This is a genomic window from Paenibacillus sp. GCM10023252, from assembly GCF_042653305.1.
GTDB lineage: Bacteria > Bacillota > Bacilli > Paenibacillales > Paenibacillaceae > Pristimantibacillus.
The window spans coordinates 1-57,142 of the sequence record NZ_JBHSHW010000023.1; the positions used below are offsets into that span (position 1 = coordinate 1).

At 54.8% G+C, this 57,142-nt stretch carries 55 protein-coding genes (1 of these 55 cut by a window edge); 46 read left to right on the top strand and 9 right to left on the bottom strand.

Annotated features, from left to right (window positions below; all coding sequences use genetic code 11):
• Together ACFO9Q_RS14135 and ACFO9Q_RS14140 are read right to left on the bottom strand one after the other, a co-directional pair.
• Positions 1-217, bottom strand: a 217-nt coding sequence (locus tag ACFO9Q_RS14135) for a transposase (RefSeq protein WP_379183086.1), incomplete at its 3' end; no start/stop codon positions are given.
• Positions 218-543: 326 nt separating this feature from the next.
• Positions 544-1,158 carry a superoxide dismutase gene (locus tag ACFO9Q_RS14140; protein ID WP_379183088.1) on the bottom strand — a complete coding sequence of 205 codons (615 nt, stop codon included), beginning with the start codon at positions 1,156-1,158 and terminating at the stop codon, positions 544-546.
• A 343-nt stretch (positions 1,159-1,501) separates the two neighbouring features.
• Between ACFO9Q_RS14140 and ACFO9Q_RS14145 the strand changes: the two genes are divergently transcribed.
• From ACFO9Q_RS14145 to folE, 7 genes are all read left to right on the top strand, one after another.
• A complete protein-coding gene (locus tag ACFO9Q_RS14145; RefSeq protein ID WP_379183090.1) occupies positions 1,502-2,089 on the top strand; it encodes a hypothetical protein in 588 nt (195 codons plus the stop codon).
• A 272-nt stretch (positions 2,090-2,361) separates the two neighbouring features.
• Entirely contained in the window at positions 2,362-2,784 is a 423-nt protein-coding gene (locus ACFO9Q_RS14150) for a GNAT family N-acetyltransferase (protein WP_379183092.1), read from the top strand.
• 116 nt (positions 2,785-2,900) lie between these two features.
• Positions 2,901-3,449 (top strand): DUF402 domain-containing protein, encoded by a 549-nt coding sequence (locus ACFO9Q_RS14155; protein WP_379183094.1) that lies wholly within the window; start codon positions 2,901-2,903, stop codon positions 3,447-3,449.
• Positions 3,450-3,533: 84 nt separating this feature from the next.
• The gene (gene queG / locus ACFO9Q_RS14160; protein WP_379183290.1) at positions 3,534-4,703 is read left to right on the top strand and encodes a tRNA epoxyqueuosine(34) reductase QueG; all 1,170 of its coding nucleotides are present in this window, start codon (positions 3,534-3,536) and stop codon (positions 4,701-4,703) included.
• Positions 4,704-4,784: 81 nt separating this feature from the next.
• Positions 4,785-5,117 carry an ArsR/SmtB family transcription factor gene (locus tag ACFO9Q_RS14165; RefSeq protein WP_379183096.1) on the top strand — a complete coding sequence of 111 codons (333 nt, stop codon included), beginning with the start codon at positions 4,785-4,787 and terminating at the stop codon, positions 5,115-5,117.
• 262 nt (positions 5,118-5,379) lie between these two features.
• Positions 5,380-5,613: a YneF family protein gene (locus tag ACFO9Q_RS14170; protein ID WP_379183098.1), complete on the top strand. Its 234-nt coding sequence runs from the start codon at positions 5,380-5,382 to the stop codon at positions 5,611-5,613.
• 71 nt (positions 5,614-5,684) lie between these two features.
• Entirely contained in the window at positions 5,685-6,278 is a 594-nt protein-coding gene (folE, locus tag ACFO9Q_RS14175) for a GTP cyclohydrolase I FolE (RefSeq protein ID WP_379183100.1), read from the top strand.
• A gap of 90 nt (positions 6,279-6,368) precedes the next feature.
• On the opposite strand, the gene ACFO9Q_RS14180 is transcribed toward folE, so the two are convergent.
• Entirely contained in the window at positions 6,369-6,917 is a 549-nt protein-coding gene (locus ACFO9Q_RS14180) for a GNAT family N-acetyltransferase (protein WP_379183102.1), read from the bottom strand.
• Between the two features lie 210 nt (positions 6,918-7,127).
• On the opposite strand from ACFO9Q_RS14180, the gene ACFO9Q_RS14185 reads away from it, so the two are divergent.
• From ACFO9Q_RS14185 to ACFO9Q_RS14220, 8 genes are read left to right on the top strand one after another with little or no spacing between them, the layout of a single operon-like run.
• Entirely contained in the window at positions 7,128-7,985 is an 858-nt protein-coding gene (locus ACFO9Q_RS14185) for a transporter substrate-binding domain-containing protein (RefSeq protein ID WP_379183104.1), read from the top strand.
• 28 nt (positions 7,986-8,013) lie between these two features.
• On the top strand, positions 8,014-8,796 hold the full coding sequence (locus tag ACFO9Q_RS14190; RefSeq protein ID WP_379183106.1) for an amino acid ABC transporter permease: 783 nt from the start codon (positions 8,014-8,016) through the stop codon (positions 8,794-8,796).
• Between the two features lie 3 nt (positions 8,797-8,799).
• Positions 8,800-9,510, top strand: coding sequence for an amino acid ABC transporter permease (locus tag ACFO9Q_RS14195; protein WP_379183108.1), 711 nt, complete (start codon positions 8,800-8,802; stop codon positions 9,508-9,510).
• The gene (locus ACFO9Q_RS14200; RefSeq protein ID WP_379183110.1) at positions 9,507-10,259 is read left to right on the top strand and encodes an amino acid ABC transporter ATP-binding protein; all 753 of its coding nucleotides are present in this window, start codon (positions 9,507-9,509) and stop codon (positions 10,257-10,259) included. The genes ACFO9Q_RS14195 and ACFO9Q_RS14200 overlap by 4 nt, the downstream gene beginning before the upstream one ends.
• An 11-nt stretch (positions 10,260-10,270) precedes the next feature.
• Positions 10,271-11,287: an LLM class flavin-dependent oxidoreductase gene (locus tag ACFO9Q_RS14205; RefSeq protein WP_379183112.1), complete on the top strand. Its 1,017-nt coding sequence runs from the start codon at positions 10,271-10,273 to the stop codon at positions 11,285-11,287.
• A complete protein-coding gene (locus ACFO9Q_RS14210) occupies positions 11,284-12,444 on the top strand; it encodes an amidohydrolase (protein ID WP_379183114.1) in 1,161 nt (386 codons plus the stop codon). The genes ACFO9Q_RS14205 and ACFO9Q_RS14210 overlap by 4 nt, the downstream gene beginning before the upstream one ends.
• A 44-nt stretch (positions 12,445-12,488) precedes the next feature.
• The gene (locus tag ACFO9Q_RS14215) at positions 12,489-12,962 is read left to right on the top strand and encodes a DinB family protein (protein ID WP_379183116.1); all 474 of its coding nucleotides are present in this window, start codon (positions 12,489-12,491) and stop codon (positions 12,960-12,962) included.
• 24 nt (positions 12,963-12,986) lie between these two features.
• Positions 12,987-14,363 carry an LLM class flavin-dependent oxidoreductase gene (locus tag ACFO9Q_RS14220; protein WP_379183119.1) on the top strand — a complete coding sequence of 459 codons (1,377 nt, stop codon included), beginning with the start codon at positions 12,987-12,989 and terminating at the stop codon, positions 14,361-14,363.
• A gap of 77 nt (positions 14,364-14,440) precedes the next feature.
• On the opposite strand, the gene ACFO9Q_RS14225 is transcribed toward ACFO9Q_RS14220, so the two are convergent.
• Both ACFO9Q_RS14225 and ACFO9Q_RS14230 read right to left on the bottom strand, forming a co-directional pair.
• Entirely contained in the window at positions 14,441-15,529 is a 1,089-nt protein-coding gene (locus tag ACFO9Q_RS14225) for a Fe-Mn family superoxide dismutase (protein ID WP_379183121.1), read from the bottom strand.
• A gap of 98 nt (positions 15,530-15,627) precedes the next feature.
• On the bottom strand, positions 15,628-16,719 hold the full coding sequence (locus ACFO9Q_RS14230; RefSeq protein WP_379183123.1) for an alpha/beta hydrolase: 1,092 nt from the start codon (positions 16,717-16,719) through the stop codon (positions 15,628-15,630).
• Positions 16,720-17,170: 451 nt separating this feature from the next.
• Between ACFO9Q_RS14230 and ACFO9Q_RS14235 the strand changes: the two genes are divergently transcribed.
• On the top strand, positions 17,171-17,953 hold the full coding sequence (locus tag ACFO9Q_RS14235; protein WP_379183293.1) for an IclR family transcriptional regulator: 783 nt from the start codon (positions 17,171-17,173) through the stop codon (positions 17,951-17,953).
• A 1,081-nt stretch (positions 17,954-19,034) separates the two neighbouring features.
• Here the strand turns inward: ACFO9Q_RS14235 and acnA are convergent.
• Positions 19,035-21,752 carry an aconitate hydratase AcnA gene (acnA, locus tag ACFO9Q_RS14240; protein ID WP_379183125.1) on the bottom strand — a complete coding sequence of 906 codons (2,718 nt, stop codon included), beginning with the start codon at positions 21,750-21,752 and terminating at the stop codon, positions 19,035-19,037.
• 269 nt (positions 21,753-22,021) lie between these two features.
• On the opposite strand from acnA, the gene ACFO9Q_RS14245 reads away from it, so the two are divergent.
• The 4 genes from ACFO9Q_RS14245 to uvsE all read left to right on the top strand — a co-directional run bounded on the left by ACFO9Q_RS14245 (position 22,022) and on the right by uvsE (position 25,879).
• Positions 22,022-23,293 (top strand): amidase domain-containing protein, encoded by a 1,272-nt coding sequence (locus tag ACFO9Q_RS14245; protein ID WP_379183127.1) that lies wholly within the window; start codon positions 22,022-22,024, stop codon positions 23,291-23,293.
• A 36-nt stretch (positions 23,294-23,329) separates the two neighbouring features.
• On the top strand, positions 23,330-24,436 hold the full coding sequence (locus ACFO9Q_RS14250; RefSeq protein ID WP_379183129.1) for a D-alanine--D-alanine ligase: 1,107 nt from the start codon (positions 23,330-23,332) through the stop codon (positions 24,434-24,436).
• Positions 24,437-24,514: 78 nt separating this feature from the next.
• A complete protein-coding gene (locus ACFO9Q_RS14255; protein ID WP_379183131.1) occupies positions 24,515-24,835 on the top strand; it encodes a hypothetical protein in 321 nt (106 codons plus the stop codon).
• A gap of 6 nt (positions 24,836-24,841) precedes the next feature.
• A complete protein-coding gene (gene uvsE, locus ACFO9Q_RS14260) occupies positions 24,842-25,879 on the top strand; it encodes a UV DNA damage repair endonuclease UvsE (protein WP_379183133.1) in 1,038 nt (345 codons plus the stop codon).
• Positions 25,880-25,976: 97 nt separating this feature from the next.
• On the opposite strand, the gene ACFO9Q_RS14265 is transcribed toward uvsE, so the two are convergent.
• On the bottom strand, positions 25,977-27,617 hold the full coding sequence (locus tag ACFO9Q_RS14265; RefSeq protein ID WP_379183135.1) for an S-layer homology domain-containing protein: 1,641 nt from the start codon (positions 27,615-27,617) through the stop codon (positions 25,977-25,979).
• 125 nt (positions 27,618-27,742) lie between these two features.
• Between ACFO9Q_RS14265 and ACFO9Q_RS14270 the strand changes: the two genes are divergently transcribed.
• On the top strand, positions 27,743-28,564 hold the full coding sequence (locus ACFO9Q_RS14270) for a sulfite exporter TauE/SafE family protein (RefSeq protein ID WP_379183137.1): 822 nt from the start codon (positions 27,743-27,745) through the stop codon (positions 28,562-28,564).
• Between the two features lie 261 nt (positions 28,565-28,825).
• Positions 28,826-29,680 (top strand): inositol monophosphatase family protein, encoded by an 855-nt coding sequence (locus tag ACFO9Q_RS14275; protein ID WP_379183139.1) that lies wholly within the window; start codon positions 28,826-28,828, stop codon positions 29,678-29,680.
• Between the two features lie 780 nt (positions 29,681-30,460).
• Here ACFO9Q_RS14275 and ACFO9Q_RS14280 read toward each other — a convergent pair.
• Both ACFO9Q_RS14280 and ACFO9Q_RS14285 read right to left on the bottom strand, forming a co-directional pair.
• A complete protein-coding gene (locus ACFO9Q_RS14280; RefSeq protein WP_379183141.1) occupies positions 30,461-31,774 on the bottom strand; it encodes a glutamate-1-semialdehyde 2,1-aminomutase in 1,314 nt (437 codons plus the stop codon).
• A 173-nt stretch (positions 31,775-31,947) separates the two neighbouring features.
• The gene (locus tag ACFO9Q_RS14285; protein ID WP_379183143.1) at positions 31,948-33,048 is read right to left on the bottom strand and encodes an LCP family protein; all 1,101 of its coding nucleotides are present in this window, start codon (positions 33,046-33,048) and stop codon (positions 31,948-31,950) included.
• Positions 33,049-33,225: 177 nt separating this feature from the next.
• Here ACFO9Q_RS14285 and ACFO9Q_RS14290 point away from each other — a divergent pair, with 177 nt between their 5' ends.
• From ACFO9Q_RS14290 to ACFO9Q_RS14405, 24 genes are all read left to right on the top strand, one after another.
• Positions 33,226-34,254: an ABC transporter ATP-binding protein gene (locus ACFO9Q_RS14290; protein WP_379183145.1), complete on the top strand. Its 1,029-nt coding sequence runs from the start codon at positions 33,226-33,228 to the stop codon at positions 34,252-34,254.
• Complete coding sequence (locus ACFO9Q_RS14295; protein WP_379183147.1) at positions 34,251-35,045, top strand: ABC transporter permease; 795 nt, start codon at positions 34,251-34,253, stop codon at positions 35,043-35,045. Before ACFO9Q_RS14290 ends, ACFO9Q_RS14295 begins: the two co-directional genes overlap by 4 nt.
• A 4-nt stretch (positions 35,046-35,049) precedes the next feature.
• On the top strand, positions 35,050-35,841 hold the full coding sequence (locus ACFO9Q_RS14300; RefSeq protein ID WP_379183149.1) for an ABC transporter permease: 792 nt from the start codon (positions 35,050-35,052) through the stop codon (positions 35,839-35,841).
• A gap of 28 nt (positions 35,842-35,869) precedes the next feature.
• Complete coding sequence (gene bcp, locus ACFO9Q_RS14305) at positions 35,870-36,352, top strand: thioredoxin-dependent thiol peroxidase (protein ID WP_379183152.1); 483 nt, start codon at positions 35,870-35,872, stop codon at positions 36,350-36,352.
• Positions 36,353-36,575: 223 nt separating this feature from the next.
• Complete coding sequence (locus tag ACFO9Q_RS14310; RefSeq protein ID WP_379183154.1) at positions 36,576-37,469, top strand: LysR substrate-binding domain-containing protein; 894 nt, start codon at positions 36,576-36,578, stop codon at positions 37,467-37,469.
• Positions 37,470-37,596: 127 nt separating this feature from the next.
• Positions 37,597-38,415, top strand: a complete 819-nt coding sequence (locus tag ACFO9Q_RS14315) for a transporter substrate-binding domain-containing protein (RefSeq protein ID WP_379183156.1) — start codon at positions 37,597-37,599, stop codon at positions 38,413-38,415.
• Between the two features lie 47 nt (positions 38,416-38,462).
• The gene (locus tag ACFO9Q_RS14320; RefSeq protein ID WP_379183295.1) at positions 38,463-39,473 is read left to right on the top strand and encodes an ABC transporter ATP-binding protein; all 1,011 of its coding nucleotides are present in this window, start codon (positions 38,463-38,465) and stop codon (positions 39,471-39,473) included.
• Positions 39,470-40,465 (top strand): ABC transporter ATP-binding protein, encoded by a 996-nt coding sequence (locus tag ACFO9Q_RS14325; protein WP_379183158.1) that lies wholly within the window; start codon positions 39,470-39,472, stop codon positions 40,463-40,465. The genes ACFO9Q_RS14320 and ACFO9Q_RS14325 overlap by 4 nt, the downstream gene beginning before the upstream one ends.
• Positions 40,466-40,487: 22 nt before the next feature.
• Entirely contained in the window at positions 40,488-41,444 is a 957-nt protein-coding gene (locus ACFO9Q_RS14330) for an ABC transporter permease (protein WP_379183160.1), read from the top strand.
• An 11-nt stretch (positions 41,445-41,455) separates the two neighbouring features.
• The gene (opp4C, locus tag ACFO9Q_RS14335) at positions 41,456-42,382 is read left to right on the top strand and encodes an oligopeptide ABC transporter permease (protein ID WP_379183162.1); all 927 of its coding nucleotides are present in this window, start codon (positions 41,456-41,458) and stop codon (positions 42,380-42,382) included.
• A 68-nt stretch (positions 42,383-42,450) separates the two neighbouring features.
• Positions 42,451-44,121 carry an ABC transporter substrate-binding protein gene (locus tag ACFO9Q_RS14340; protein WP_379183164.1) on the top strand — a complete coding sequence of 557 codons (1,671 nt, stop codon included), beginning with the start codon at positions 42,451-42,453 and terminating at the stop codon, positions 44,119-44,121.
• An 86-nt stretch (positions 44,122-44,207) separates the two neighbouring features.
• Positions 44,208-44,381: a lysine biosynthesis protein LysW gene (locus tag ACFO9Q_RS14345; RefSeq protein ID WP_379183166.1), complete on the top strand. Its 174-nt coding sequence runs from the start codon at positions 44,208-44,210 to the stop codon at positions 44,379-44,381.
• Positions 44,382-44,391: 10 nt separating this feature from the next.
• Positions 44,392-45,288 carry a RimK family alpha-L-glutamate ligase gene (locus ACFO9Q_RS14350; RefSeq protein ID WP_379183297.1) on the top strand — a complete coding sequence of 299 codons (897 nt, stop codon included), beginning with the start codon at positions 44,392-44,394 and terminating at the stop codon, positions 45,286-45,288.
• A gap of 21 nt (positions 45,289-45,309) precedes the next feature.
• Entirely contained in the window at positions 45,310-45,972 is a 663-nt protein-coding gene (locus ACFO9Q_RS14355; RefSeq protein ID WP_379183168.1) for a degT/DnrJ/EryC1/StrS aminotransferase, read from the top strand.
• Positions 45,969-47,291: a DegT/DnrJ/EryC1/StrS family aminotransferase gene (locus tag ACFO9Q_RS14360; RefSeq protein ID WP_379183170.1), complete on the top strand. Its 1,323-nt coding sequence runs from the start codon at positions 45,969-45,971 to the stop codon at positions 47,289-47,291. The genes ACFO9Q_RS14355 and ACFO9Q_RS14360 overlap by 4 nt, the downstream gene beginning before the upstream one ends.
• Positions 47,288-48,334: an N-acetyl-gamma-glutamyl-phosphate reductase gene (argC, locus tag ACFO9Q_RS14365; RefSeq protein WP_379183172.1), complete on the top strand. Its 1,047-nt coding sequence runs from the start codon at positions 47,288-47,290 to the stop codon at positions 48,332-48,334. The genes ACFO9Q_RS14360 and argC overlap by 4 nt, the downstream gene beginning before the upstream one ends.
• Complete coding sequence (locus tag ACFO9Q_RS14370) at positions 48,334-50,181, top strand: M20/M25/M40 family metallo-hydrolase (RefSeq protein WP_379183174.1); 1,848 nt, start codon at positions 48,334-48,336, stop codon at positions 50,179-50,181. Before argC ends, ACFO9Q_RS14370 begins: the two co-directional genes overlap by 1 nt.
• Positions 50,154-50,990 (top strand): thiamine pyrophosphate-dependent enzyme, encoded by an 837-nt coding sequence (locus ACFO9Q_RS14375; RefSeq protein ID WP_379183176.1) that lies wholly within the window; start codon positions 50,154-50,156, stop codon positions 50,988-50,990. The genes ACFO9Q_RS14370 and ACFO9Q_RS14375 overlap by 28 nt, the downstream gene beginning before the upstream one ends.
• Positions 50,987-52,060, top strand: coding sequence for a transketolase (locus ACFO9Q_RS14380; RefSeq protein WP_379183178.1), 1,074 nt, complete (start codon positions 50,987-50,989; stop codon positions 52,058-52,060). Before ACFO9Q_RS14375 ends, ACFO9Q_RS14380 begins: the two co-directional genes overlap by 4 nt.
• Positions 52,041-53,255 (top strand): MFS transporter, encoded by a 1,215-nt coding sequence (locus tag ACFO9Q_RS14385; RefSeq protein ID WP_379183180.1) that lies wholly within the window; start codon positions 52,041-52,043, stop codon positions 53,253-53,255. Before ACFO9Q_RS14380 ends, ACFO9Q_RS14385 begins: the two co-directional genes overlap by 20 nt.
• 42 nt (positions 53,256-53,297) lie before the next feature.
• Entirely contained in the window at positions 53,298-54,578 is a 1,281-nt protein-coding gene (locus tag ACFO9Q_RS14390) for an ATP-grasp domain-containing protein (RefSeq protein WP_379183182.1), read from the top strand.
• A gap of 67 nt (positions 54,579-54,645) precedes the next feature.
• Complete coding sequence (locus ACFO9Q_RS14395; RefSeq protein WP_379183184.1) at positions 54,646-55,197, top strand: flavodoxin family protein; 552 nt, start codon at positions 54,646-54,648, stop codon at positions 55,195-55,197.
• A gap of 320 nt (positions 55,198-55,517) precedes the next feature.
• On the top strand, positions 55,518-56,522 hold the full coding sequence (locus ACFO9Q_RS14400; protein ID WP_379183299.1) for a methionine ABC transporter ATP-binding protein: 1,005 nt from the start codon (positions 55,518-55,520) through the stop codon (positions 56,520-56,522).
• Positions 56,519-57,142 carry the 5' portion of a methionine ABC transporter permease gene (locus ACFO9Q_RS14405; protein WP_379183186.1) on the top strand. It continues 51 nt past the right edge of the window, so the window shows 624 of its 675 coding nt (coding positions 1-624); it begins with the start codon at positions 56,519-56,521; the stop codon falls past the right edge of the window. The genes ACFO9Q_RS14400 and ACFO9Q_RS14405 overlap by 4 nt, the downstream gene beginning before the upstream one ends.

Below are 57,142 nucleotides of genomic sequence, written 5' to 3' on the forward strand. Positions count from 1 at the left end.
AGCGTTCTTCCAGTTCCTGAAGCCGCTTGAGCTCTTCCAGGTGCTCGCTTGGTGTTGGAATATCTTCTGGACTAATATCGTCACGATAGGCTCGAACCCATTTCCGTACCGTTTCGGGGTGGACATCATACATGCGCGCTAAGACCCCCACCTTCACACCAGACATCGCTTCCTTCACAATCTCTATCTGCTTTTCTACACTTGGCCTCTTCCTCATACCCTATCCTCTCCCTTATCTATAGAATAATAGATTGTTAGGAGAGACTCCAGTTCCATTACGGGGCCTAGGAGAAAGTGCACCAGAATGGCGACGAGCGAGCGGCGAGGGGCGCCATAAGGTGCAGAAATGCACCAGAATGGCGACGAGCGAGTGGCGTCGAACGCCATAAGGTGCAGAAATGCACCAGAATGGCGACGAGGCTCCTAAGCGTGTGGCGGCGAGCGCCATAAGGCGCCATAAGGTGCAGAAGGCAGCCCGCCACCGCGCGCCAAAAAAAGCTGCGCCCCGTATGACAGGGCGCAGCCTCAACACTTCAAAATGCCTTACTTCACAGCAGCGTCGTAACGCTTGCCGACTTTGTTCCAGTTCACTACGTTCCAGAACGCTGCGATGTAATCAGGGCGCTTGTTCTGGTAGTTCAGGTAGTAAGCATGCTCCCATACGTCCAGACCTAGGAGCGGCGTGTCGCCTTCCATGATCGGGCTGTCTTGGTTAGGAAGGCTGTATACCTTCAGCTTGCCATCCTTGCCAACTGCAAGCCATGCCCAGCCGCTGCCGAAGCGAGTAGCTGCAGCCTTAGCGAAGTCAGCCTTGAACGTGTCCAGGCCGCCCAGTTCGCTCTCGATTGCGGAAGCAAGTGCGCCAGCAGGTGCGCCGCCAGCTTCAGGACCGATTGTCTCCCAGAATAGGGAGTGGTTAGCATGTCCACCGCCATTGTTGCGGACAGCGGTACGGATAGCTTCTGGCACGCTTGCCAGGTCAGCAATCAGTTCTTCAATCGACTTGCCTTGCAGTTCAGGAGCGGACTCAAGAGCCGCATTCAAGTTCGTTACGTATGCGTTGTGGTGGCGATCGTGGTGGATCTCCATCGTGGTTGCATCAATATGTGGTTCAAGTGCGTTGTTCGCATAAGGCAGTGCAGGTAGTGTGTGAGCCATTAGATTCATAACCTCCTAATTAGTATGTAGTCATTGTTCATGTATTATTATCCAATATCCGACTATATAAATCAACATTACAGTTGCAAAAGTCGGCTAAGGTGTTGTAAATGCCTGAAGCTGTTGCAAAAGTCGGCTAAGGTGTTGTAAATGCCTGAAGCTGTTGCAAAAGTCGGCTAAGGTGTTGTAAATGCCTGAAGCTGTTGCAAAAGTGGGCTAAGGTGTTGTAAATACCTGAAGCAGTTGCAAAAGTCGGCTAAGGTGTTGTAAATGCCTGAAGCTGTTGCAAAAGTCGTCCTCCTGTGGTCGAATAGAGTCAAAACGAAAAGGAAGTGACGACACGATGCGCCCTAGTAATGAGCTGCAAGCGGTATTGGATACATTGGCTCAGAGGACAAGCCTTCAGCCCCTCTCGCCTAAGCAAGTATGGAATCCTTCACTGGTCCAGCAGATCAGCAGCCTAACGCTCCCTCATTCGAGTCATCCTGCAACAATTGCCCTGCTTACCGGACTGCACCTAAGGAACGACAGCATCGACCGAGCCCATGCGTATGCGCAGCAGATTGAAGATGATTCTACAGGCATGTATTGGCACGCCATTATCCATCGGATGGAAGGCGACTATTCGAATGCGAAGTACTGGTTCCGTATGACGGGCCATCACCCGGCGATGACCGGGCTCTATGAGCGGGCATCGCTCCAGCTGCCAAGCTTAATCTCGTCTAGCCAACTGACGCCGCACGTTGAGAGTTCCTTGCAGTCTATCATCCGCCAGCCCGACATTTGGGATGCCGTCCAGTTCACGAGTCTTGTTCAGCAGCATCAGCAAGGTTCGACCAGCAACGAAGCAGCATCTGTGCTGGAGCAGCTGCAGCTCTACGAAGTGGCCTCCTTATTCGACTACACTCTTCATCATTTCTTAACAATCTAGCTGCAGAGGATGTCATCAGTACCATAGGGGGCGGGGCAGAAGGAGCGCGCAGCACCTGATATAACGTGCGTCTTTTGCCCTGGAGCTATACATAATCTCTATGAAAAAACGAAATATCTCGTGTAAGCGATACCATTTAAGCGTTTTCACGAGATAATCAGCGATTTCTTCAATTTTTTTAAGAAATTTTAAAGATTTAAGCAGGATTTCGTTAAAAGTTGTCGTATATTATAAACTTGCAACACTATGACAAGCATAGAAGGTGTTAATTGATGAACGTACGTTCCTTCCAGTTGTCCGATTACAGCGCGGTTACTGCACTTCTCCAGGATGTTCTTACCGAAGAGTGCTACGAACAAACGATGGAAGCATTTGCACGCCAGTTGTCCTGGGATAGTGAACTTGTCCTGGTCGCTGCCGAGAATTCTTCTATTGTGGGCATGATTATCGGAACGATCGATAACAACAAAGGCTACTACTATCGCATCGCTGTAGACCCTCTTCATCAACGGAAGGGAATCGGCAAGGCGCTCATTCAATCGCTTCGAGTGCGCTTCGAGCAGCGTAATGTGACGAAGATCATGATTACAGCTGATGAGCACAATGAACCGGTTCTGCCGCTATACGAGTCGCTTGGCTACGCTGCGAATGACTTTTTCCGTTCTTTCCAGAAGCTTAGCATTGTAGCAGGTTAACTCCATCGTTCATCTAGAATAGAAGGTTAAGAAGAGCATATCTGGCTGCCGTTGCTTTTGGTGGTCAGATATGCTTTTCTTAATGTACGACAATCAATGGGGACAGGGAGAGTAGGATGGCAGCGTATCAGCAATGTGTCATTAAGAGCTTCAAGCACAATGGGCATATTCATCGGACTTGGCATTGCAACGCACTCATTCCGCCGCAGCGGTTATTCCCTGAGCACGCGGAGTCCTCTATGATGGTGCTTATCAATGAACAGACTCCGATTCAGGAGGCGGACGGGAAGCAGTGGATTAGCCGCGTTCCTGCCGTTTCTTTTTTTATCCCAGGGGAATGGTTCAATGTGGTGGCCTTACTTGAGGATGGAGGAATCCGTTACTACTGCAATATCGCTTCTCCGCCATATCGGCAGGGGAATGTCATTACTTATATCGATTATGATCTGGATGTCATCCGAACCGTAGACGGGGAGACGCTCGTAGTGGACGAAGAGGAATATGAGAGGCATAAGGCGGCTTATCATTATCCGAAGATTGTCGATGAGCGGGTGCATGCGGGGCTTCAAGCTCTGCTGCAGCGCGTCAGTGAGAGACAGGAGCCCTTCAATGAGGATAGAATCTTGACGTATTACAAGGACTGGGTGAATCATGGCAAGACTTAGAGCTCTCCTTGGCTGGTTGAGGCTAGCAGGTCTATCCATAACTATCGTGCTGCTGCAGTAAGGAGAGGAAGCGTGAAGGAATCTATGAACTACACGGACCTAGCATGCTCGGGAGGCAATCGCTGGGATGAGCTCAAGGAAGAGATGAGGGCTGCCGCTTCGGAGCTCGGCATTGACAAGATTGGCGTGGCTTCCGCTGCCCCGTTCACTGAGCTGAAGCAGAGGTTGATCAGGCATCGCCAGCTTGGCAGGGAATCCGGCTTCGAGGAGCCGGATCTGGACAAGCGCACGGAGCCTGCGCTGCTCTTCGACGGACCGCAATCGATCATTGCGATCGCGGTTGCCTATCCGTCGAAGCTGCCATCTCCGCCGAAGTCGGAGCCTGGGGCAAGGCGGGGTGTAATGTCGCGCTCTGCCTGGGGCGCGGACTATCACAAGGTATTGCGAGATCGGCTGGCGCGGCTCGAAGCTTGGCTGCGGGAGCGCGTGCCGGAGCTGCGTGCGGAGAGCATGGTCGATACGGGAGAGCTCTCAGACCGTGCGGTAGCCGAACGTGCGGGCATCGGCTGGAGCGCTAAGAACTGCTCGATCATTACGCCGGAATGGGGCTCGTGGGTATACCTGGGAGAGATGATTACGAATCTGCCTCTTCCACCGGACAGTCCGATTGAAGAAGGGTGCGGATCATGCACGAAGTGTATCGACGCTTGTCCGACCGATGCGTTAGTTGGTCCGGGACAGCTCGATTCGCAGCGCTGCATCTCCTTCGTCACGCAGACGAAGGGCTATGTCGAGGATGAGCTCATGCGCAAGATCGGCAACCGGCTGTATGGCTGCGATACTTGTCAGACGGTATGCCCGGAGAATCGGGGCAAGAACTGGACGCATCAGCGGGAGCTGCAGCCGGATACGGAGCTGGCGAAGCCGCTCCTCGTACCCTTGCTGGAGATGGGGAACAAGGAATTCACCTCCCGCTATGGAGCGACGTCATCCGCTTGGAGAGGGAAGAAGCCGATCCAGCGGAACAGCGTCATTGCGCTGGGCAACTTCAAGGATCCGAGTGCGGCTGCGCATCTGGTGCGGATCCTTACAGATGATCCGCGCCCTGTGCTTCGCGGCACTGCGGCTTGGTCGCTTGGACGAATAGGCGGAGCAGAGGCTGAAGCAGCGCTTGCTGCTGCCCTTCACAAGGAGATGGATACCGAAGTGAAGATGCGAATCGAGCAAGCCCTTCAACAGATCATCTTGCATTGACAGGAATATTCCTGAAGGGGTATATTTTAAGGAACAAGGTGAAGTAGAGCAGCTTGGCTTGCGGAGAGTCGGGGGGATGAGATGAATACGACAACACTCAGTGCGCTAGCTGAACCCAACCGGTTGCTGATCGTAGAGCTGTTGAGAGAAGGTCCCCTGACGGTGGGGGAGATTGCGGACCGGCTTCATATGAGACAGCCTCAAGCATCGAAGCACCTTAAGGTGCTGAATGAAGCTGAGATTGTCGAGGTGCGTCCGGATGCTAATCGAAGATATTACAGGCTTAGATCGGAGCCGCTTCAGGAGATGGACTCTTGGCTGGGTACGTTCCGTCAGATGTGGGAAGACCGATTGGATCGGCTGGATGATTATTTGCGTCAGCTGCAGCAAGCCGGCAAGGATGAGCAGTCTTAGGCATGCAAGGTCAGCTCCTAGAATTATAGGGCTATTTTTGCGAGGTTATTGGCCTTGCAGAGTAGCTCTTTTTGTTAGGTGGAGCAGAGGATTGGTAAGGAATTTACTGGATGGAGAGGGATGGGTAGAGCCTTCTTGTTGCGTATCCGAATCACTTGTCTAAGGTTTGCGAACAACAGCCGAACATGCTAATATTAGGTTCATTCGGACTTAGAGATTAAGCCAATTAGTAACGTAAGAGAGGGCACGGTGAACGTAGAGTATGTGGAGTTATATTATTCCAATCGTTACATTGATCGCAGGGGCGGTTGGCGGTTTTTTCATCGGGGTGTACTATCTGCGCAAGCAGCTGGAGAAGATGCAGAATGATCCTGAGATGATTCAGAAGATGGCGAAGCAGATGGGCTATAATCTGAACAAGCAGCAGATGCAGAAGGCCCAGCACATGATGAAGAATCAAGCGCACAACCAGAGACCAGGCCGCGGCCGCAGATAGAGACGTGCAGGTCTCTTAGGAGGATGGGTCCTTCGTAAGTTAAGGCAAGCCTAATGAAGGGATGGATCGTGATGGCGGGAAGGAAAGACTACGTCAACTCACAGGTCACGAACAACCGCGAGCAGATTGAATATCACATCAGAGAGATACTGAAGCTGGTTGGCGAGGATGTGGAGAGGGAAGGGCTGCTGGAGACACCGGCACGCGTGACCCGAATGTACGAAGAGATATTCGCAGGCTATGAAGTGGATCCGGCTGAAGTGCTTGGCGTGACATTCGATGAACAGCATGAAGAGCTCGTTATCGTACGTGATATCGTCTATTACAGCCAGTGCGAGCATCATATGGCACCCTTCTTCGGCAAGGCGCATATCGGATATATTCCGAGCGGCAAGATTGCCGGATTAAGCAAGCTCGCGCGTCTCGTGGAGGCCATTACGCGGCGCCTGCAAGTACAAGAGAGAATTACGTCTCAGATTGCTAACATTATTGAGCAAGAGCTTCAACCGGCCGGCGTCATGGTCGTCGTGGAAGGGGAGCATCTGTGCATGTGTGCTCGAGGCGTGAAGAAGCCGGGTAGCAAGACGGTAACGTCAGCCGTTCGCGGCGAATTCCGGACGAGCTCCTCCCTGCGCTCTGAATTCCTTGCCTTGCTTAAGCAATAGTATAATCTCTCCTATAACAAGATAGAGCCGTTCCTCTCAGGATGCTTCCGCATGCTCAGAGGAACGGCTCTTGTTGTGTTGCAATAGCAGCTACACATGACCTGCTTGAAGCCATGCAGCATGACGCAGCTTGAGATAATACCCCTTCACCAGCGTCTCCCCATTCAGTAGATCGGTCTCGTAATGCCTCTCGAATCCAAGATGTTCATATAGCTTGACGGCTGAGGCCATCATATCGGACGTGTGCAGGTGGAGCGTTGCCGCTCCCAGCTCAAGCGCTCGCGCAGCGGCTTCCCCTATCAGCTTAGTAGCGATTCCCTGCCCTCGAGCAGAGGGCGCGACGGCTAGCAGCCGGATGATAGGAGCGTTCAGGCCCAGCTCTGGTCTCCCGTAAGCAGCGTCTGATGAGAGGAACAACAGCACGCTGCCTACAATCTGTTCTCCGCTCACCGCTACAATCCGTGCATAGGGGCCCACACTATGGACGGACTGAAGAATGGAGGTGCGATATTCCTCCCAGCGGGGACCAGGCAATATATCGGCGTATTGTTCATAAGCGCTGTACAGCACATCTGCAATGGCAGCTTGCTCATCATCCGCCGCGTCTCGAACAATGATGGATTCATAAGAGGATCCCATCGTAGATTCACTCCATTCTCAGATTAGACCTCATTCAAGACTACTGTTGCCATAATACATACTATTCAGATAGGATAACAATAGATTAATGCAATCGTCTTATAGAAAAACTCTATTAGACGTCATGCCGCTGCCGGTGATAAAGTAATCGCTATAATCCTTACTAAAACGATAGGATTTATAAAAATAGCTGGCAGAGGGGTTTTAGCAATGAAAAAGACATTCTCATTATTAATCGTACTCGCATTATCAGCGGCTCTAGCCGGCTGCGGAGCTAATGGCAAAAACGAAGGCAATAACGAGCAGGCAGCGAGCGGGAACAAGGCGGAAGCGGCAAATGCTCCAAAGGCTGAGGTCAAAAAAATTATTGTCGGTACAGGTACCGGCTTCAAAAAAGTATGCTTCCTGGATGAGAACGGCAAGCTGACCGGGTTCGATGTGGAGCTTGTCCGCAAGATTGACGAAGAGCTTCCGGAATACGAATTCGAATTCAAGACGATGGACTTCTCTAATCTGCTCCTTAGCCTGGAGACGGATAAGATTGACTTCGTTGCCCATGAGATTGAGAAGAATCCGGAGCGGGAACAGAAGTATCTGTTCAACCAAGAGCCCTATGCACACTGGAGGAACAAGATCGTCGTGACGAAGGAGAATGACAGCATTCAGTCGCTGGACGATCTGAAGGGCAAGAAGGTACTAACGACTGCAACGAGCGCACAAGCTCAGATCTTGGAAAATTACAACAAAGAGCATGAGAACGCCATCGAGATCGTGTACCAGAACAATGGAGCCAATGATACGGTGAATCAATTGGTAACAGGCCGTGTCGATGCTACGCTGTCTGCAGACTTCGTGCTCTCGCTGATTGATCCGGAAGGCAAGCTGAAGACAACAGGAGAGCCGCTCTCTGAAGCGGATATCTTATTCACCTTCCGCAAGGATGAGCCGGAGAGCAAGGAACTGGCTGATGCCATTGATACGGCTATAGTGAAGCTGAAGGGTGACGGAACACTGGGCAAGCTGAGCACGGAATGGCTGGGCGGAGACTTCACTTCGGAGTCCAAATAAGACGATGATGGAAAGGTGGACATAAACGATGGGTGGTCATCCGTTCGATATCTCCTATGTATTCGAGTTCATCCCTAAGCTGCTGTCCACCTTGAACATTACTCTGCTGATCGTAGCTGGATCGCTGCTGACGGGAATATTGGTTGGATTCCTGGTTGCTCTTCCGCGGCTCTACCATATCCCTATCCTTGAGCGGCTGTCGCAGGTGTACATCTCCTTCTTCCGCGGAACCCCGATTCTCATTCAGCTGTTCTTGTTCTATTACGGCTTGCCCGAGCTGGTGAAGCTGGCGGGTGTGGATATGTCCAAGACACCGGTGCTCGTCTTCGTTATTCTCACCTACGGCTTGCACACAGGAGCCTATGTGTCTGAACTCATACGGGCATCGGTCATGGCGGTGGACAGGGGGCAGGTGGAAGCCGCGTATTCCATGGGCATGACCGGCTACCAAGCCTTCGTCCGAATTGTGCTGCCTCAGGCCGTTGCCATAGGGGTACCTGTTCTCTCTAACCTGATCATCGCGCTGCTTAAGGATACGTCGCTTGCCTTCACGTTAGGCGTCATGGACATAACGGGCAAGGCGGAGACGCTAGGGACGCTAACCCAGCACTTCATCGAGACGTATCTCGCTCTTGCCCTTGTCTATCTTGTCATTAGCTTCACGCTGGAGAAGCTGCTCTTGCTCGCAGAGCGCCGCCTGCTGAGGCATGAGCGTCCTGATAGTCCGGTTCGCAGAACCTACGGTCTGCGCAAGTACTTGTCCTTCAGGCAGGTAACTCGCGAGCTGGATACCAATAAGGGAGGTGCTTAGAAGATGAAGCTGGATCCCGCCTTCATATGGACGGCCTTCCTGCAGCTGCTGACGGCTATTCCTACCACGCTTAAGATTACGGCCGTTGCTGTAAGTGTTGGGTTCTTAATCGGGCTAACGATTGCGTTAATCCGTCTGTATCGTGTTCCCGTGCTGCATCAGATTGCGGTGTCTTACGTGACTTTTATCCGGGGAACTCCCATGCTTACCCATCTGCTGCTCATCTACTTCAGTCTCCCGATGATCATTGACGGCCTGGCTGCACACTATGGCTGGAGCTTCCGTTCCGTATCCATTCCGATGATTGGATTCGCTTATATCTCCTTCTCGATTACGGCGGGTGCCTATCTGTCTGAGGTTATTCGCTCAGGCTTGCTCGCGGTCAACCGGGGACAGATGGAGGCTGCCTATTCTATAGGGATGACTACGTCTCAAGCTCTTCGTCGAATTGTGCTGCCTCAAGCACTGGCGGCCGCGCTCCCGAATCTATCGAATTCCGTTATCGGCATGCTTCATGGCTCCACGCTCGCCTTCACGGTATCGGTCGTTGATATTAATGCGAAGGCGCAGATCGTGGCCTCGACGAATTGGAAGTTCTTCGAAGCGTATCTGGCGGCAGCTGTCATCTTCTGGGGATTAACCGTAGGGATTGAGCGGATAACCGGTCTCATCGAACGTCGCATTAACGTCTACAATCGAGGTGGAGTCGCATGATTAAGCTAACGGGCATATCGAAGTCATTCGGACGGCAGCAAGTGCTGAAGGATATTCATCTAACGGTGAACAAGGGTGAGGTGGTAGTCATCTTAGGGCCGAGCGGTTCGGGGAAGACGACCTTGCTTCGCTGTGTGAACTATCTGGAGAAACCCAGTGATGGCAAGATCGAGATTGGGGATTACAGCTTGGAGTGCAAGCGGGCAGGCAAGCGGGATATCCATACGCTTAGGCAGAAGTCGGCTATGGTATTCCAGCAGTACAATCTGTTCAGGCACAAGACCGCTCTCGAGAATGTGATGGAGGGTCTGTTAGTCGTCAAGAAGCTGCCTCGAGAGGAAGCGAAGAAGAGGAGTATCGCTCTGCTCGAGAAGGTTGGGCTTGGCGCCAAGCTTGAAGCCTATCCGAATCAGCTGTCCGGCGGGCAGCAGCAGCGGGTAGGCATCGCTCGTGCGCTGGCGCTCGAGCCGGAAGTCATCCTGTTCGATGAGCCGACATCTGCCTTGGATCCCGAGCTTGTGGGCGAAGTGCTAAGCGTTATTAGAAGGATTGCCAAGGAAGGCATTACGATGATTGTCGTCACCCATGAGATGAGCTTCGCCAGGGATGTGGCCAGCCATGTGGTGTTCATGGACGAAGGCAGCATTGTCGAGGAAGGGACGCCTGCCCAGCTGTTCAACCAGCCTCGCGAGGAGAGAACGAAGCTGTTCCTCAAGCGAATTACACCTGAACTGAACTATTCGATCTAGGAGGAATGATGATGGCCATTACATTAAGCGTGCTGGACCAGAGCCCCATCTACCCGGGGGAGACCGCTCACGATGCGCTCTCGCACACCGTTGCACTCGCACAGAAGGTAGAGAAGCTGGGCTTCCGGCGCTTCTGGGTGTCGGAGCATCATGATTCATCACATCTGGCAGGGTCTTCGCCGGAAGTGTTGATCTCGTACCTGATTGCGAAGACGGATAGCATCCGGCTTGGCTCCGGCGGAGTCATGCTCCAGCATTACAGCCCGTATAAGGTAGCAGAGAACTTCAATCTGCTGTCGGCCTTGGCCCCGGGCCGAATCGACCTAGGAGTAGGCCGCGCGCCAGGGGGACTCCCGCGCAGCACGCAGGCTCTGCAGCAAGGTATTACACAAGCGGCATCCTTGACTGATAAGATTCAGCAGCTGGAAGAGTATCTGCATAACTCCTTGCCGGAAGATCATCCGTTAGCGGGGCTTCAAGCCTCTCCGCAGCCGGTAGTCACTCCAGAGCTGTATGTGCTGGGAGCAAGCGTCGCCAGTGCTAGAATCACAGCTGAGCTGGGACTGCCCTACGTATTCTCCCTGTTCATTAACGGTGAGGTATCCACGACAGTCGAGGCTGTTAAGGCTTATCGGGAGAGCTTCAACCACAGCACAGGCAGGAAGCCGGAGGTCATTATCGGCCTTGCCGTACTCGCAGCCGATACAGAGGAGGAAGCTCGCGAGCTGGCTACGCCGCAGAAGCTGGTGAAGGTGCATCTATCCAGCGGCAGGACGGTTACCGTCAGTACGCTCGAGCAAGGAGAGGAGTACGGCCGGCAAGCGAATGAGCCGTTCACGATTGAGGAGAAGGAAGCCCAGATCATCAAGGGTACCAAGGATCATGTACGTCAGCAGCTGCAGTCGCTGCAGGAATTGACGGGAGTAGAGGAATTCATCATTACGACGAATGTATCCTCCTTCCCTGCCAGACTTCGTTCCTTCGAGCTGCTGCAGGAAGCGGTGCTGGAGCTGGAGTCTGTATCATGAGTACGGTGGAAAGTCAGTTGGTGGGGGCCGAGCTGTCCGAGCAGCTAATCGCCATTCGTCGAGATCTTCATCGTCATCCGGAGCTGTCCAACGAAGAATTCCGAACGACAGAGGTCATTCGTTCATGGCTGACGGAAGCAGGCGTGCGGATTGCCGATTACTCGCTGCGCACAGGCTTAATCGCAGAGGTCGGCGGGCTGCGAGAAGGGCCAATCATCGCATTGAGGGCCGATATGGATGCCCTGCCGATTCAGGAGGATACGGGGCTGGCGTACGCATCCGAAGTGAAGGGCAGGATGCATGCCTGCGGGCATGACTTCCACACGACCGTTCTGCTTGGCGCGGCTGCGCTGTTGAAGGAGAGGGAGAGTGAGCTGAAGGGGACGGTGAGGCTCATCTTCCAGCCAGCGGAGGAGAAGGCAACGGGAGCCCGGCAAGTTGTCGAGAGCGGAGCACTTGCAGGGGTGCAGGCGATCGTCGGCATTCATAATAAGCCAGATCTGCCCGTTGGAACGATTGGCATTAAGGGCGGCCCGATCATGGCCGCAGCGGATGGCTTCGTAGTGGAGGTAGATGGACTCGGTTCTCATGCGGCGGTGCCGGAAGCCGGCATCGATCCTATCGTGACCGCTTCGCACATCGTCACCGCCTTGCAAGCGATCGTCAGCCGCAACGTCAGCGCACTGAAGAGCGCGGTCATTAGCGTCACGAAGCTTCATAGCGGCACCGCTTGGAACGTCATACCGGAGAAGGCGATCCTCGACGGGACGATTCGCAGCTTCGATCCTGAGGTTCGAAGCCATGTCTTGAAGCGGTTCGAGCAGGTAGTGCAAGGCGTAGCCGCAGCCTATGGCACGACGGCGAGCCTACGCTGGATCGAAGGCCCGCCGCCCGTTGTCAATGATGAGCGGCTGGCGAGGGAAGCAGAGGCAGCGGCCAGCGCTCTAGGGCTGCATGCAGTCACTCCGGTTCCCTCGCTAGCCGGAGAGGACTTCGCCATCTATCAGCGGCATGTACCCGGGCTGTTCGTCTTCCTCGGCACCTCGGGCAAGCAGGAGTGGCATCATCCCGCCTTCGACCTCGATGAGCGAGCCATTGATCCGAGCGCAGCGTTCCTCGCTGCCATTGCCCAGCGGCTGCTCGCGGAGAGAGCTTAGACCTAACAGTGCAGCATATCTCTTACTTGGAAGGTGGACCATTCATGAGCAGAACCTATATTGAAGCCTATAGCTATAATTACAATCGGCTGGTTGATGCCGTGCGAGATACAACTGAGGAGCAGCAGCATTGGAAGCCTTCTCCGGATGCTTGGAGTGTAGCGGAAGTGATTGCCCATCTGGTCGATCACAGCATCGTCGTCTCCTTCCGTATCCGTGATATCCTCGCGGGTACGACCGTCCAGCTGCCAGCCTTCAATCAAGACGCTTGGGTCAGCGGACAGCGGGTGAATGAAGCCAAGCTAGCCGACCTGCTGAGCTTCTATGAAGCTAGCCTTGCGTACAATGCCCAGCTGCTGGACCGTCTCACCGAGGCGGATTGGGACAAGTCGGGCATCAACTTCAAGGGAGATACGGTAACGATTGCCGATATTGTCCGCACCTTCACGAGCCATGTGGACACCCATCTGAAGCAGATCGAACGGACGAAGTCAGCACTCGCAGCAGCAGCCGAGTAGGCTAGCAAGACAGGAGGAGATTATATGGGGACTGGAACTGGAACTGGTACTGGTAAAAGACAGCTCAAGCTCGGAGCCCTGCTCCATGGAGTAGGCGGCAATACCGCAATGTGGAGACATCCGGACGTACTCGCGGATGCCAGCGTGAACTTCGACCTGTACAAGAGCTGGGTACAGAAGGCGGAGGCAGGCAAGCTTGATCTTATCTTCATCGCGGATGGCCTCTATATTAATGAGAAGTCCATTCCGCACTTCCTTAATCGCTTCGAGCCGATTACGATCTTAAGCGCACTGGCTTCTATTAGCCGCCATATCGGACTCGTAGGCACGTTATCTACTTCATACAGCGAGCCGTTCACCGTCGCTCGACAATTCGGCTCGCTGGATGTCATCAGCGGAGGCCGTGCGGGCTGGAACGTCGTAACCTCTCCGCTCGAGGGATCGGCACTCAATTACAGCAAGTCTGAGCACCCGGACCATGGCAAGAGGTATCGGATCGCCGAGGAGTATCTAGAAGTAACGAGAGGGCTATGGGATTCTTGGGAAGATGATGCCTTCGTGAGGGATAAGGAGAATGGCGTGTTCTTCGACAAGGAGAAGCTCCATACGCTGAACCACAAGGGAGAGTTCTTCTCCGTGCAAGGTCCGCTTAATATTGCTAGATCGAAGCAGGGTGGGCCGGTTATTTTCCAAGCGGGTGCTTCGGAAGTAGGCAAGGATTACGCTGCCAAGCAAGCCGATGCGATATTCACGGGCCAGGAGACGCTGGAGGAAGCGATCGCCTTCTATCAGGATGTGAAGGCAAGAGCCGCATCCTTCGGGCGCAATCCCGACCATGTGCTGATCTTCCCTGGCATCGGACCGATCATCGGCAGGACGGAGGAGGAGGCGGAGCGCAAGTACCAAGAGGTCGCCAGTCTCGTAACGATCGACAATGCGCTGAACTACCTGGGCCGCTTCTTCGAGCATCATGACTTCACGCAGTATGAGCTTGATGCACCATTCCCGGATCTCGGCGATCTCGGCCGCAACAGCTTCCAGAGCGGGACCGACAAGATCAAGCGCAATGCGCGCGAGAAGGGGCTGACGCTCCGTCAGGTAGCGCTGCAATCCGCCACTCCGCGCGGATCGTTCATCGGCACGCCAGAGCAAGTGGCTGATCGTGTGCAGGAATGGTTCGAAGCAGGCGGAGCGGACGGCTTCATGCTGTCGACTGCTGTGCCGAACGGGTTAGAGGACTTCGTTGACCTTGTCGTCCCTATCCTGCAGGAGCGAGGGGTATTCCGGACGGAGTACGAAGGGGATACACTGCGAGGCAATCTGGGTATTCCTGTACCGGAGAACCGTTATACGAAGGAGCGCAAGTCGCAGACCGAGCTTAGTGGATCGGTAGTACAATAAGGCTGTGCAGTTTAGCAAAAGCCCCGTGAGCCCATCCATTTGGACTCACGGGGCTTTTTACGGCTAAGTTAACCATGTTAATAAGGCTCCCAAGTGAGCTTGCGAGCAGCTTCGAAGCGATCATTGACCGCAGGCCAATAGACGACGTTCCACCAGTCCTTCACGTATTCGGGACGCTTGTTCTGATGCTTCAAGTAATACGCATGCTCCCACACATCGAGTACTAGCAAGGGAATGGCGTCCCACTGGGACAGGTTCTGATGCTTCTCCGCCATGAGAATCTCAAGCCTGCGGCTTCGCGGACTCCAGACTAGGATCGCCCAGCCGCTGCCCTCGACCTTGCTGGCTGCCTCCGTGAACTGCTGCTTGAACGCCTCGAAGCTGCCGAAGTCCTTCTTAATCTGCGCTGCAATGGGACCTGTCGCTTCTCCTCCGCCCTGCGGTGACATGATGTCCCAGAAGATCGTATGAAGATAATGCCCCGCACCGTTGAAGGCAAGCTCCCTCTCCCAGTGCTTCACCAGCTCGAAGTTGCCGCTCTTGCGCGCAGCCTCAAGCTCCTTCTCTGCCTTGTTCAGGCCATCCACATAGGATTGATGATGCTTATCATGATGGATGCGCATCGTAGCTTCGTCAATATACGGTTCGAGGGCATTATAGGGATAGGGCAGAGGGGGAAGGGTATGACCGCCAATCGGAACTTGAGCCGTGGTCGTGCTGGATGGAGCTCTAGTCTCCTGCAGCTCTTCCCCTACGGTACCTAAGTAGTAGTTGGACTCTCTTACGGCATGAGTAATTACGGTTCTCGCAACCGGATTACCAAGCGCGGCTTGACTGCGGGAAGCCAGCTGCAGCAGCTGGTCCACGTATTCTCTCGATTGCTGAATGGCTGCTTGCAGCACTGCTCTAGCCTCATCTTCCCCGATGGAAGCGGCTGAGTGATCAGAGGAACGATCAAGGGAATCCTGTGCGTTCAAGTAGGAGCTTGTGAATCTCTCCGTATGCGCGAAGAGCGGCTGCCAAGCTTGCAGCATGTGTACATATTCCGCTTCAAGGCCAGGTGTCGCTTGCAGAATGACGGAGGTGCTGTCTTTTTCTTGCATTTTCCAGAAGCGGATCTGCTCGAATACCCTGCTCGTCGCTTGTGAATCGTCGACATTCGACATTGCGTCTACCTCCTAAGAGCTATAGCTGGCTGTAAGCCATCTCTCTTAAGATGGTATTCACACAGGCTGGGAGGTATGCCCTGGGAGGAATGGATGAGCTAGTGAGCCATAGCGAGGCTTCGCTCTGCCTGCAGCTTCCCATCCACTTGCCCTAGGAACAGCGCTGCGCGCTGAATATATTCCTGCGGATGCACCTGGAACAGCAGCTCATGCTTGCCTCCCGGCACGATCCAGGAGCGGGACAACGGGTCGGATTGCCCAGTGGAGATCGCCTCAGCGGTCTGGAAGGGAGCCTTCGCATCCTCCGTCCCATGCACGATGTAGATCGGCATATCATAGGCGGTAGCCAGCACCTGCTCTGCAGGGATGCCCCCGAAGCTCGTTCCCGTCCAGACGGGCAGGATCGCCTCGATCAGAGGCAGAGACGGGAAGCGCGGCAGCTCTACGAATTGGCGGAGATTGTTGAAGAGAGCTTCCGAGCTCGGAAGGAACAGACTGTCCAGGATCATCGCATCGATCTCGTCCGTCTGCAGCGCAGCTTGAAGCGCCGTACCCGCCCCCATCGAGAATCCCCACACCGTAATATCCTCCGCACCTTGGCCCTTCGCATAATCTACGGCAGCGAGCAGCTGCTTCGCTTCCTCCCACCCGCCGGTCGCGGGCGCCTTGTGCTCCTTGGAGGCATAACCATAATCGAACATCAGCACATTATAATGAAGGCCATGAAGCAGACTCGTTAGCGTGTACATAGGGACCCAGGTCTCTTCGCGGTTCGCCCCGTAGCCGTGGGAGAAGATGACCGTTCTAGTAGATGGTAGAGCAGCTCCCCGGCTGGAGACGCGTCCTCCATCATCGGCTGCAGGCACATACCAGGCATCGACCGTCGTGCGCCCGCTGGCGCTAGGGAAGGTTGCTGCTGTATAGTCGAGACCAATCGCATCCTTCGGATTGGAGTGGAGCGGCGCCACATAGGGGTGAGCAAGCATCCAGGCCACATACCCGTGGAAAACAAGCCCAACCAGCAAAGCAATGACCGTGATGGTGGACACCGCGGCAATCCACAGATGCTTCCGACGGGAGCGGGTATCCGCCTCCGGCTCGGGCAGAGCAAGAGGGGGCGGTGGAGCCATCGGCAGCATGGGCTGCGGCAGCTCCAGCGGCAGGCTTGGGTGTAGTGCGGTTGTGCTCATGGTGGCGTCCCCCTCAATCATGTCATGCTGGAATAGTTCTCAAGGTTCCGTAAGCCGCTGGCTCCAGCAGCTAGCCAACTAACGGTGATCATTCATGTAAAAATGTAAGCGTTTCATATATTCTAGTACTTTCATCGTATGCCTTCAGGGCTAGCCTGTCAATCGGTGTCGCGGTAATGTTAAGCCTTTGTAATCATGCTGTAATGCAGGATGATACCTTTGCAGGGCTAGTAGAAATGAGTTATACTAGGTATAACTAGGTTTCATTCTGTGAAACTGTGAACGGTGGGTGATGGGAATGGATGACGGGAAGCTGACAGGCGGAGCCAAGGCAGGAGCAGACCGTTCGGAAGGGCGGACAGCAGGCGTGAAGTCAGGAGCTGGCGGTGCAGAAGGGCGGACAGCAGGCGTGAAGTCAGGAGCTGGCGGTGCAGAAGGGCGGACAGCAGGCGTGAAGTCAGGAACTGGTGGTGCAGAAGGGCGGACAACCGGTGATGACGGCAAGTCTACGGTTCGCTCGGTGGAGCGAGCGCTGGATATTTTGCTTTGTTTTACCGAGGGGACGGACCTGGCGATGACGGAGATTGCCGACAAGGTTGGCCTGCATAAGAGCACCGTGCATCGGATGCTGGCGACGCTCGAGGACAAGGGGTTCGTCGTGCGCGACAAGGGGACGGATCGGTACCGGCTGGGACTTAAGGTGTGGGAGCTGTCCGCTCATCTGTCCCAGAATGATGATCCGGCGATGGTATGGCTGCCTGAGATGGAGCGACTGCGCGATCTGCTCGGCGAGACGGTATCCATCTATGTGCGCGACGGCTGGGAGCGGATACGGCTGCAGGCGGTGCAGAGCAACCAGGCTGTACGGAGAGTGGCACCGGTCGGTGTGCGGCTGCCCCTCTATGCGGGAGCATCGAGCAAGATTCTAGTCGCCTATGCAGAGCCAGCGGAGCGTGAAGCGATATACGGTGAGGAATCCTGGGCGAAGCATGTCGACTTGGCGCTGTACAAGGAGCAGCTTAAGGAAGTGAAGCAGCAGGGCTACGCCACGAGCTTCGAGGAGCGGGAGCAGGGCGCGGCTGCAATCTCTACGCCGATCCTTGACCGGAGCGGCCGACTGAAGGCGGCCTTGTCCGTCTCTGGCCCGGCGAACCGGCTGACGCCTGAGCGGCTCCAGGAGCTGGCTCCCATCGTCATCGAAGCCGCTGGCCGAATGGGCACGATGCTGCGGTAGACGGGATTGTTAGCTGGCAGCTGCCTTGATGGTTGCTGGTATATCAATAGATTAATAGTTGCTGAGTTTGCAATCGCAGACTAGCTGATGGATAAGGTTCCCTTTGCTACAGCAAGGGAAGAAAAGGCAGTTAGACAGAGATGATTCTCTGTCTGACTGCCTTTTTGCGGTCTGCGCGATGGAACATCCGCAGCAGCGGAGTTGGGTTAGAGGAGTCTGCAAGGGTCATGAGGACCCTTACAGCAGAGGTTGGAGGGGTTAGAGGTACCTGCAAGGGTCATGAGGACCCTTGCAGCAGAGGTTGGAGGGGTTAGAGGTACCTGTAAGGGTCATGAGGACCCTTACAGCAGAGGTTGGAGGGGTTAGAGGTACCTGTAAGGGTCATGAGGACCCTTGCAGCAGGGTTCGGAGGGGTTAGAGGTACCTGCAAGGGTCATGAGGACCCTTGCAGCAGGGTTCGGAGGGGTTAGAGGTACCTGTAAGGGTCATGAGGACCCCTGCAGCAGAGGTTGGAGGGGTTAGAGGTACCTGTAAGGGTCATGAGGACCCTTGCAGCAGAGGTTGGAGGGGTTAGAGGTACCTGTAAGGGTCATGAGGACCCTTACAGCAGAGGTTGGAGGGGTTAGAGGTTAGAGGTACCTGCAAGGGTCACGATGACCCTTGAAGCAGGGTTGAAGTGGAGCGCAGCGCAGAGCAGGCGGGACGAGGGCAACACCTCGCCGCCGCTCCCTGCCCATCCCCAGCGGCTTCCCGCGCGGGGATGCCTTGCCCTTGGGGCGGCCTGCCCCAGGCAGGGAAGCCTTGCCCCGCAGTGCATGGGCTTAAGTCTTCGGCGAGTGAGAGCGAGGTAAGGAGTGGGGGATGGAGTGGAGGAGCGCAGCGTCCGCCTTTGCAAGTCGTGTTCCTACAGCGAAGCTGTATTCGAAGGAACACGACTTGGAACCGCGGCCGCAGCCCATCCCCCACCCGCCCCCGAGCGCTCCGAGCCACCCCAGGCGAAGCCCCGCACTTATGATTCTCTCCCTGCCAAAACAAAAAAAGGCCGCCCCAAGGTCAATCAGACCCCGGGACAGCCACTATCTTACTTCATGCCTGCAATCATCTGACGAAGAACCGTCTGCAGAATGCCGCTGTTGCGGTAGTAATCAACGTCAACCGTGGAATCCAGGCGAACGATCGCCGGGAACTCGAAGGTTGTGCCGTCTTCACGAGTAGCCGTTACAGTTACGGTCTGGCCCGGCTGTACATCGTTGGAGAGGCCAGTGATGTCGAACGTCTCGCGGCCGCTAATGTTCAGCGTTTTCCAACCTTGACCCTCTTGGAACTGCAATGGCAGAACGCCCATGCCGACCAAGTTGGAACGGTGAATCCGCTCGAAGCTCTCTGCGATAACAGCCTTCACGCCCAGCAAGAAGGTACCCTTCGCTGCCCAGTCACGCGAGCTGCCTGTTCCGTATTCCTTACCAGCGATAACGACAAGGTTCTTGCCCTTCGCCTGATACTTCATCGAAGCATCATAGATGGACATCACTTCGTCAGTCGGCAGGTAAGTCGTTACGCCGCCCTCTGTGCCTGGTGCTACGGCGTTACGAATACGGATGTTCGCGAACGTACCGCGCATCATGACTTCATGGTTACCACGGCGTGAACCGTAGGAGTTGAAGTCTTCCTTGCGTACATTGTGCTTGATCAAGTACTCGCCAGCAGGGCTGTCAGCCTTGATGTTACCTGCAGGGGAGATGTGGTCCGTCGTAACGGAGTCTGCCAGCAGGGCAAGCACGTTAGCCTTCTTAATATCTTCAATGTTGCCGATATCAGCGCCCAATCCCTCGAAGAATGGCGGGTTCTGAATGTAAGTGGAGTTCGAATCCCACTCATAGCTCTCGCCCTCTGGGATGGAGATGGCGTTCCAACGCTCGTTCTGCGTGAATACATTCTCGTACTTGTCGCGGAACATCTGAGCCGTCAGGGAAGCACTCATCGCATCTTGAATCTCTTGCGTAGTCGGCCAGATATCCTTCAGGTAGACCGGCTCATTCTTCTGGTCGTAGCCGATTGGATCATTAGCCAGATCAAGGTTCACCGTTCCAGCCAGCGCGTAAGCAACAACCAGCGGAGGAGAAGCCAGGTAGTTCGCCTTCACTTGTGCATGGACGCGGCCTTCGAAGTTACGGTTACCAGACAGGACAGCCGCTACCGTCATATCGTTATCAGCAATCGCCTTGCTCACTTCATCTGGAAGCGGGCCGGAGTTACCGATACAAGTCGCACAGCCATAGCCTGCTACGTGGAAGCCAAGCGCTTCGAGCGGTTCGATCAGGTTCGCCTTCGTCAGATACTCGGTAACGACCAGGGAGCCTGGTGTCAGGGAGCTCTTCACGTAAGCCGGCTTCTTCAGTCCGCGCTCTACCGCCTTCTTCGCGACAAGGCCGGCACCGACCATTACGCTCGGGTTGGAGGTATTCGTACAAGAAGTGATAGCGGCAATGACAACTGCGCCTGTGCCCATCTTGCTCACTTGGCCGTCGTTATGCTTCACCGTAACCATCTGCTCAATCTTCTCATCGCTCAGGCCGTAACCGCCCTTGTCGATTGGCGTACGAATGATGCCGTTGAACGCTTCCTTCATTGCAGTCAGCTCGACACGGTCTTGCGGACGCTTCGGTCCAGCAAGGGACGGAACGATCGTGGACAAGTCAAGCTCAACGATGTCAGAGAATACCGGATCCGGTGTCTCATCTGTGCGGAACATGCCTTGCGCCTTATAGTAAGCTTCAACAAGCTCGATCTGCTCTTCCTTACGGCCAGTCTGGTGCAGGAAGTTCAGTGTCTCACTGTCGACAGGGAAGAAGCCGACGGTTGCGCCGTACTCTGGAGCCATGTTAGCTACCGTTGCGCGGTCAGCAAGGGAGATGTTGGACAGGCCAGGGCCGAAGAACTCGACGAACTTGCCTACTACGCCTTTTTTGCGAAGAATCTGGGTGACCGTAAGGGCTAGATCTGTAGCAGTCGCGCCTTCAGCCAGCGATCCGGTCAGCTTGAAGCCAATAACCTCAGGTGTTACAAAATACAGCGGCTGCCCCAGCATCCCGGCTTCCGCCTCGATGCCGCCAACGCCCCAGCCTACTACGCCAAGACCGTTAATCATCGTCGTGTGGGAATCCGTACCTACGAGGGAGTCAGGGTAGACAACCGTCTCGCCGTCAATCGTCTTCGTAGCCGCTACAGAAGCCAAGTACTCCAGGTTCACTTGGTGAACGATACCTGTGCCCGGCGGAACCGCGCGGAAGTTATCGAACGCCGTCTGTGCCCAGCGAAGGAACCGGTAACGCTCTTCATTACGCTCGAACTCAACCTTCGTGTTGTACTCCAGCGCTTCCGGGCTGCCGAATGCATCAACCATGATGGAGTGGTCGATAACGAGGTCAACCGGTACGAGCGGGTTAATCTTCTTCGGATCTCCGCCAGCCTTCTTCACGGTATCGCGCATAGCCGCCAGATCAACGACTACCGGAACGCCTGTGAAGTCTTGCAGGACGATACGTGCAGGAATGAACGGGATCTCCTTGTCTTCGCGGCCGTCAGCCCAAGTAGCAAGCTGCTTCACGTGCTCCGCCGTAATCGCGCGTCCGTCGAATTGACGAACCGCTGCTTCCAGCAGCACCTTAATGGAGAACGGAAGTCTCGAGATATCCCCTAGGCCTTGCTCTTCCAGGCCGCCGAGACGGTAGTACGCATAAGACTTGCCGCCAGCTTCCAGCGAGGCGCGAACGCCGTATTGATTGTTGTTCTTAGTCACTTCGTAATTCCTCCTTCATCCGAATCAACCTAATGATTGCAGTGTATATTTTCAACAGGTCTCTTGCGAGAGTTTCACTGTATGAAACATAATTTCAAAAAAAACCTCATACCTCATTATATCGTCATTCCAAAGCTCCGTAAAGAGCAGAATGACATGTATTGCTGGGAATGCTCATATAATGAACCAGCAAATCCATGACATGACCGTGTAAAGCTATGACAAGGACAGCGGCTGGATAGAACGGTTGAATAGAAGGAGGGGACAGCATGCCTCGAACGGGCAACCGAAGGCCGGGCGGACGAACAGCCAAGCGCCAGACCACACAGCCTAAGCCGCAGCAGCATGCGGCCAAGGCCGCCATACATTCGACACAGGTGAAGATGGAGCCGAGAGAGGCTGGCGTCTATGGCAAGCCGGCAAGCAGCCGCAAGGGCACGAGAAGCACGAACGATACCTCTTACTCCCAATCAGAGCTTCATTCCTCAAGCACTCAGGCGAAGCCGGAGGGCTGGAAGGCCGTTGTCCATCAGTATGTGAAGCAGCTCAACCAAGCCGAGACAGATCAGCACGTGTCCGTCATAGAACCGTTAATCGGTGATTCCGACCACTGCATCCGTCTGCAGAGCCGCTTGGAGAGGCTGCGCGAGCGCGAGCTGCTGCGAGGTGCGCTTCCCACTCGAAGCGAGACGAGGGCTGAGCTCATCCGAGTGAACGAGTCTCGTGCGGAGACATCCATCTTGCTCAAGCTGCATATTCGTAAAATCATGGATCAAGGCGGCCGCAGCTATACCGAGGAGCGCAGCGAATACGAGCGGCTGTGGCTTCAGCAAACGAGCGGAACCTGGCATATTACGAGAATAGAGCCGCTTATTGCTGAGCGCAGGCCAAGGTACGGAACGAGTGAAGCCTTCTCGCTACAGGAGGAGGACTCCTACTCGACAAGTCTGAACAGTACGAAGCAAGAGGCAATCGCGTCCGTGCCCTTCCTTAATTATGACCTAATCTCCGAGTTCAAACACCGCACCGCTGGAATACGCTACAGGCGCGATCTGGCGGCGGCCTATGCCGACAGGTGGTGGAATGAGGCGAATCCTGCCTATGAGCTGTTCGAGGTGAATTGCACAAGTTACGTGTCGCAGTGCATCTTTGCAGGCAATGCTCCGATGAACTATACTGGTAAGAGAGAGAGCGGCTGGTGGTATAAGGGACGCAGCGGAGGCCGTGAATGGTGGAGCTATAGCTGGGCGGTGTCGAATGCCTTGTCGAATTACCTGTCCACGGCGCGCAAGTCCGGACTTCGGGCAGAGCAAGTGTACTCCGCTGAAGAGCTTCAGCTAGGAGATGTCATTACGTATGACTGGAACGGGGATAACCGTTATCAGCACAGCACGATTGTGACCGCCTTCGACTCGGCGGGCATGCCGCTTGTCAATGCGAATACCGTCGCAAGCCGGCATCGCTATTGGGATTATCAGGACTCCTACGCTTATACGCCTAAGACCAAGTACCGTTTTCTACACATTGTTGATCTATTCTAGGCAAGTTAACTATTATACAGTACCGGAGGATATGCTATGGGGGAGAAGGTTCGGGTAGGACTCATCTATGGAGGCAAGTCGGGCGAACATGACGTATCGCTGTCTACTGCATTCGCAGTACTCGGCGAATTCGATTATACGAAGTATGCGATTAAGCCATTCTATATAACGAAGGAAGGCAAGTGGCGTTCAGGCAGTGAGCTAAGCGCGCCTCCGCAGAGCAAGGATGAGCTAAGATTCACAGGTTCAGGAGGTACGCTCTCTGACAGCTCGGCCGCGGTGGCTCCGCTATTCACCGGGCTCGATGGAGCCTCTGGGGAGATCGATGTACTCTTCCCGCTGCTGCATGGCACATTCGGCGAGGACGGCACGATGCAAGGGCTGTTCGAGGTAGCCAACCTTCCCTACGTAGGGGCGGGTGTGCTCGCTTCTGCAGTTGGGATGGACAAGGTATTCATGAAGAAGATGTTCGCTCAGGAGGGGCTGCCGCAATGTGTATTCCGGCACTTCAACCGGACGCAGTGGGATAAGGATCCTTCCTTCTTCATCATGGAGATTGAGATTGCACTGGGGTATCCCTGCTTCATCAAGCCGGCGAACCTTGGCTCGAGCGTTGGAATCTCGAAGGCCAGGAACCGGGATGAGCTCATCGCGGCTGTTGATTATGCCTTCCGCTTCGACCGCAAGGTCATTGTTGAGGAATTCGTCGATGCACGCGAGATTGAAGTCAGCGTGCTTGGCAATGACGAGCCGAAGGCTTCGGTTCCGGGGGAGATCTCGGCTTCGAATGAATTCTACGATTACAAGGCCAAGTACATAGACGGGAAGTCTACGATGCACATCCCGGCGAATATCCCGGATACAGCGGCCGAAGCGATTCGCGAGATGGCGGTGCGTGCCTTCCAGGCGATTGATGGGTCTGGGTTATCTCGAGTGGACTTCTTCCTGCGGAAGCAGGATGGGCAGATTTTCATCAATGAAGTGAACACGATGCCTGGCTTCACCCCGTTCAGCATGTACCCGCTCATGTGGAAGGAGACCGGACTCTCCTATCGCGAGCTGCTGGATGCGCTCATTGACCTCGCGTTCGCTCGCCATGCGGAGAAGCAGCGGATTGATTACGGCGGCGGGGTTACTATATAAGCATAGAATGGACTTAAGGTTGTACGCGAGTGTAGCGTGCAGCCTTCTATTATATATCTACACAGGAGGCAGCAAGCGATGGGATTCCAGACTGAGTTCAATTCGGTATGCAAGTTCAAGTCGGAGCAGGAGCTGTATGATCTGCTGGAGTACGGCAAGGGCAAGATGATGAAGTCAGGGTTCCGGGTGTTCCCGGCAGGGCAGAAGGTTATCGCCTACTCCCCTAACAATGAAGCGATTGCGATCGTACGGATACTTGCTTCCATCGCGGAGATCAACTTCCAAGGGGAAGAAGTGACGCAGGTGGAGATGGAGCTGGTGCGCAAGCTGACGGTGGAAGAAGCGCGTGTGCAGACGGCTCTGGCGGATGAGATGTTCTTCGGCGAGAAGCGGGGGTAGGAAGGGATGATCGTCCGGTTCGGCTTCGTCGCCATGAGTATGCAGCTAGAGAACGCTTCGCCGTCCCGCACGATGACTTACGCTACCTTCTCCAAGCTGGGTGACCGTGAAGCCGCCATTCGGAAGCTGGAGCGTATTGCTGGTGAGAACTTGACGAGTACTCTTCGAGTACTTAAGCATTGCCGTGGGAATGATATCCATGTGTACCGATTCTCCTCCAAGCTCATTCCACTAGCTACTCATGAGGAGCTGGCGGATTGGGATCCGATGGCTGCGCTCGCTCATTCGTTCCAGGAGCTGGGCCGCTTCGTGCGGGACAATGGCATTCGGGCTTCCTTCCATCCGGACCACTTCTGCGTGTTCAGCACGAATCGGCCGGAGGTGCTGGCGAAGTCGGAGCTGGACTTGAACTATCATGTAAGCATGCTTGAAGCGATGGAGCTGAACGAGCTGACGAAGTGCAACATCCACATCGGCGGCGCGTACGGCGACAAGGGGGCATCAGCAGAGCGGTTCATTCAGCAGTTCGGGGCGCTGGCCCCGCGTTATCGGAACCGAATCACTCTTGAAAATGACGACAAAACCTTCACCGCCCGCGAAACGCTTGGAGTCGCAGAAGCATCGGCGGTGCCGATGGTGCTCGACATTCATCATCATGCCGTTAATGACGGCGGGGATGGGGAGGCAGTGCTGCACGAGGAGCTGTGGCCTCGTGTGTTGAACACCTGGCAGCAGGATGCGGACAAGCTGTCCGGGCTGACTGGAGTAACGGTTGCTGAGATTCAGCGGCAGCTGCCGCCGAAAATTCATGCCTCCAGCCCGAAGAGTGACAAGGATCCTCGCGGACACGCGGAGTTCCTGGAGCTGGAGCCGCTGCTGCGGTTCCTGCGCGGGGTTGTAGGCTCCACACCGCGGCTCGACTGCATGCTGGAAGCGAAGAGCAAGGATGAGGCGCTCATGAGACTCATGCTGGAGCTGCGAGGCATGGAGGCGCGCGGAGAAGGCGTTCGGGTTATTGACGGTGCGACGATTGAGATAGAGTGAGTGGATGAACACCGCCTGAATCACCGCCTGGATCAACGCAAAAAAAACACCGCCAGAGCATGGGACCTGGCGGTGTCTTAGTTGCGTATGATAGGTGTTATGGGCTGCTGTGGAAGCCGGCATCGGCGAGATTCTTAATGAACTGAACGCCTTCTGCACGCGATAAGGAGCTGGCACCGTCATAGTCTTGGATAGTCATGCTGCCCGTCTTGCCTTCGGAATATTGGTGTTCGTACAGATATTGAATAGCGGAGTCTCCCTTAAGGGATTGACCTTCTGCAGCGGCTATGAGCTCCGCTACGGCGAGCCTGGTGATGGGTAGCTGCTTAGCCTTGCTGTTGCTCGACCCGAGCAGAGGAAGGTCTTGCTGCTCGGCATACTCATAATAAGGATCAGACCAGCGGTCCGAGGCGGTATTAGCCGGCTTCCAGTAGAGGGAGAGCATCAACTTCAGCCATTGCTCCTCCGTCACTCTGGTATCTGGCCGGAAGCTCCCGTCCGGGAAGCCGGAAGCGATCTTCTCCTTGCCAGCCCATTCAATGGCGGGCTTCGCCCAATGCTTCGCGATATCGGTGAAGAGGCTGTTAGGATCTGGCACTGGTACTGGAGGTTTGCTCACACTGAAGAATTGCACGGTATAGGTGATGGAGGCTGGTGACCCGTCATGCAGGGACCCCAGTCCGTCGACTTGCACATGATAGCGCTCCCCCGCTTGAAGAGATCCAATGCCATCCATTCGGAAAATAATCGCAGGACCCGAACCGTAACCCTCGGTCTCTACATTCATGTATCGGCCAGCTTCGGTTACCTTGTTGTCGGCTGAGCTGAGCTTCCAGGTCTTGCTGTCGCGCTCACGCGTTACCGTAATCTTCACCTTGCTGGCAGCTGGCACTTCGTACAGCTCGGGGTTAGGCGAGACCGACCATGCCGTTGTCGGCTTCATCACCTCGGTCGGGAAGTAGCCCCCTGCGGGATAGGCGATGTAGCGGAAGGATACTGGCTTCGCACGGCTCTGGTCGAAGATCTGAAGGGCAGAGTAGCTCCATCCATCCTTGCCAGATGCCAGTCCGAATCCCGTCTCTTGCAGAGGCGGATTCAGGATCCAGCGGCGATGGCCGATTACGCTCAGGTTGGACGTATCGGAATCATCCATGTAGGCATGGATGGAATTCACGAGCAGGTTGCCCCCATAGCCGTAGGAGGCGAAGATGTTCGAGCTCGTTGTGGAGGCGAAGCCCCGATCATAGAAGGCTTGCGGCATGTCATTCGGCTGTGATGGTCGATGGTCGAACTCGCCCTCAGAAGCAAGCAGGACAGATCCGTATTGGGCGTCTTCATTCAGCTTGGCCGTTGTCGTGATATCGGCAGGCAGACCGGATACATAGCGATAGAAGTTCAGAGCGTTCAGGCCCTCCTGGATATAGGGGGATTGAAGCGAGCCTGCACTATACGGCTTGGCAGCAGACGGCTTGGAAGTGTAGGGATTGCTCGTGTCTGCCTTCTGAAGCATGAGCTTGTTCCATATGGCGGTTATGTCCTGAGGGCTTGGCTGTGTGAGTCCGCTTGGTGTGGCAGCTTCAGCAGCGGCCGAATGATTAGGGACGGCGAAGATCAAAGTGACTAGCAGGACTAGTGACAGGATTAGAGTTAGGACTAAGGATAGGATTAGTGAAGTTGCTTGGGATTGGAATGGGAAGCGGCTGGGAGTGGTTGATCTGGTTGTCATCATGAGGTTCATTGTATAGACAGCACCTTTCTATGATGGAGTAGAATTGCACGGGGGTAGATTGGGCCTCCTCCACTTATTCCACATGAGAGGGGGCATAACCTGCTTGGGCAGGAAGATAAGGGAGAGAGCGGAATATGCTGGAATGGGTATTGCTAGTTGTACTAGGCTGCGTCGCGGCCATATTCGGCAGCATTGTAGGATTAGGCGGGGGAATTATTATTGTCCCTGCGCTGCTGCTGCTTGGGCCTGCGCTCATCGGAGAGCCCATTGATCACGCTACAGCCGTGGGGACCTCTCTTGCGGTGCTCATTGTGACAGCGTTGGCATCCACGTTGACTTATACGAAGCGCGGCATTGTAGATTACCGGAGCGGGTGGCTGTTCGCGATGACGAGCGGTCCTGCCGCTATAGCGGGCTCAGCGCTGACGGGACAGCTGCAGGGCGCTGCGTTCCAGCTGTCGTTCGGTGTGTTCATGCTGCTCATGGCAGCGCTGCTGATTGCGCGGGATTACATGAAGCCGGCTGTCAAGGAATGGCCGGTGAAGCGGGAGCTGACGGATGCTTCGGGGGTGACACATCGGTATAGCTATGCCATGATGCCTGCTCTGGCGATCGGGCTAGGCGTCGGGCTGATCTCGGGCTTGTTCGGCATTGGCGGGGGCTCGTTGTTCGTGCCGCTGATGGTTCTGCTGTTCCGATTCCCGCCTCATGTGGCGACAGCAACATCGATGTTCGTTATTCTCATCTCGGCTATATTAGGAAGCGGCATGCATCTGGCTCTGGGCGAGATTGACCTGTGGCTAGTGCTGGCGTTGGTGCCGGGAGCGTGGATTGGCGGGAAGCTGGGGGCAAGCATTGCGAGCCGTATGAGCGGCAAGGGGCTGCTGTGGCTGCTGCGGGTTACGCTGCTCGTGCTGGCAGGCCGGCTGATCTGGCAGGGGATTGCGGAGCTGTAGGGAAGGACGGAGTTCAGGCGGGAACAAGCCACTAAGGAGTGACTAACCTCTGAGTATGGAATGACCTGTAAGCTGTGGGGCTTCGACGTCTTGAGGAGCGTATGCGTAAGCGGGCTGCACGTGCTTGAGCGCTCCATTTCCCGCAATTTTGTACGATTATACAATGAATATGAGAAACTTATAGGATATTTATTCGTAGGAAGATAGATTATACTAAGTCTACGAGCATCATACTAATTATAGAGAGTAGAGTGATGGACCGTGAGTGAACAGCAGAATGCCTCTGTTGTAGGCAGCAAGAGCTTCACCGCTGTCGCCATTAATTGTGCGGCCAAGGCAGGGGAATGGATTAAGACGAAGCTGGGCAATTACGCAAGCCTTGATATAAAGTATTCCTCCCATGACCTCGTTACTGAAGTGGACAAAGGTTCGGAGAAGCTCATCCGCAGCCTGGTGCTGACCCACTTCCCGACGCATTCCTTCTTGGGCGAGGAAGGTGTTGAGCCAGGACCTGAGGCTTCTGTGCAAGCGCTTGCAGATGTGAGAGAAGCCGAGTATCTATGGATTGTAGATCCGATAGACGGTACAACGAACTTCGTTCACGGCTTCCCGTTCTTCTGCGTATCGATTGCTCTCGCATACAAGGGCGAGGTAATCGTGGGTGTTGTCTATGATCCGATGAAGGACGAGCTGTTCGTAGCCGAGAAGGGTAAGGGCGCATATGTGCATGGCAAGCGGATGCAGGTATCCGGTGAAGAGACACTGCGTGGAAGCCTGGTCGCAACCGGCTTCCCTGCCGATCACCACTACGCGCTGCCGATGAACTTGAAGGGTGTAGCAGCGATTGCTCCGCAGGTGCGGAACCTTCGTGTGGCGGGATCAGCCGCCTTGCATATGGCCTATGTAGCAGCCGGGCGCTTAAGCGGCTTCTGGGAGATTGGGCTGAATAGCTGGGATCTGGCAGCTGGAGCACTGCTCATCGCCGAGTCGGGCGGGGTCGTGACGGATACTTCCGGCGAGCCGTACCATCTGGGGGTAAGGAACGTTGTCGCTTCCAATGGGAAGCTGCAAGACGAGTTGATTGGCGCTCTGGCGAAGGCCGGGGCGATTGGGTAGAAGAGTTAGTAAGAAGGGCAGCTCCGGTGTTGGACGGGGCTGCCCTTTTTGCATGATACGTGATGTATATATAGTCTTCTGAGGCGGGCTCAGTCGGCGGTAGGTCGGTCAATTAGGTGCAATTTATACCTTATCCACGCTCACATGACTTCGCTAGCTAACCAATAGGTGCAATTTATACCCTATCTACGCTCGCATGACCTCGCTTGCTAATCAATAGGTGCAATTTATACCCTATCTACGCTCGCATGACCTCACTAGCTAATCAATAGGTGCAATTTATACCCTATCTACGCTCGCATGACCTCACTAGCTAATCAATCTAAGAAACTAATGTTCACTTAGCGCTTCGTGGACAATACCGTTCTAACGGGACCTAATTAGTAACCAATAATGAACCTAATCGGCGCGTCGGATGGTGTGATCCGGTCAATTAGGTGCAATAATGCACCTAATCGGTGCGTCGGATGGTGTGAGCCGGTCAATTAGGTGCAATAATGCACCTAATCGGCGCGTCGGATGGTGTGAGTCGGTCAATTAGGTGCAATAATGCACCTAATCGGTGAGCCAGCGGGAGCGGGCGGGAGGGTCATTCAGACGAGATGTTCCATCTGCGCCAAGTGCTCACGCTCCCCAGCGCTCACGCCCCCAAGCTCCCAAGCTCCCAAGCTCCCAAGCTCCCAAGCTCCCAAGCACTCGCGCTCCCGACTCCCAAGCGCTCCCAAGTGCTCGCGCACTCACGCTCCCAAGCACTCCCTGCGCGTTCCCGCGGCCGCGCCCCTAGCGCAGCAGCTGCGAGAAGGCATAGTCCGCGGCTTCGAGCGTAGCCGCGATATCTTCTTCGGTGTGGGCGATGGTGAGGAACCACGCTTCGTACTTGGACGGGGCCAGGTTAATACCCTGGTCCAGCATCAAGCGGAAGAAGCGGCCGAATCGCTCGCCGTCGGTGTCTTGAGCCTGGTCATAGTTGGTGACCGGGTGGTTGCAGAAGTGTGCAGAGAACGAACCGCGGATGCGGTTGATCGTGAGCGGGATGCTGTGGCGTGCGGCCGATGCCTGCAGGCCGTCTGCCAGCTTGGCTGCGAGCGCGTCCATCCGCTCGTAGGTGCCCGGCGCTTGCAGCACCTCGAGGCAAGCGATGCCCGCTGAGATGGAGGCAGGATTGCCGGCCATCGTCCCGGCCTGGTAGGCAGGTCCGAGCGGAGCAACCTGCTCCATGACGTGCTTGCGGCCGCCATAGGCTCCGATGGGGAGGCCTCCTCCGATGATTTTGCCAAGGGCGGTCAGGTCTGGCTCTATCGCCCCTGCATCAGGGAACACCCCATAGGTCTGCGCTGCGCCGTAATGGAAGCGGAAGGCTGAGATGACCTCGTCATAGATGACGAGTGCTCCGGCCGCTCGCGTCAGCTTGCACAGTCCTTCGAGGAAGCCTGGCTCCGGCATGACCATGCCGAAGTTGCCGACGATCGGCTCCACCATAACCGCTGCAGTCTCTTCACCCCAACGCTCCAGTGCCGCCGCCAGCGCCACCAGGTCATTGAACGGGACCGTGATGACTTCTTGTGCGATGGATGGCGGGATGCCCGCGCTGTCCGGGATGCCAAGTGTGGAAGGGCCCGAGCCTGCGGCGACGAGCACCAGGTCGGAGTGACCGTGGTAGCAGCCAGCGAACTTAATGATCTTGTTGCGCTTCGTATAGGCACGTGCCACGCGAATCGTCGTCATGACCGCCTCCGTGCCGGAATTGACGAAGCGGACCTTGTCCATGGACGGAATGGCTTCCTTCAGCATGCGGGCCAGTGTAATCTCAAGCTCCGTCGGCGTGCCGTACAGCGTGCCGTTCTGCGCAGCCTTGACGATGGCCTCTGTAATATGCGGATGGGCATGTCCTGTGATGATAGGGCCGTAAGCTGCCAAGTAATCAATATAGCGGTTCTCGTCCACGTCCCAGAAGTAAGCTCCTTCTGCACGCTTCATGAAGACGGGCGCACCGCCGCCGACGGCCTTGAAGGAGCGTGAAGGGCTGTTCACCCCCCCGACAATATGCTGGAGTGCCTGCTCGTACAGAGCAGCGGATTGTATGCGTTCGTTCATCGTCGTACCTCCAAGTTAAGTGAGTAAGTTAGGAATGGAGTCCTTCGTACAAAAAATGGAGGCCCAGCCTCAGTGATGAGAGCTCGGCCTCGAGTAATTGTCTTCGTCCAGCTGGTGCTGCTCATGAAATTAGACCGTGTCTAGTCGCTGCTGCTCATGAGATTCGACTCAGCTTAGTTGTTGCTGCTCACAGGCGAATTGCCGTCAGTCTCGGTGCCGGTTGTTCCATTCGCACCATCTGTACCATCTGCACCATCTGTACCGTCTATCCCATCCACCCCAGGTGAAGGGCTCGGAACAACGGTGTCATCGCTCTGCAGCGTCTCCTGCACGAATTCGAGCAGCGCATCATCATCCTTCACGACAAGGACAGAAGCACCGCCGACCTTATCTTCGCCGATCAGATCCATCGGCGGCACCTGTGCGGTACCCCCCACATGGCTGTCGACGCCAAGCTGTCCCAGCTTCAGCATGTCAGACACACTGAGGTTCGTCTCGATATAGGGAGAGACGCTCTCGAGGATATCCTTCATTTTCACAATATTCCATGTCGATTGGAGCTCACTGGCTACAGCCTTCAGGAAGTTGCGCTGACGCTCGGTCCGGGTGAAGTCGCTCATCGCGTCATGACGGAAGCGAACGTATTGCAAGGCCTTGTCGCCATCGAGCAGCTGGTAGCCCTTCTTCAGATCAATATCATAGCGGTTCTGGTCCGCATTGTCGGTATATCGCATATCCTTCTCTACATCGAAGTAGATGCCGCCGATCGTATCAATTAATGCCTTGAATCCTTCGAAGTCCGTATACACATAATATTGAATATCAAGTCCGAGTAGATCGCCAACAGTCTGCATCGCTAGATTCGGACCGCCCAGCGTAATGGCTGTATTAATTCGGTTGCGTCCATGATCCTCAATCCGTACATAAGTGTCACGCAGGACAGAGAACAGATGGGCCTTCTTCGTGACAGGGTCGAATGAAGCAACCAGTAAGGAGTCCGATCGTGGAACCTGATTCTCATCCAAGCCGCGGGCATCGCCGCCCAGCATGAGGATGTTCACGCGCTCGGTGCCTTCCCACTTCGGTGGAGCTTGCTCTGGAGGGTTATCGAACTGATCGAATCGGGATTCTCCGTCATCCTTCTGGAAGCCGTCAAGAGCTGAATATATGCCAACGCCCCAATAGGCTGCGAATCCGATGGCCAGACCTAATACTATCAGGAAGCCGAATAATGCCCATTTCCATGGCCGTTTCTTTTTCGTTTTCTTTCGCATTTAACAACAAATGCCCCTTTCAGCTCCTGAGAATAATCGCTGCCGTTTACTTTTGACCATCACATATCATAAAATTATAAAGCTGAACGACATCCAGAAGCAAGTTTTATCCGAATGACTGGAAATTTATCGGAATTTCCCGGGAAATGTCGAGCAAGAAAGGGGTTGTATCTGCCTATGCTGGCTATAGATGTGCGAGATCTTCGCAAGCAGTTCAAGGTTCAAAAAAATCGCGAGGGCTTGACGGGCGCCTTGCAGGACCTATTCAAGAGAGAGTATACCGAGGTGCGTGCGGTTAAGGATATCTCCTTCCAGATTCCGCAAGGGGAGATCTGCGGGTATATCGGTGAGAATGGAGCAGGCAAGTCGACAACAATCAAGATGCTCACCGGCATCCTCGTGCCGACCTCAGGCCACTTGCGCGTGAACGGATTCCTTCCATATAAGGAACGCGAGAAATTCGTGAATGGGATTGGGGTCGTATTCGGTCAGCGATCCCAGCTGTGGTGGGACATCGGAGTGATCGAGTCCTTCCAGCTGCTGCGCAAGGTGTACCGCGTCAGTGAAGCGGACTTCAAGAAGAGGCTGGACGAGCTGGTCGAGAGGCTGGAGCTGCAGGACTTGCTTAATCGTCCTGTCAGGAAGCTAAGTCTCGGCCAGCGGATGCGCTGCGAGCTGGTCGCTTCACTCCTGCACAACCCGTCGATCCTGTTCCTCGATGAGCCGACCATCGGTCTGGACATCGTCGTGAAGACGGAGATTCGGGAGTTCCTGAAGCAGATGAACAGAGAGCATGGGACGACGATCCTCCTGACGACACATGATCTCCAGGATATAGAGGCGCTCTGTTCCAGAGTCATCATGCTGGATGATGGACGAATCATCTATGACGGCGGGCTCGACGATCTGAAGACGCGGTGGAGTAAGGGCCGGGAGATTCAGTTCCAATTCGGAGCACAGACGCCGCTTGAGACACTTCGCCACCTTACACAAGGCTTAGAGGGAATTGAGTGGTCGCTTGAGAATGAAGTGACGGCGAAGATGTGGCTGCCCCACTCGGTTAACGTATCGGATGCGATGTCTCGTGTCGTTGGGGCGACAGATATTCGGGACATTAAGATCTTCGAGACGAATACCGATGAGATTGTGCGTGAGATCTATCAGTCCGGTTCGGCGTCTGCAAGCAAGGAGCCTGCCACGTCATGAGAAGCGCTTATCTAGACTTCATCCGCATCCGCTTCATCATGATGCTGGCTTACCGAGTGAATTATTACAGCGGAATCGTCATCTATGCTATCAATATCGGGGCTTACTACTTCCTATGGCAGGCGATATTCGGGGACAAGCAGGAGCTGCAAGGGTTCACGCTAGGGCAGATGACGACCTATATTGCGGTATCCTGGATGGCGCGTGCGTTCTACTTCAACAATCTGGATCGGGAGATTGCCAGTGAGATTAGAGACGGCAGCGTTGCGGTACAGCTGATCCGGCCGTACTCCTACCTCCTTGTGAAAATGATGCAAGGCTTCGGCGAAGGGCTGTTCCGCCTCTTGCTGTTCATGGTGCCGGGCCTCGCCATCGTCTGTCTCATCTTCCCGGTGAAGCTGCCGACCGATCCTGCCGTATGGGGAATCTATGCGGTCATGCTGTTCTTCTCCTTCCTGATCAATTCGCAGATCAATATCTTAACAGGCTTATTCGCCTTCTTCGTCGAGAATAATGAAGGCATGATGCGTATGAAGCGCGTCATGGTTGATCTATTCTCAGGCGTCATCGTGCCGGTTGCCTTCTTCCCAGGCTGGCTGTCGGCTATCATGCAGTGGCTGCCGTTCCAGGCGATCACCTATCTGCCAAGCTCCGTCTTCACCGGCCGCACGCCGCTCAACGAAGTCTCACGCGTGCTAGGTCTGCAGGTATTGTGGTTCGCCGTGCTGCTGTTGCCAATCTGGCTCGTATGGCGCGCAGCAAGACAGCGTCTGTTCGTGCAGGGGGGTTAACGAGATGATCTATGCCGTTCTATTCTGGGAATACTTGAAAAACTACGCAAAAACCAAACTAACCTATCGCGCTGACTTCTGGATTGAAGTCATCTCAGACTTATTGTTCCAAGGGATGAATCTCATCTTCATCCTTATTGTGTTCCAGCATACCGCCTCTCTCGGCGGTTGGTCGGAGGCCGAGGTCGTATTCGTGTATGGATTCTTCATGGTGCCGTCTGGCATCTTCGGAGCCATCTTCAATATCTGGAACTTCGGCGAGCGTTATATCGTGAAGGGAGAGCTGGACCGGGTGCTGACCCGGCCTGCGCACAGCTTGTTCCAAGTGCTGCTGGAGAATCTTGATCCTCCGTCCTTAATCGGGTCTATGGTTGGCGGTGTGATTATGATCATCTGCTGGTCACAGCTAGGTATTCCGTTCGAGCTGCTCGATCTCCCGATGCTGCTGCTGTTCATTGCTGGAGCGGTACTGGTCTATGCAGGGATCTATACGGCGTTGTCGGCGATCTCCTTCTACTCGGATGCGCCAACCGGTATCATGCCGCTGATCTACAACATTCAGAACTATGGCCGTTACCCGGTGAACATCTACAATAAGGTTATTCGCTTCCTGCTGACATGGCTGGTGCCATTCGCATTCGTAGGGGTCATTCCAGCTTCCTACTTCCTGGAGAAGAAGGCAGACGATCTGTCGAAGCTGGCGCTGCTCACACCAGTCATGGGAATCATCTTCTTCACCATTGGAATCTTGCTGTGGAATAACGGCGTGAAGAAGTACCGTGGTGCGGGTTCATAGACCGTACTATTAATGAGGGGGATACAAGTTGTCTAAGCTAGAGATTGGCCAAGAGGTTCCGGACTTCACGCTGCCTGCTTCGAATGGGGGAGAAGTGTCACTGAGCGATTATCGCGGGAAGAAGGTCGTGCTGTACTTCTATCCGAAGGATAATACGCCAACGTGCACAACAGAGTCCTGTGACTTCCGCGATGCCCACCCTTCCTTCGAGGGGGTTAATGCGGTCGTGCTGGGCATTAGTCCGGATGACATCAAGTCGCATGGCAAGTTCATTGCGAAGCATGAGCTGCCGTTCCTGCTGCTGTCGGATACGGAGCAGAAGATATGTGAGCTGTTCGGTGTCTGGCAGCTGAAGAAGCTGTATGGGCGGGAGTATATGGGCGTTGTGCGCTCCACCTTCCTTATAGATGAGGAAGGCAAGCTTGCCGCCGAGTGGCGGGGCGTTAAGGTGAAGGGACATATCCAGCAGGTGCTGGAGGCAGCTTCGGGAGTGAGCAGGAAGCCCGCATAGCGTAAGCGCTCATGCAGCTCATTCCATTTATAGAATGTCACTTTTAGAATATGACTCCAGGCGGGTTGACAGATTTTTCATGGGAATGGTAACCTAAGGAAGCAGTCATAGCGTTTTCGGATACATCCCTTGTCAACCGGCTAACCGGAGACTTCCTCTGCTTATCAGAGTTGGAAGTCTCCTTTTTTTATATATTAAATCTTAGTAAAAAGGTGGGAAAAGTATGAATATAGAAAACATTGAAGCATTCGTCTTCATTAATCATTATGGCAGCTTCAACAAAGCGGCGGAAATCTTGTACTTATCCCAGCCATCAGTAACAGCTAGAATTCAGTCGCTGGAGAGGGAGCTGGGATGCAAGCTGTTCGACCGACAAGGCAAGGGCATACAGATTACCGAGGAAGGCAAGAGATTCCTGCCCTACGGGCAGCAAATTCTGATGACCTACCAGAGAGGGAAGCTGCAGGTGAATCAGAAGAAGTCATTGCCAGAGGAGCTGAGGATTGGCGCTACTGTGTCGGTATCCAATTATACCCTTCCAACCCTGCTCCCTCGGCTTAAGGCCACCTATCCTAACATTCACTATAAGCTTATCACAGGCACGACAGATGACATTATAGGCAAGGTAGTGAATAAGGAAGTCGATATCGGCTTCGTCCGCAATGTGAATCATCCGAATCTGCAATCAGATAAGTTCTATGAGGACCCTATTAAGCTCTATGTGTATGAGGACCATCCGTTCATAACAGCTGAAGGAATATCCATAGCTGATATTGCCGCCGAGCCGCTTGTCTTCTTCGAATGCGGAGCGCTCGATTGGCTGCGGGTTCACCGAATATTCGGCTCCTTGGAGTATCCGCCTAACATTCAATTCCTAACCGACAATTCGGAGACAGCGAAGAAGCTCGTCATACAGAAGGTCGGGATCTCCTTCCTGCCAAGTCTTAGTGTGAAGGAGGAGACGAGCCAAGGAAGGCTCATTCCTATCTCACTCCCTGAGGCAGAAGGCATTACCCTCAAGACGAATATGGTATTCCATCCTGGCGCGCATACACCTATTATTGATTCCATTCTAGAGCTGGGCAAGGAACTATCGAATAAGCTGATTGTCACATAGATTTTATCTATTATGGCATGAATTGACTTAAGTGGAAGGCTAGTGGTACAGTTAGGTCAGCCCTTAATTCTTAGTTAAACACTAGGAATTATAAGGTTAATAAATAGACTAATTGGAGGAAATGATTGTGAGAAAAAATCTAATCATCTTAACCGCACTTATTCTAGTACTATTGACAGCTGCTTGCGGCAGCAACAGCGGCAAGGAAGAGTCAACGACGGCGGGGGCCGATGCAAAAGATGTGAAAAAGATTATCGTAGGCACAGGCAGTGACTTCGAGCAAGTAGCCTTCCTCGACAAGGACGGCAAGCTAACGGGCTATGATGTCGAGGTTCTCCGTGAGGTTGATAAGCGCCTGGAGCAATACGAGATAGAGTTCCAGACGCTGGAATTCTCCAACATTCTGCTTAGTCTCGAATCGGGCAAGATCGATCTAGCCGCTCATCTGTTCGAGAAGAACCCGGAGAGGGAGAAGAAGTTCTACTTCAATCAAGAGCCGTATGCTTATTGGAGAAACAAGATCATTGTAGCGTCTGATAATAATGAATCAATTGCATCGCTGGATGATCTCAAGGGCAAAAAAGTGCTGATCGGACCGACTAGCGCACAGGCTCAACTGCTTGAAAATTATAACAAAGACCATGACAATGCGATCAAAATCGTATATCAGCAAAATGATAATGATGAGATTCAGCAAATTACGTCCGGACGGGTGGATGCCACGCTTGGTGCTGACTTCCTGCTCCCTATCAAGGATCCGCAAGGCAAGCTGAAGACCGTAGGCGAACCGCTCAATGAAGGGCATATCCAGTATGTGCTCCGCAAGGATGACGAGGAATCTAAGAAATTGGGCGATGCCATTGATGAGACAATTAAGGAATTGAAGTCCGATGGCACGCTTAAAAAGCTGAGCGAGGAATGGCTGGGTCAAGACTTCTCCAAATAAGCCAAACTCAGGGAGCTCATTCCATAAGATGAGGGTAGGTGAAGGGCATGGAGCCGCTGCTGCAGGTTAATCACTTGCGGGTTGCCTATCGGAAGGATGGGCGAGAGCATCACGTCGTGGATGATGTCAGCTTCCACCTGTCGTCGCAGCAGACCGTCGCTATCGTAGGCGAGTCAGGCTGCGGGAAGAGCGTCACTTCCTTATCTATTATGGGTTTGCTTGGGACGGGCGGAGTGATTACGCAAGGAGGCATTCGGCTTGGGTCTGCTGAGCTGACCGCTTCCAGCGGAGAGCAGCTTCGCAAGCTGCGAGGCAGTCAGATGTCAATGATTTTCCAGGAACCGATGACTTCGCTTAATCCCGTACTTCCGGTTGGAGAACAGATTGCGGAGACGATCCGCCTGCATCTGAAGAGCTCACGAAGAGAAGCGAAGGGGCTGGCGGTGACATGGCTGAGGAAGGTCGGGATTGCTAGACCGGAGGCGGTCGCGAAGCAATATCCTCATTCACTATCAGGCGGGATGCGGCAGAGGGTCATGATCGCGATGGCGCTCGCTTGCCAGCCTAAGCTGCTCATCGCCGACGAGCCAACGACTGCGCTGGATGTAACGATCGGGGCTCAGATACTGGACTTGATGAAGGAGCTGCAGGCCGAGACAGGAACCGCTATCCTGCTCATTACTCATGATCTGGGCGTAGTGGCCGAGATGGCGGACCAAGTGCTTGTCATGTATGCAGGGCAAGTCGTGGAAGCCGGAGATGTCTTCACGATATTCCGTCAGCCTAAGCATCCTTACACGCAGGGCTTGATGCAGTCTATACCTCGGCTAGACCAAGGGAAGGTACGGCGTCTGCCAGCTATACCTGGAATCGTACCATCGCCTCAAGCGATGCCGGCAGGCTGCCGCTTCCATCCGCGCTGTCCCTATGCCGAATCACGCTGCCTGCAGGAGCAGCCAGCTCTCACGCAGTTGGAAGACGGGCAGGCGGTGCGATGCTGGCTGGTTGGGCAGAAGGAAGTGAACCTTGGCAAGGAGCCGGAGGTGGTCAGTGTATGACGATGCCTCTGCACTCGGAATTAGAGGAGACACCTCTGCTGCAGATCGAGCAGCTGCGAACGTATTATCCTGACCGCGGAAGCCTCTTCACCAGAGGAGGAGGCACGGTTAAGGCGGTCGACGGCGTGAGCTTGGCCTTGTACGAGGGGGAGACCGTCGGACTCGTCGGGGAATCAGGCTGCGGCAAGTCGACGATTGGCCGCTCCATTATTCGATTGGAGCAGCCGCAGGCCGGGCGTATCCTGTTCCAGGGGGAAGAGATTACGAGCTACTCCAGGAAGAGAATGATACCAGTCCGAACTCAGCTGCAGATGATTTTCCAAGATCCATACGGGTCTCTGAATCCCAAGCTGCGGGTAAGCGATGCCTTAGCCGAGCCGCTGCTTGTCCATCGAATCGTCTCTCGCAGTGAAGTGTCCCGCGAGGTGGATCGGCTGCTGCATCTGGTCGGGCTCCCGCGGTCTGCTCGGAACCGGTTCCCGCATGAATTCTCCGGCGGGCAGCGCCAGCGGATAGGCATTGCCAGAGCGGTGGCCTTCCGTCCGAAGCTGATTGTATGCGATGAGCCGGTCTCTGCCCTCGATATGTCTATCCAAGCCCAGATTCTTGGCTTGCTGCAGGATCTGCAGGAGGAGCTGAAGCTCACCTACCTATTCATCTCCCACGGGATGGGCGCAGTCAGGCAGGTCAGCACAAGAATCGCGGTTATGTACTTAGGCAGGATTGTAGAGCTGGCAGAGACCGAGGCGCTGCTCCGCAGGCCGAAGCATCCTTATACAGAGCTGCTGCTCCATGCTTATCCTCCTCCTGATCCAACACTTCGGAGGCAGAGGAAGCTCCTCATTCAAGGGGATATGCCAAGCCCGGCCCATCCGCCGGCAGGCTGCCGGTTCCATACCCGCTGCCCTTATGTGCAGGAGCGATGCCGTCAGGAGGAGCCAGAGCTGCGGGATGAGGTTCATGCCGCAGCATGCCATTATCCGCTGGCTTAGCGAATCGGAAGGAGGAGCCTAGATGAGCCGCTATGTCCTGCGAAGGCTGCTCATTGCTATCCCGGTATTCTTCGGGATTACCGTCATGAGCTTCCTGTTAATGAACCTAGCTCCGGGCAATCCCGTCGATATGCTGATTGATCCGAATACACCCCGAGAGATGCTGGAGCTGAAGAAGGAATTGCTCGGTCTGAATGATCCGCTCTACCTTCAGTATGTGAAGTGGCTGACTGGCTTGCTAAGAGGGGAGCTAGGGTATTCCTTCTCTACCTTCGCACCGGTCACCGAGCTCATCGGCGAGAGGATTGGACCAACCTTGCTGCTAGCGGGTACTTCCTTGAGTATTGGCCTTGTCATTGCTATTCCTGCTGGCGTGCTCAGCGCCGTTCACAAGCATTCCAAGCTGGATTATGTCGTTACCGGCTTGTCCTTCCTGGGCACATCAATCCCACCGTTCTTCCTCGGGCTGGGGCTTATCTATCTTGTAGGGATACAGATGCACTGGCTCCCGACAGGAGGAATGTCAACGCTCGGCGAGCAAGCCGGCTTGTGGGATATCGCTCGGCATCTCATTCTTCCCGCAGCAGTGCTTGGCGTTACCATAGCCGGTAAGAAGGTTAGGTATGTCCGCGCGAGTATGCTCGATGTACTCCAGCAGGATTATCTCAGGACAGCCAGAGCGAAGGGATTAAGAGAGGCTGTCGTGACGAATAAGCATGCTCTTCGCAATGCTCTCATTCCCATCATTACGATTGTGGGAACCGAGATTCCGCTGCTGCTAGGAGGCAGCATCATCATCGAGCAAGTATTCCAATGGCCGGGCATTGGACAGCTAACGATGGAAGCGATCTTGTCCCGCGACTATCCGACGTTGATGGGCCTTAATCTTGCCGCAGCCTGCATCGTTCTGTCTACGAACCTTGTCATAGACATCCTCTATGCCTGGGCAGATCCTAGAATTACATACAGCAGCTCGTAGGAGGGGAAGAGATGGCGGCTACAGATCCCGCATGGAGGTCGGAATGGCCAGCCACAGCTAGGGGCAGCAAGCAAGAGGAAGGGGAGGCAAGCACCGAGACGGTAAGCTATGCGAGGCAAGTGCTGCGCCGATTCGCAGGGCATAAGCTGGCGGTCGTGGGACTAGGCACGACCTTCCTCCTTATCCTCCTCGGTCTGTTCGCTCCGTGGCTTGCTCCCTACTCTCCGAATGAACTAACCGATGCCTTCGGAAGCCGGCCCTCGTACAGCCACTGGCTGGGAACTGATCAAGTCGGACGTGATGTATGGAGCCGATTACTCTACGGCACACGAATATCCTTGCTCATCGGATTCGTCACCGTAGCGCTCTATGTGGCCTTCGGCACCTTCATTGGCATGCTGGCAGGGTATTACAGAGGCTGGCTGGATATGCTTCTCATGCGGACAACCGATATTTTCCTCAGCTTCCCCTACATGATGATAGTCATTGTAATCGTCAGCTTGCTAGGCGCTAACGTGACGACCATCATGGTCGTGCTAGCCTTGTTCAAGTGGCCGACCATCGCCATGCTGGTTCGGGGAAGCGTACTGTCGATGAGAGAGATGGATTACGCTAGAGCTGCGCTGGCTCTAGGCTACGGCACTCCACGTATTCTGCTTAAGCATATTCTTCCCAATGCGATGGGACCCATCATCGTTAACGCGACCTTCGGTGTGGCGGGTACGATATTAAGCGAAGCAGGCTTAAGCTTCCTCGGAATGGGGGTAGCCTCCCCCCAGGCGAGTCTGGGCAACATGCTGCATGACGCTCAGTCCCTTACCGTGTTAACCGACCAGCCTTGGCTCTGGCTTCCTGCCGGCTTCGTCATTCTCATCACCGTACTGGCCATCAACTTCGTCGGGGACGGCCTGCGTGATGCGCTTGATGCAAGGGTGTGAGAGCGCAGGCAGGGCAGTCTTACGCCATTATTATTGACTCATTCGATGAATGGAATGGAGAGATTACTATGAACCGTCAAGCCTCATCCCTTGCTCTTACCTTGCTGCTGCTGCTCATGCTCGTGTTGTCCGCCTGCAGCAACGCGAATAACAAGCAGCCGGAAGCCTCGCCATCCAGCGAGCCTGCGCAGGAGCAGGTTGCAGCTGTTCCAGCCTCCGAGCCTGCTGCTAAGCCCAAGAAGCTCACGATCGGCATCGTGAATGCACCCGTTACCTTGAACCAGATTAATACGCAAGGCAGCTCAGCTTCGGAGCTGCCCATCAGCCTCCTGAACGATGCCCTGCTCGATGTGACCGACAACGCGCAGTTCGTTCCCAAGCTGGCGGAGTCCGTTGAGACCGCAGACAAGCAGACCTTCCGGGTTAAGCTGAAGTCATCGGCGAAGTGGAATGACGGTACGCCATTCACGACGGCGGATGTCGCCTTCACCCTGAAGGCAGCCCTGCATCCGAAGGTGGAGACCTCCTTCCAGCTGGAGTTCATCCAAGGGTTGAATGACATCGGTAAGCTGGAAGAAGGAGCTGCCGACATCTCCGGCCTCACCATTATAGATGCGGCCACATTCGAGATTAAGACGAAGACGCCGATCGACCCGCTCGTCTTCCAGGAACGATTCGGCGCCAAGGTGAACTTCCTGCCCGAGCATATTCTGAAGGGTGTGGACCCGGCTCAGCTGTCTACCCATGAATATTTTCAGAAGCCGCTCGTGACGATTGGTCCTTATAAGTTCGCGAATTACGAGCAAGGCCAATATGTAGAAGTGGTAAGGAACGAGAATTATTACCTCGACGTGCCGAAGATCGATACGATCTTCATCAAGGTTCTTCCTGCCGCCAATCTCGTCGCACAGCTGCAGACGGGGGAGATTCACATGAATTCCTTGCCGGTTGGACTCGTGCCGATTACGGATTACGACAAGGTGAAGGGCTTCCAGAACGTGAATGTCACTTCGGCTACCGCATCCGAGCCCGCCGAGCTGTTCTTCAATATTGAGCAGCTGCCTGATAAGAAGGTTCGCCAAGCGATTGCCCATGCCTTGAACCGGCCTCTCATCGTGGAGCAGCTGCTCAAGGGGCAGGCGGAGATTATCGACGGCGGAGTGCCAAGCACTCATCCGTACAACAACAAGGATGTTAAGCCGTATGAATACAACCCTGAGCTGTCCAAGCAGCTGCTGAAGGAAGCGGGCTGGGATGCGGATCGCAAGCTGAAGTTCCTCATACCCGTAGGCAACAAGGTTCGCGAGCTGGCGGCGGATATACTGGTGCAGAATCTCGAGGCGGTTGGCATCAAGGTAGACGTGCAGAAGTATGACTTCCCGACGCTCATCGACAAGGTGGAGAAGGGCGAGCATGACGTGACGATCTTCACTAGAGATTACTATATCGAGCCTAGCCTCTACTTCACGACTTACAAGAGCAATGATCCCGAGAGTGTGATTAGGTACAAAAATCCGAAGGTGGATCAGCTCATCAAGCAGGGGGAGCAAGAGATCGACGAGGCGAAGCGTCACGAGATCTACAACGAGCTGCAGGCTATACTGCATGAAGAGGTTCCGACGCTGGCCGTCTATTCCGAGAAGAGACTGCAGGTCGTCTCCAAGGATGTTCTCGTGGGCAAGCCGCTTAATCTAGGAACGTTCAACAACGTGAATCAGTGGGATTTGGCAAGCAAGTAGATGAGGTTATAAGGGAATACCATTCCGTTATAATAGATTATTTTGATTGTACAAGGCAGTCATAAAATTATTGGAGGTGCAAGGAAATGGCAGAGTTAAGCTGTCTCGTATGCAAGTCGGATATCGAAGTGGAAGAGAAGGTAACGACAGGGGAGATTGTGGAATGCGACTCATGCGGTCAAGAGCATGAAGTACAGGTTGAATCCAGCCTGGTCACGATTGCTCTAGCTCCGGAGATCGAAGAAACTTGGGGAGAATAGGGGAGTGAATATGGATCAGTCGAGCACTGTTCTGATATGTGTAACGAAGCTGCGCGAGGAAGAACAACGAATTATTGATGGTCTGGGCAAGCTGGACATTCCGGTACAAGTGAATCTCGATTCGATGGACCTGCCTCTCGGGGTAGAGGATGCCAGCCGCTATTCCCTTGCCCTTATCCGCTGCCTCTCACAGAAGAATGCTCAGCATCGGTCCCAATTGCTTGAACTGGCTGGTATCGAGACCTTGAATCGAACGGATGCCATCAACATCTGCACGAATAAAATTCACCAAGCGATCGTGTTCCAGAAGCATGGCATCCCTCAGCCTAAGTTCCAGATTGCCTTCACGCCTGCCAAGTTGTCTGATGCGCTGCAGGCGTTCGGTGAGCTGTGTGTGATTAAGCCTGCTACCTCATCATGGGGAAGAGGCATTGCGAGAATAACGGGCAAGGATTGCTTGGAGGGCTGGATTGCTGCTAGAGAATCTATCGATCCGGCTCATCAATCCTTCCCCGTGCTCGTGCAAGAGTATGTGGAGAAGGGGGATTATGATATACGCGTCGTCCTTGTCGGCCGTACCCCGATTGTCGCATTCCGCAGGGTATCGGCAGAGAATTGGAAGACGAACACCCATCTAGGCGCGGAGATTGAGCCGTTAGCCATTAACGAGGAGATGGCAGCCATCTGCCGCCAGCTCGTCGAGGTGCTCGGTGAGGGCATCTACGGCATTGACCTGTTCTTCGACTACAAGCAGCTGCGTTACGTCGTCTGCGAAGTGAATCAGAACCCGGAATTCGCGAAGTCTTGGAAAATCCACGGCGTTGATGTAGCCCATCACATTGCCCAGTATGTCAAAGAGATGGTAGCTCATAAAAACAAGGCAAACCTCGTTGTTAATTCTAAGTAAATAGGGAGGACTAGTGGAATAATGGCTGATATTCTAACAGAACCGAAACCAACGATTAAGAAAGAAGATTACTTCTCCCTCTCCTTCGTTCTATCAAGGGTTCTTAATTCGGGCGTCATCATGAGCATCGAGAAAAATGACCATGAACTAAAAGGGCTGGAGAAAAGCATCGCCAAGCTGACGAAAACAAAATACGTATCCTTGTTCAACTCCTATACAGGGGCCATCCACGGTGCGCTGTGGGGACAGGACATTGGGTATGGGAGCTCTGCCCGGCTGAATCATCCCTCAGAGCAAGAGCGGAAGTTCGTACAGTGGCTAGGTGTTCATATCGTAACGGAGCCTGATGTGGAGTCCGCCTATCAATCCATTGCGATTAACTGGGATAACCTCGGTCAACTGGAACAGATTGTGGCGACGGTCAGCGGCAAGGCGCCGGTGCTCGTCCTTGATCTCACCGGTCTGGGATTCGGACCCGTGGCAGCTATAGCGGCTAATGAGGAGCGAATCTGGAAGAAGGCGGAGCGGCTCAAAATATTCGGAGCCTTCGACCTGCAGACGATGTGGACGCAGGAGGAGAGTGAACCGGAGCTGCAGCCGGCTGTACAGTTCAACTACAGGCTAAGCCCGCTCGTAGCGGCTTGTGCCAAGATCGCGCTCTTAAGGAGGAATTCAGCATCATGAAGACGGACTTCATACGCAAGCCGTTAGGGCTGCCCTCTGAAGAGTGGGTGAAGGACCAGCTTGCCTTCGTCGGGGGGCCGGCTGTCCTGCCGGAAGATGTCAGGAAGACCAACTTCCCGATCATTACGAAGGAAGATGTCATTCAATTGCTTGTCTCCATTCAACAGAATGGAGAGGAGGTCGTGGAGGAATTCCAGGAAGCCTACCGCCAATATGTGGGAGCGAACTACGCGATTGCTACGGCCAGCGGCACGTCCTCCCTGCATCTGGCGTTGGTCGGTGCAGGCGTGCAGCCAGGCGATGAGGTCATCGTACCGGCCTTCACCTTCATCGCCACCGCTCAAGCGGTTGTCGCCGCCAAGGCCATTCCCATCTTCGTTGATATCGACCCCGTTACCTACTGCCTGGATCCCGCGAAGGCGGAACAGGCTATTACGAGCAAGACGAAGGCGATCATGCCCGTTCATGTGCATGGACTGCCGGCTGATCTGCCTGCCTTGCGGGTGCTGACCGACAAGTATTCGCTTCGTCTGGTGGAGGATGCCTCCCATGCGCATTCCGCCTCCATCGAGGGCCGGCTGGCCGGCTCCATTGGAGACAGCGCAGGCCAGAGCTTGATGGCGGACAAGAACTTCCCCGTTGGCGGGGAAGGCGGCATCGCCTTCTTCAAGGAGAAGGAGGATTACAACCGCGCGCTGGCCTTCCTGGACTCCACCGGTATCGATTACCGGATGTCCTGGATTGCCGCGGCATTCGGCCTGAGCCAGCTGGACCGTCTGCCGTATTACGATGCCATACGCGCGCGCAATGCGTCGTACCTGACGAATGTCTTGTCGGAGACGAAGCTGTTCAGCGGTCCCTTCGTTCCGGAAGGCTACAAGCACAGCTACAATATGTACCGCGTCAAGCTGTCCCCGGAGAAGCTGGGGCTGGATGATCTCGAGGATTATCGGGTGAAGGATGCGGTTCAGCAGCTTATTAACGCGGAGGGCGTCTATGCGAGAGAGTGGCAGAACGTGCCGATCCCGGGACATCTTCCGTTCAAGAATAGGCGCGGCTTCGGCAACGGCTATCCATTCACCCTATCCCACCGCCAAGACTTCGGCTATGACCTGAGCCAGTTCCCCGAGACGCTGAAGATGCTTCGGAATTCGCTCACGATCTGCCGAGAGCTGCGTACCCCAATCGAGTACGAGCGTATTCAAGCCTATGCCCTAGCGTTCCGTAAGATCGATGCGAACCCGCGTATCATCCGTGAACTCGTAGAGCGAGGCGGCGAGCTGAGAGCACCTTATGAGAGAGACGCCAGACTCGGATGAGCGGCGCGGCGGGCAAGAAGAGAGTCGCGATTCTCGGCGGCAGCGGGTTTACTGGCGCTGAACTGTACAGGCTCCTTGGTAATCATCCTTACTTAGAAGTGAACTATGTCTCGTCGGAATCCAAGGCCGGGTACCCGGTTGACAAGTATTACATTGGGTCGGTGCATAAGAAGAAGGCAAGCTCCCTCAAGTTCGGCAGAATTGCCGAGCTTGACGGGCATTATGACGCGATCTTCTCCTGTCTGCCTACTGGTGAGCTGCCCAAGATTATTAACGAAGTGGCGGAGCATGCGGAATATATCTTCAACGTTAGCGGGGATTATCGGATTACCGATGAAGCGATCCTCCATCAGCATTACCCGGAGACGCTGAAGCATCCGTTCGAAGGCGGCTGGCACTACTATATACCGGAATTCAGCGAGGTTAACCGTTCGGTGAAGGTCGTGAATCTACCCGGCTGTATGGCGGTAGCCACCCTGTATACGCTCTATCCGCTCGTGGCTCATGATCTCATCGAGGGCCGGGCCGTTACCGATGCCAAGACGGGATCAAGCGGGGGCGGGAAGTCTACGACGGAGCATCATGCAGAGCGTGCGAACAACTTCAGAGCCTTCAAGCTCCATGGTCATCGGCACCGGCCGGAGGTGGAGAATGCCCTGAATGTGCATCTGGAGCGAACGGTTGACCTGCAGTTCTCCGTCTTCAGCCTCGACCTTCCTCGAGGGATTCTGGCGTCGACGTATACGACACTTAAGGAGGGAGTGACGGCTGTGGAGGTGAAGAAGGCCTTCTACAGCACCTATTCCTCCAAGCCGTTCCTGCACTACTTCAACTCCGGCAGCGGATCGCCCATGATCAAGACGGTAGTGGGGACGAACTATGCGGAGGTTGGGGCGTATGTGGAAGGCCGGAATTGCGTCTCCCTGGCGGCCATCGACAACTTAATCAAGGGTGCGGCCGGTCAAGCGATTCAGGCCGCCAATCTGTACTTCGACTTCCCGGAGGAAGCGGGTCTGCGAGCAGCGGAAGGGGCGTGGCCTTGATGAGCAGGGGCAGTCTGTATGTGATTAAGCTTGGAAGCAGCACGATCGTGAATCATCCGGAAGTGTTCGCGGAGGTTGAACGAATCGTCAGGAGAGGCAGCCGGGTGCTGCTCGTGGCAGGAGGAGCCGAAGCGATTCGGCAGAAGTACGAGGAGATCTCGCGTCCCATGCCCTTCCTGACACTGGCATCCGGAGATGAGGTGCGCTACTGCTCTCCCGAGGAGCTGCCCTTCATCCAAGAGGCCTATCATGATCATATATTGAGTGTCGTCCGCAAGCAGCTGCAGGGCTATGGGCTTAGCGTCTATGCGCAGCTGGGCGGAGAGCAAGCGCTCGTCCAAGGGCAGAAGGCGAAGCCGCTTAAGGCTATTCGCGGGGACAAGGCGGTCATTGTCAGAGACTCTTACTTCGGCCAATATACAACCAGTCACACCGCGTTCCTGCAATCGATGCTCTCGTCCTTCGACGTCGTGGTGTTGACGCCTCCCATCTGGGATCCAGAGCTGGACTCCTTCATCAATATTGATGCGGATGTGCTGGCTGCCCATCTAGCAATTGATCTGGAAGCTCACCATCTGCGGTTCGTTACCGGTACGCCAGGTCTCCTGCAGGAGATTAGCGAACCCGGCTCGACGATTCCAGATGTCTATGCTCTTGATGAACTGCCTTCCGTTCAAGGGAGAATGAAGCAGAAGGTACGTGCGGCAAGGCTTGCCGTGAGCAGAGGGCTGGGCGACGTAAGCATTACGGGCCCCCATACGCTGGAAGGCGGAGCTCGCACGAGATTCTGGCAAGGGGAGGGGAACCTCGGGAAGCTCGACCTGCTGAACAAGGTTGCGCGTATTCCATCCGTCTCACAGGATGAGCATGAGTTGGCGAGGTACCTGCTGGAGGCCGTGAAGCTTCCCTCCGTGAAGGGCGAGATCGATGAAGCGGGCAACATCGTCTTCCGCAAGGGAAGCGGTCCTCATACGCTGCTGCTGCTCGGTCATATCGATACGGTCCCGCATGTGTGGCCAGTTCGGACCGACGCTGAGGGCTTAACGGGAAGGGGCGTCGTCGATGCGAAGGGAAGCTTCGTGAACTTCCTTCACATGCTGGAGGAGGCGGAGGTACCGGAGCAAGGCACGCTGCTTGTGATAGGGGCTGTCGAAGAGGAGATCTCCTCCTCGAAGGGAGCTTATTATGTGCGCGACCACTACCAAGCGGATGCGGTCATCATCGGCGAGCCAAGCGGAGAAGACAGCTTAACGCTCGGTTACTTCGGGCTGCTTAAGCTGCGTATTACGATTCATCGCGCGCAGGAGCACACGGCTGCGAAGGATACGGTGAGTGTCATTGACGAGCTGTACAGCGTCGTGTCCGATCTGCGCTTGCGGGTTCGTGATCTTGATCCGGATTCGTTGTCCTCTCTCATTGATATCGAGCATCACCATGATCGAGGCTACTTGACTTCGATTGGAACGCTGAACTTCCGTATCTCGCCGGGAGCAGGGCGTAATTATCTGGATAAGCTCGTCCTTGCCTTCCCGGAAGGGGTGACGGTGGAGGTGCTGCGGGCTACGCCCGGATTCGCGAATTCGCGCTCGGATCAGCTCGTGAAGGCCTTCGTGCGCAGCTTCGCGAAGCACGGCAAGTCGATTCGTTATATTAAGAAGCGCGGGACTAGCGATATGAACACGCTGGCTACCACATGGGAAGGTGTACCTATGGTTGCCTACGGACCAGGTGATTCCAGCCTGGACCATACGAACGAGGAATATCTGCATGACGCAGAGGTGTTGTCCTCGCGCGCGATTCTTACAGAAGCCGTATCCGAATGGTTCCGGTTAAGGACGGAGGAGTAGAGGTGCAGACGATACCGGTGCAGAGGGAGAGTCATATAGAGCTTCCTGTGCTGATTGAGAGAGCGAGGAAGGCAAGGGAACTCATCATCGACATGGCGGCAGCGCCAACGGGCTGCCATATTGGAGGAAGTCTCTCCGCCATTGACCTGCTGATCGGAGCCTATGCGAGATACGGCGAGGATCCGAACTCCGTCGTTATATTAAGCAAGGGACACTCCGCAGCTGCCTTATATGCTACTCTGCATGTATATGGCATCCTGCCGGATAACCCAGCGGAGAGCTATGGGGCGGACGGCTCCTTGTTCACAGGCCATCCGAATCACAAGCTTCCGGGCATCCCCTTCGCAACGGGGAGCCTGGGGCATGGCATAGCTTATGGGGCAGGCTGGGCGCTGGCGCAGAAGCTGAAGGGAACGAGCGGAGTCGGACTTGTCATCGGCGGCGACGGCGAACTTCAGGAAGGGCTGTGCTGGGAGACCGCTCAGATTGTCCAGGCGCGTTCCCTTACCAACTTCATCTATGTCATTGATGTCAATGGAGGCCAGAATGACGGCTATGTGAAGGATATCTCACCGATTCACAGCTTGAGGCAGCGCTTCGAAGCATTCGGATTCGCCGTAAGAGAGATTGACGGCCATGACTTCGAGGCTATCCTGAGCGCCGTCGAGCCCGACCCTGAGCGGCCCGTCGCTGTCTTGGCCACTACGGTTAAGGGCAAGGGCGTCGCAGCGATTGAAGGCAATGCGGAAGCGCACTATGTGAAGATTCCTGAGAAGCTGGCCAAGCGATGGAAGGCGGGGCTCCAATGACGCGTTCAGGCAGAGAAGCCTACAAGGATGAACTGGCAGCAATCGCTGCAGGGAATGAACAGATTATATGTATAGAAGCAGATCTAGGCGGCAAGAACCATCCCTTCCAGCAGCAGCATCCCGAACGCTTCTTCAACCTCGGCATTGCTGAGCTTGCGAGCGTTGATATCGCCGCCGGGCTGGCTGAAGCGGGATACGTTCCGTTCTTCTCCACCTTCGCTGCCTTCGCTGCCCTCCGCGCAGCAGAGAGCGTGAAGCTGACGATGGGCTATATGGGCAAGAACGTGAAGGTGGTAGCTGCGTATGGAGGAGTGTCGGGCGGATGGTTCGGCACGACGCATCATGCCCTGGAGGATATCGCGGTCATTCAATCGTTCCAGAACATTCGGATCGCTTGCCCGCATGGGGAAGAGGAGACGAGGCGGGTCATCCGCGAGGCGGCTGCGTCGGCAGAGCCCTATTACATCAGATTGGGCAGGAATGACGCCTATGACAGCCTGCCGAGAGAAGAAGGCGTCAGCTGCAGGGACATTCTTGTGGAGGGAGGCAGGGGATTCGCTGCGACAGATGGGATTGCAAATAGAGAGGTGCGTGCAGCTCATGCAGATCATGCAGATCATGCAGCTCATGCAGATCATGCAGATCATGCAGATCATGCTGATCATGCAGATCATGCAGAAGCCCACCCGGCCCCCTTATGCTTGGTATCGGTCGGTGAGCAAGCGACCGAGCTGTGCAAGGAGATCGTTCAGAACGATCCGTCTCTCGTTCATGCCCATCTCTGCTATGTCGATATTCAGAGCCTGCAAGACTCCCTTCCGGCATTAAGCAGTCTGTCCCATAAGCTGCTCGTTGTCGAAGAACACCGTGCAACCGGCGGGACTGCCTCCTACCTGGCTCTCCAACTCCCGGAGCATAGGGTGTATTCCCATCATTGCGGCGAGCAGTGGCCGATCTATGGGGGAACACATGCAGAGGTTCTGTCCTATCTGGGATTCGGTCTCCAGCCTCTGCAACAGCAAATTAGCGAGATAATAGGAGGAAGTACACATGGTATTCAGCGTACTTAAGCCTAAGAACTTCCGCCAATACTTCATCGCTGATATTGTATCCGGGTTCGGCGTAGGGATGAGCACCATTGGTGCGAACTGGTACCTCATGGATAAGACCGGCTCGATGACCTCGGTCGGTCTGATGCTGTCCTTGAACGTCATCGCCGGATTCCTCATCTCGGCCTTCGCCGGGACATTCATCGACAAGTGGAATCGCAAGACGATACTAATCTGGGCGAATGCGATCCGGGCAGTGGCGCTTCTCCTTATTCTCGGCGGATTCTTATCCACCGGATTCCGGGTGGAGTATCTGTATGCGTTCGCAGCCATCAACGGCATGGGCTGGGCCGTCTACATGTCCGCTTCGAGAAGCTTCGTCCAGGAGATTCTGCCGGAGAAGGATCTTATACATGGCAACTCATTAATCGAGATCTCCTTGCAGGTGGGCATGTTCATGGCGGGGGCGCTCTCAGGCATTCTATACAAGTACGTTGGCTTCGAGGTGATCCTCCTGCTTAATGCGCTTGCCTTCATCGTGAGCAGCTTCTTCCTCCGCCGGATCAAGCATACGCCTCTTCCTATCGAGAATAGGGGAGAATCCTATCTGGATTCCTTCAAGGACGGGCTTCGGTACCTGGCGGAGCGGCCTTATCTATTCGTTCTAGGCATCGTATCCATCATCCCTCTTGTCTCTACGATGGTGTACAACGTCGTGCTGCCCGGCTATGTGAACGAGGCGGTGAAGGGAGATTCGGTCGTCTTCGGGCTGTCGGATATGTTCTACGGCGTAGGCGGCCTGCTGTCCGGATTCCTTGCGGCCCCTCTCGCGAGGAAGTTGTCGCAGAATGGAACGATTCTGCTGCTCTTCATCGTGTCGGTGCTGAACCTCGTTGCTATAGCATTCGGCTCGACCGTACTGCTCTTGTACTTCGGCAGCGTGCTGATCGGTCTGACGAACTCTTCCCTGCGCATCCTAATAACGACGGAGCTGATGGAATCGGTGTCCAAGTCCTATATGGGACGAGCGACTTCGGTATGGATGGGCATCTCCTTGCTGCTGCAGACCGTCTCGGCCACAGGTCTCGGGGTGGTCATTGACCGATATTCTCCAGGCGTAGGCTTCCTATGCATGAGCGGAATCATGCTGCTTGGCCTGGTCCTCTATGTCGTACTGAGCAGCAGAAGCGCACGGAAGGTGACCCTGGAAGTCTAGCAGGGCTAGATATTTGTTCTGAAAAAAAAGGAGGAACACCAAATGGCAACCGTCAAGACAGTCGCATTCGTAGAACCAAGCTTCTACGGCGTTAGCTTCGCTAGAGCCGCTTATGAACAGGGGCATCGGGTAATCTCGATTGTCTCCTCTCTGGATAATCCTCAGAAGTACGGCTACGAGGGCATCTACCACGACCTGATCTTAGCCGATATTCGGGACGAGGAATCCATCTATGGAGCCATCGCACAATCCCCGTATGCCGGACAGCTGGATGCCCTTATTCCCGCTACAGACTACGCTTCCCACCTCACAGCGAAGGTTGCCGAGCGGCTGGGACTTCGCGGTGTCCCCTACGAGGCAGCGCTGCGGTCTCGCAACAAGGATCTGGCTAGAGAGGCTTATGCAGAGCATGGCGTCCCGAGCGCAAAGTTCAGGAAAGTGAGAACCTACGAGGAAGCAGCTGCTGCTGCATCGGAGATTGGGTACCCTGTCGTACTGAAGCCGACTAACTGCGCAAGCAGCCAGAATGTATACTTCATTGCCAGCGAAGCCGAGCTTCAGCGAGCGATTGAGATTATTGTAGAGTTCAAGGTGACGTATATGGACTTCAAGGTACGTGAAGACTACCTAATTGAGGAATATCTGGATGGACCGGAGTTCAGCGTGGAGCTGTTCGTCAGAGACGGGCAGCCGCTCTTCTCAGCTGTCACGGAGAAGCTGACCTCACCGCTGCCGTACTTCGTTGAGATTGCGCATACGCTTCCCACTCCTTCGTATAAGGAGCAGGAGGCTGCCATTATTCATACCGCAGTAGAAGCACTGAGGGCTATCGGCATTACCAATGGACCGAGCCATGTGGAAGTGAAGCTGTCGTCCACAGGTCCGCGGATCATTGAAGTGAACGGCAGGCCGGGCGGCGATAATATCTCTTCCGACCTGCTGGTGCAGGCTTTTGGGATTGATATTTTCGAAGCGACAGTGGACTACTACCTGGATAACCCGATTAATCTGGACAAAAAGCAGCACCGGGCAGCAGCTATCGCTTATGTGACGGCTGATCGAGACGGAATCTTCGAGCGGCTGGAAGGGTTCGATGGAATCGACCAGCAGGAGGGAGTCGTTCGTTCCCACCTCGGAGTAGCCGAAGGAGACGCAGTCTCCGTTGCTAGAAGCTCGGATGACCGGTTAGGCTACATCATTACTGCAGGGGACACTCCGGAAGAGGCTAAGGAGCTTGCTCTCGAACTGGCCGGAAGGGTTCGAGTCGTCTATCGGCAGCAAGAGGCGATAGCGGCACAAGCACAAGCACAAGCACAGGCATAAGCACAGGCATAAGCGCAAGCTTAAGCTTAGAAGAATGTACTAGAGTACAGGAAGAGGTTGCATGCATATGGGAATCGCAGTAATCTACGGGAGTTCGCGCCATGATGGCAATTCAGAGCAGTTAGCGAAGCGGCTAGTGGAAGGGTTCCATGCCGATCATATTCATCTAGCTGATTATCGGATCGAGCCGATTACAGATTACCGTCACTCGGAGAAGCAGCCCTATCCGGACGATGATTATCATCAGGTGCTTGAGCGTCTGCTAGTCCAGGACATCCTTGTCTTCGCTACGCCGATCTATTGGTATGGCCCTTCGGGGCTCACCAAGACCTTCATCGACCGATGGTCGCAGTCGCTTCGGGAGAATAAGGAGGAATTCCTGTCGAAGCTCTCGGTGAAGAGCGCCTGGGTCATCGGCGTAGGCGATGACCAGCCGCATCTGAAGGGCATTCCCCTCGTCCAGCAGTTCCAGTATATCTTCGAATATACAGGCACGACTTACGCCGGCTATATTCTGGGCAAGGGGAACAAGCCGGGCGACATCCTGGAGGATGCCTCTGCCCTGGCTGCCGTGGATGCGATTCGAGGGCAGTGGCATTCTTCGGGACAATATACATAAATTATTCACTGTACTATTTCCTCAATATCAGGTACGATGAGAACTGTTTTCTCTTCTTAGAGAGACCACATGCCGCGAGGATGTGGTTTTTTGTTCATGCAACGCTCTCCCGCGGCACAGCATATAATTGACAACCATGCGCCTATCTTCGTATAATCCATAATGCCTCCTAATTCACTTGGAATTATAAGAATTGATTCCGAATTGCGGCTTGGGGTTATGTACTCTTGTGAGCTGCAGCAGATTTCTCACCAGATTCTGCATAGGTTACATAAGGATGGGCATGACATTAATGAGGGTCGTAGTCAGGAGGGTTTAAGCTGATTGAATTGACGGATGTGAGCAAATCCTACCGTGTGCGTTCCGCGTCGGTGGAGGCGTTAAGGAATATTAATCTAACCGTGAACAAAGGTGAAATATACGGCATTATCGGCCATTCAGGTGCTGGGAAGAGCACGCTGCTGCGCTGCATTAACCTGCTGGAGCAGCCGTCTGGCGGATCCGTTAAGGTAGCTGGTGTAGAGCTGACCGCATTAGGCTCGGTACAGCTGCAGAAGGAACGCCGGCGGATCGGCATGATCTTCCAGCACTTCAACCTGCTCACTTCGGCGACGGTACGCGACAACATTGCCTTCCCGCTGAAGCTAGCTCGTGAGCCGAGGGCCAAGTGGCGGAAGCGGGTGGACGAGCTGCTCAAGCTGGTCGGTCTGGAGCAGCATGCGGACAAGTACCCTTCCCAGCTGTCAGGCGGGCAGAAGCAGCGGGTAGGTATAGCCAGAGCGCTCGCCAACAATCCGGATGTGCTGCTGTGTGACGAAGCGACGTCCGCGCTTGACCCGCAGACGACGAATGCGATTCTATCGCTGCTGCTCGACATTAATGATAAGCTCGGCATCACCATTGTGCTCATCACGCATGAGATGAACGTCATCCGTTCCATCTGCGATCGGGTGGCGGTCATTGACGGCGGCCAGATTGTGGAAGAAGGACAAGTCCTCGATGTGTTCCTGAAGCCGCAGCACCCTGTCACTCAGGACTTCGTGGATCAGGTATCCGATGCCGTTGATCCGAGGGCACTCCAGCAGGGCCGCAACAGCCGGCTGCTGCGCGTCCATTATGTGGGCAGGCTTACGTACGAGCCGATCTTGTTCAATGCAATGAAGTCGTCCTCCGTTCAGTTCGCTATTCTGCAAGGGACGGTCTCGCGCATGAAGCATACGCCGTACGGGCAGATCATCGTAGAGCTGATTGGCGAGAATGCCGAGATCGAGCGGATTATTGACGTCCTTCGTCACGAAGGCTTGAACGTGGAGGATCTGATATGAACGAAGAAGAGAAGTTTGGCTCGAATATTCGGTGGGAAGAAGTATGGCAGGCGACTCAGGATACGATGACGATGATGTTGGTTTCGATGATTTTCACCGTTATTCTTGGCCTGGCGCTTGGCGTCATTCTGTTCTTGACCTCACGGAAGCAGCTGCTGCAGCAGCCTATCATCTATATGGTTCTGTCCTTCATCGTGAATGTGCTTCGTTCGGTCCCGTTCGTTATCCTGCTCATCAGTATCATTCCGTTCACGAAGTGGGTTACAGGCACCTCGCTCGGTGTGGAAGGGGCCATTCCTCCGCTCATCGTAGCGGCAACGCCATTCTTCGCCCGGTTGGTAGAGACCTCGCTCCGCGAGGTGGACAAGGGTGTCATCGAGGCGGCGCAAGCGATGGGGGCGTCGAAGTTGGATATTGTGTACCGTGTGCTGCTTCCCGAAGCGAAGCTTGGCCTCTTGGCAGCAACCACGATCACGGCGGTTACGCTCGTCTCGTACACGGCTATGTCCGGTATCGTTGGGGGCGGTGGACTGGGAGACTTGGCGCTCCGGTACGGCTACCAGAGGTTCCAGACCGACGTCATGCTCATCACGGTCGTATTGCTCATCATATTGGTTCAG

Bases quoted from the DNA above. Each gene is read 5' to 3' on its own strand.
- ACFO9Q_RS14140 (WP_379183088.1), bottom strand. From the start codon at position 1,158: ATGGCTCACACACTACCTGCACTGCCTTATGCGAACAACGCACTTGAA.
- ACFO9Q_RS14145 (WP_379183090.1), top strand. From the start codon at position 1,502: ATGCGCCCTAGTAATGAGCTGCAAGCGGTATTGGATACATTGGCTCAG.
- ACFO9Q_RS14150 (WP_379183092.1), top strand. From the start codon at position 2,362: ATGAACGTACGTTCCTTCCAGTTGTCCGATTACAGCGCGGTTACTGCA.
- ACFO9Q_RS14155 (WP_379183094.1), top strand. From the start codon at position 2,901: ATGGCAGCGTATCAGCAATGTGTCATTAAGAGCTTCAAGCACAATGGG.
- queG (WP_379183290.1), top strand. From the start codon at position 3,534: ATGAACTACACGGACCTAGCATGCTCGGGAGGCAATCGCTGGGATGAG.
- ACFO9Q_RS14165 (WP_379183096.1), top strand. From the start codon at position 4,785: ATGAATACGACAACACTCAGTGCGCTAGCTGAACCCAACCGGTTGCTG.
- ACFO9Q_RS14170 (WP_379183098.1), top strand. From the start codon at position 5,380: ATGTGGAGTTATATTATTCCAATCGTTACATTGATCGCAGGGGCGGTT.
- folE (WP_379183100.1), top strand. From the start codon at position 5,685: ATGGCGGGAAGGAAAGACTACGTCAACTCACAGGTCACGAACAACCGC.
- ACFO9Q_RS14180 (WP_379183102.1), bottom strand. From the start codon at position 6,917: ATGGGATCCTCTTATGAATCCATCATTGTTCGAGACGCGGCGGATGAT.
- ACFO9Q_RS14185 (WP_379183104.1), top strand. From the start codon at position 7,128: ATGAAAAAGACATTCTCATTATTAATCGTACTCGCATTATCAGCGGCT.
- ACFO9Q_RS14190 (WP_379183106.1), top strand. From the start codon at position 8,014: ATGGGTGGTCATCCGTTCGATATCTCCTATGTATTCGAGTTCATCCCT.
- ACFO9Q_RS14195 (WP_379183108.1), top strand. From the start codon at position 8,800: ATGAAGCTGGATCCCGCCTTCATATGGACGGCCTTCCTGCAGCTGCTG.
- ACFO9Q_RS14200 (WP_379183110.1), top strand. From the start codon at position 9,507: ATGATTAAGCTAACGGGCATATCGAAGTCATTCGGACGGCAGCAAGTG.
- ACFO9Q_RS14205 (WP_379183112.1), top strand. From the start codon at position 10,271: ATGGCCATTACATTAAGCGTGCTGGACCAGAGCCCCATCTACCCGGGG.
- ACFO9Q_RS14210 (WP_379183114.1), top strand. From the start codon at position 11,284: ATGAGTACGGTGGAAAGTCAGTTGGTGGGGGCCGAGCTGTCCGAGCAG.
- ACFO9Q_RS14215 (WP_379183116.1), top strand. From the start codon at position 12,489: ATGAGCAGAACCTATATTGAAGCCTATAGCTATAATTACAATCGGCTG.
- ACFO9Q_RS14220 (WP_379183119.1), top strand. From the start codon at position 12,987: ATGGGGACTGGAACTGGAACTGGTACTGGTAAAAGACAGCTCAAGCTC.
- ACFO9Q_RS14225 (WP_379183121.1), bottom strand. From the start codon at position 15,529: ATGTCGAATGTCGACGATTCACAAGCGACGAGCAGGGTATTCGAGCAG.
- ACFO9Q_RS14230 (WP_379183123.1), bottom strand. From the start codon at position 16,719: ATGAGCACAACCGCACTACACCCAAGCCTGCCGCTGGAGCTGCCGCAG.
- ACFO9Q_RS14245 (WP_379183127.1), top strand. From the start codon at position 22,022: ATGCCTCGAACGGGCAACCGAAGGCCGGGCGGACGAACAGCCAAGCGC.
- ACFO9Q_RS14250 (WP_379183129.1), top strand. From the start codon at position 23,330: ATGGGGGAGAAGGTTCGGGTAGGACTCATCTATGGAGGCAAGTCGGGC.
- ACFO9Q_RS14255 (WP_379183131.1), top strand. From the start codon at position 24,515: ATGGGATTCCAGACTGAGTTCAATTCGGTATGCAAGTTCAAGTCGGAG.
- uvsE (WP_379183133.1), top strand. From the start codon at position 24,842: ATGATCGTCCGGTTCGGCTTCGTCGCCATGAGTATGCAGCTAGAGAAC.
- ACFO9Q_RS14265 (WP_379183135.1), bottom strand. From the start codon at position 27,617: ATGAACCTCATGATGACAACCAGATCAACCACTCCCAGCCGCTTCCCA.
- ACFO9Q_RS14270 (WP_379183137.1), top strand. From the start codon at position 27,743: ATGCTGGAATGGGTATTGCTAGTTGTACTAGGCTGCGTCGCGGCCATA.
- ACFO9Q_RS14280 (WP_379183141.1), bottom strand. From the start codon at position 31,774: ATGAACGAACGCATACAATCCGCTGCTCTGTACGAGCAGGCACTCCAG.
- ACFO9Q_RS14285 (WP_379183143.1), bottom strand. From the start codon at position 33,048: ATGCGAAAGAAAACGAAAAAGAAACGGCCATGGAAATGGGCATTATTC.
- ACFO9Q_RS14290 (WP_379183145.1), top strand. From the start codon at position 33,226: ATGCTGGCTATAGATGTGCGAGATCTTCGCAAGCAGTTCAAGGTTCAA.
- ACFO9Q_RS14295 (WP_379183147.1), top strand. From the start codon at position 34,251: ATGAGAAGCGCTTATCTAGACTTCATCCGCATCCGCTTCATCATGATG.
- ACFO9Q_RS14300 (WP_379183149.1), top strand. From the start codon at position 35,050: ATGATCTATGCCGTTCTATTCTGGGAATACTTGAAAAACTACGCAAAA.
- ACFO9Q_RS14310 (WP_379183154.1), top strand. From the start codon at position 36,576: ATGAATATAGAAAACATTGAAGCATTCGTCTTCATTAATCATTATGGC.
- ACFO9Q_RS14320 (WP_379183295.1), top strand. From the start codon at position 38,463: ATGGAGCCGCTGCTGCAGGTTAATCACTTGCGGGTTGCCTATCGGAAG.
- ACFO9Q_RS14325 (WP_379183158.1), top strand. From the start codon at position 39,470: ATGACGATGCCTCTGCACTCGGAATTAGAGGAGACACCTCTGCTGCAG.
- ACFO9Q_RS14330 (WP_379183160.1), top strand. From the start codon at position 40,488: ATGAGCCGCTATGTCCTGCGAAGGCTGCTCATTGCTATCCCGGTATTC.
- opp4C (WP_379183162.1), top strand. From the start codon at position 41,456: ATGGCGGCTACAGATCCCGCATGGAGGTCGGAATGGCCAGCCACAGCT.
- ACFO9Q_RS14340 (WP_379183164.1), top strand. From the start codon at position 42,451: ATGAACCGTCAAGCCTCATCCCTTGCTCTTACCTTGCTGCTGCTGCTC.
- ACFO9Q_RS14345 (WP_379183166.1), top strand. From the start codon at position 44,208: ATGGCAGAGTTAAGCTGTCTCGTATGCAAGTCGGATATCGAAGTGGAA.
- ACFO9Q_RS14350 (WP_379183297.1), top strand. From the start codon at position 44,392: ATGGATCAGTCGAGCACTGTTCTGATATGTGTAACGAAGCTGCGCGAG.
- ACFO9Q_RS14355 (WP_379183168.1), top strand. From the start codon at position 45,310: ATGGCTGATATTCTAACAGAACCGAAACCAACGATTAAGAAAGAAGAT.
- ACFO9Q_RS14360 (WP_379183170.1), top strand. From the start codon at position 45,969: ATGAAGACGGACTTCATACGCAAGCCGTTAGGGCTGCCCTCTGAAGAG.
- argC (WP_379183172.1), top strand. From the start codon at position 47,288: ATGAGCGGCGCGGCGGGCAAGAAGAGAGTCGCGATTCTCGGCGGCAGC.
- ACFO9Q_RS14370 (WP_379183174.1), top strand. From the start codon at position 48,334: ATGAGCAGGGGCAGTCTGTATGTGATTAAGCTTGGAAGCAGCACGATC.
- ACFO9Q_RS14375 (WP_379183176.1), top strand. From the start codon at position 50,154: ATGGTTCCGGTTAAGGACGGAGGAGTAGAGGTGCAGACGATACCGGTG.
- ACFO9Q_RS14380 (WP_379183178.1), top strand. From the start codon at position 50,987: ATGACGCGTTCAGGCAGAGAAGCCTACAAGGATGAACTGGCAGCAATC.
- ACFO9Q_RS14385 (WP_379183180.1), top strand. From the start codon at position 52,041: ATGGTATTCAGCGTACTTAAGCCTAAGAACTTCCGCCAATACTTCATC.
- ACFO9Q_RS14390 (WP_379183182.1), top strand. From the start codon at position 53,298: ATGGCAACCGTCAAGACAGTCGCATTCGTAGAACCAAGCTTCTACGGC.
- ACFO9Q_RS14395 (WP_379183184.1), top strand. From the start codon at position 54,646: ATGGGAATCGCAGTAATCTACGGGAGTTCGCGCCATGATGGCAATTCA.